The organism is Pseudomonas sp. GW823-FHT01D03, assembly GCF_058798255.1.
The window spans coordinates 2,109,384-2,167,054 of record NZ_JBXAKK010000001.1; the positions used below are offsets into that span (position 1 = coordinate 2,109,384).

At 63.0% G+C, this 57,671-nt stretch carries 25 protein-coding genes (2 of these 25 cut by a window edge); 9 read left to right on the forward strand and 16 right to left on the reverse strand.

The genetic code is table 11. The features are described 5' to 3' along the window. The 3 genes from AC1RBR_RS09425 to inhA all read right to left on the reverse strand — a co-directional run. Nucleotides 1-1,016: the 5' portion of a methyl-accepting chemotaxis protein gene (locus AC1RBR_RS09425; RefSeq protein ID WP_492563970.1), read on the reverse strand. The gene continues 550 nt to the left of window position 1, outside the view; 1,016 of the gene's 1,566 nt are visible here — the first part of the coding sequence; its start codon is at nt 1,014-1,016; its stop codon lies beyond the left edge, outside the window. A 102-nt stretch (nt 1,017-1,118) separates the two neighbouring features. Then, nucleotides 1,119-1,910 (reverse strand): CPBP family intramembrane glutamic endopeptidase, encoded by a 792-nt coding sequence (locus tag AC1RBR_RS09430; RefSeq protein WP_492563972.1) that lies wholly within the window; start codon nt 1,908-1,910, stop codon nt 1,119-1,121. 236 nt (nt 1,911-2,146) lie between these two features. Then, nucleotides 2,147-2,833: an isonitrile hydratase gene (gene inhA, locus AC1RBR_RS09435; protein ID WP_492563974.1), complete on the reverse strand. Its 687-nt coding sequence runs from the start codon at nt 2,831-2,833 to the stop codon at nt 2,147-2,149. A gap of 89 nt (nt 2,834-2,922) precedes the next feature. Here inhA and AC1RBR_RS09440 point away from each other — a divergent pair, with 89 nt between their 5' ends. Further along, nucleotides 2,923-3,906, forward strand: coding sequence for a GlxA family transcriptional regulator (locus AC1RBR_RS09440; protein WP_492563976.1), 984 nt, complete (start codon nt 2,923-2,925; stop codon nt 3,904-3,906). Here AC1RBR_RS09440 and AC1RBR_RS09445 read toward each other — a convergent pair. The 4 genes from AC1RBR_RS09445 to AC1RBR_RS09460 form a co-directional block, all read right to left on the reverse strand. Further along, entirely contained in the window at nt 3,901-4,404 is a 504-nt protein-coding gene (locus AC1RBR_RS09445; protein WP_443535959.1) for a hypothetical protein, read from the reverse strand. The two genes, AC1RBR_RS09440 and AC1RBR_RS09445, sit on opposite strands and share 6 nt — an antisense overlap. Nucleotides 4,405-4,497: 93 nt before the next feature. Next, nucleotides 4,498-4,887, reverse strand: a complete 390-nt coding sequence (locus AC1RBR_RS09450; RefSeq protein ID WP_492563978.1) for a hypothetical protein — start codon at nt 4,885-4,887, stop codon at nt 4,498-4,500. A 390-nt stretch (nt 4,888-5,277) separates the two neighbouring features. Beyond that, nucleotides 5,278-7,104, reverse strand: a complete 1,827-nt coding sequence (locus AC1RBR_RS09455; RefSeq protein WP_492563979.1) for a glycoside hydrolase family 15 protein — start codon at nt 7,102-7,104, stop codon at nt 5,278-5,280. Further along, nucleotides 7,097-7,897, reverse strand: coding sequence for a glucose 1-dehydrogenase (locus AC1RBR_RS09460; RefSeq protein ID WP_492563981.1), 801 nt, complete (start codon nt 7,895-7,897; stop codon nt 7,097-7,099). Before AC1RBR_RS09460 ends, AC1RBR_RS09455 begins: the two co-directional genes overlap by 8 nt. Before the next feature lie 250 nt (nt 7,898-8,147). Between AC1RBR_RS09460 and AC1RBR_RS09465 the strand changes: the two genes are divergently transcribed. Further along, on the forward strand, nt 8,148-9,320 hold the full coding sequence (locus AC1RBR_RS09465) for an MFS transporter (protein ID WP_492563983.1): 1,173 nt from the start codon (nt 8,148-8,150) through the stop codon (nt 9,318-9,320). A gap of 111 nt (nt 9,321-9,431) precedes the next feature. Here the strand turns inward: AC1RBR_RS09465 and AC1RBR_RS09470 are convergent, their stop codons facing one another. Next, on the reverse strand, nt 9,432-10,565 hold the full coding sequence (locus tag AC1RBR_RS09470; RefSeq protein WP_492563985.1) for a cupin-like domain-containing protein: 1,134 nt from the start codon (nt 10,563-10,565) through the stop codon (nt 9,432-9,434). Between the two features lie 132 nt (nt 10,566-10,697). Between AC1RBR_RS09470 and AC1RBR_RS09475 the strand changes: the two genes are divergently transcribed. The 4 genes from AC1RBR_RS09475 to AC1RBR_RS09490 all read left to right on the forward strand — a co-directional run bounded on the left by AC1RBR_RS09475 (nt 10,698) and on the right by AC1RBR_RS09490 (nt 40,018). Then, on the forward strand, nt 10,698-11,432 hold the full coding sequence (locus tag AC1RBR_RS09475; protein WP_492563986.1) for a thioesterase II family protein: 735 nt from the start codon (nt 10,698-10,700) through the stop codon (nt 11,430-11,432). A 244-nt stretch (nt 11,433-11,676) separates the two neighbouring features. Next, entirely contained in the window at nt 11,677-23,997 is a 12,321-nt protein-coding gene (locus tag AC1RBR_RS09480; protein ID WP_492563988.1) for a non-ribosomal peptide synthetase, read from the forward strand. After that, nucleotides 23,997-38,990, forward strand: a complete 14,994-nt coding sequence (locus tag AC1RBR_RS09485; protein ID WP_492563990.1) for a non-ribosomal peptide synthase/polyketide synthase — start codon at nt 23,997-23,999, stop codon at nt 38,988-38,990. The genes AC1RBR_RS09480 and AC1RBR_RS09485 overlap by 1 nt, the downstream gene beginning before the upstream one ends. 68 nt (nt 38,991-39,058) lie before the next feature. Continuing rightward, nucleotides 39,059-40,018, forward strand: a complete 960-nt coding sequence (locus tag AC1RBR_RS09490) for an alpha/beta hydrolase (RefSeq protein WP_492563991.1) — start codon at nt 39,059-39,061, stop codon at nt 40,016-40,018. 1,097 nt (nt 40,019-41,115) lie between these two features. Here AC1RBR_RS09490 and AC1RBR_RS09495 read toward each other — a convergent pair. From AC1RBR_RS09495 to pvdM, 5 genes are all read right to left on the reverse strand, one after another. Next, complete coding sequence (locus AC1RBR_RS09495) at nt 41,116-43,578, reverse strand: TonB-dependent siderophore receptor (protein ID WP_492563993.1); 2,463 nt, start codon at nt 43,576-43,578, stop codon at nt 41,116-41,118. Nucleotides 43,579-43,694: 116 nt separating this feature from the next. Then, a complete protein-coding gene (locus AC1RBR_RS09500; protein WP_086794841.1) occupies nt 43,695-45,344 on the reverse strand; it encodes a cyclic peptide export ABC transporter in 1,650 nt (549 codons plus the stop codon). A gap of 147 nt (nt 45,345-45,491) precedes the next feature. Further along, a complete protein-coding gene (gene pvdO, locus AC1RBR_RS09505) occupies nt 45,492-46,400 on the reverse strand; it encodes a dihydropyoverdine dehydrogenase (RefSeq protein WP_041070748.1) in 909 nt (302 codons plus the stop codon). 37 nt (nt 46,401-46,437) lie between these two features. Next, complete coding sequence (gene pvdN / locus AC1RBR_RS09510) at nt 46,438-47,718, reverse strand: pyoverdine-tailoring periplasmic protein PvdN (RefSeq protein WP_492563996.1); 1,281 nt, start codon at nt 47,716-47,718, stop codon at nt 46,438-46,440. After that, complete coding sequence (gene pvdM, locus AC1RBR_RS09515) at nt 47,715-49,085, reverse strand: pyoverdine-tailoring dipeptidase-like protein PvdM (RefSeq protein ID WP_492563998.1); 1,371 nt, start codon at nt 49,083-49,085, stop codon at nt 47,715-47,717. The genes pvdN and pvdM overlap by 4 nt, the downstream gene beginning before the upstream one ends. A 195-nt stretch (nt 49,086-49,280) precedes the next feature. Here pvdM and pvdP point away from each other — a divergent pair, with 195 nt between their 5' ends. Further along, nucleotides 49,281-50,900 carry a pyoverdine maturation tyrosinase PvdP gene (gene pvdP / locus AC1RBR_RS09520; RefSeq protein WP_492564000.1) on the forward strand — a complete coding sequence of 540 codons (1,620 nt, stop codon included), beginning with the start codon at nt 49,281-49,283 and terminating at the stop codon, nt 50,898-50,900. A gap of 163 nt (nt 50,901-51,063) precedes the next feature. Here pvdP and AC1RBR_RS09525 read toward each other — a convergent pair whose 3' ends face one another. Genes AC1RBR_RS09525 through AC1RBR_RS09535 form a run of 3 tightly spaced genes read right to left on the reverse strand, consistent with a single transcriptional unit; the run spans nt 51,064 to nt 55,609 of the window. Next, nucleotides 51,064-52,455 (reverse strand): efflux transporter outer membrane subunit, encoded by a 1,392-nt coding sequence (locus AC1RBR_RS09525; protein WP_492564001.1) that lies wholly within the window; start codon nt 52,453-52,455, stop codon nt 51,064-51,066. 7 nt (nt 52,456-52,462) lie between these two features. Next, complete coding sequence (locus AC1RBR_RS09530; RefSeq protein ID WP_027614029.1) at nt 52,463-54,436, reverse strand: MacB family efflux pump subunit; 1,974 nt, start codon at nt 54,434-54,436, stop codon at nt 52,463-52,465. After that, complete coding sequence (locus tag AC1RBR_RS09535) at nt 54,437-55,609, reverse strand: efflux RND transporter periplasmic adaptor subunit (protein ID WP_492564003.1); 1,173 nt, start codon at nt 55,607-55,609, stop codon at nt 54,437-54,439. Nucleotides 55,610-55,929: 320 nt separating this feature from the next. Here AC1RBR_RS09535 and AC1RBR_RS09540 point away from each other — a divergent pair, with 320 nt between their 5' ends. Next, on the forward strand, nt 55,930-56,412 hold the full coding sequence (locus tag AC1RBR_RS09540) for a sigma-70 family RNA polymerase sigma factor (RefSeq protein WP_095138702.1): 483 nt from the start codon (nt 55,930-55,932) through the stop codon (nt 56,410-56,412). A gap of 134 nt (nt 56,413-56,546) precedes the next feature. Continuing rightward, nucleotides 56,547-57,671: the 5' portion of a lysine N(6)-hydroxylase/L-ornithine N(5)-oxygenase family protein gene (locus tag AC1RBR_RS09545; RefSeq protein ID WP_115985748.1), read on the forward strand. The gene runs 213 nt beyond the window's last position; 1,125 of the gene's 1,338 nt are visible here — the first part of the coding sequence; its start codon is at nt 56,547-56,549; its stop codon lies beyond the right edge, outside the window.

Genomic DNA, 57,671 nt, shown 5'->3' on the forward strand with positions numbered 1-57,671 from the left:
AGGCCGGTTTCGCCGACCACCACCGACAAGCGCTGGATGGCTTCGCGGGTTTCGCCGGCGATGTCACGGCCGCGACCGGTCAGACGGTTGGCTTCCTGCGTAGCGTCAGCCGTACGCTGGACGTGGCTGGCCACTTCCTGAGTGGTGGCGGCCATCTGGTTGACGGCGGTGGCGACCTGTTCGGTTTCCACGCGCTGACGCTCCAGACCGCTGGAGCTGTTGTGCGCCAGGGCATCGGACTGTTTCGCTTGATCGGTCAGGTGCTCGGCGGTGTCCTGCAGACGGGTCAGGCAGGTTTTCAGGCGGGCTTCCTGGCTGAGGATCGACATTTCCAGACGCGCCTGCGCGCCACGGCTGTCGGTGTACATCTGCGCGATCAGCGGGTCGGAGGTGGTCTGTTCGGCCAGGCGCAGCAGGCGCTTGAGCCCGCGTTGCTGCCATTGCAGGCCCATCAGGCCCAACGGTACCGACAGACCCGCAGCGAGGGCGAAGCCCCATTGCGAGTTCAGGGTCGCGCCGATCACGAAGCTCAACTGGCTGACCAGTATGAATGGCAGCCAGTCCTGCAGCACCGGCAGCCATTTGTCGCTGGAAGGAATTGCCGACTTGCCCTGGTTGATGCGTTTGTAGAGCGCTTCGGCACGGCGGATCTGTTCGGCGGTGGGTTTGATCCGCACCGACTCGTAACCGATCACCTGATTGCCGTCGAACACCGGTGTCACGTAGGCGTTCACCCAGTAGTGGTCACCGGATTTGCAGCGATTCTTGACAATGCCCATCCATGGCAAGCCTTGTTTCAGTGTGCCCCACATGTGCGAAAACACCGCAGCCGGGACGTCGGGGTGACGAACCAGATTGTGCGGCGCACGGATCAGCTCTTCACGCGAAAACCCGCTGATTTCGACGAAAGCGTCGTTGCAGTAGGTGATCACGCCTTTGGCGTCGGTTGTGGAAATCAACCGCTGCTGAGCCGGGAAAGTCCGTTCGCGTTGTGTAATGGGCTGGTTATTACGCATGGTTTTTCAATCCGCAAGGCTTTGAAAGGTTGTCGGCGCTGTCAGGAAATTATTGAAGTTTTTTTTCAGATATAAGTACGGCGTCGCAAAACCGCTCTTGCTTCAACCGGCCAGCATCGGATAGGTGAACAGCGCAAAATGCAGCAGGTTCAGCCCGAAATGCGTGGCGATCGCCGCAGCAAGGCCACCAAAACGGTAGGCCAGACCATAGCCGACACCTGCCAGACCCGCCAGCAACACCCAGTGCCATCCCGCGCCCACGTGCGCCAGGGCAAAGATCAGCGACGCCAGCAGCAGAGCGAGGTTATCGCCGTGGGGCAGGTGCTTGAACAGTCGGCTCAAGCCGCCCTGTATATAGCCGCGAAACAGTGCTTCCTCGACCAGCGTCACCAGCAGCAGATTGTTCAGCAGCCACAGCCACGCCTGATCGGGCCACTTCGGCGCCCAGGCAATCATGCCGAACAACAGCGCACCGCCCAGCGCCAGGACGGCGCTCAACGTCAGGGCGAGGACGCTGGCGTACACCGTCGGACGCAGCGAGCGTGCCGCGACAATCCACGGGCAGGCGAGCAACAGCCAGAAGCCGAGCAAGGGTTTGTCCAGATTCAGGTACATCGCGAACGGCACGGCGTCGTCGGTGAAACGCAGCGGGGCGATGGCCCGGCCGTTGGCGAACCCCGGCAACCAGTGCAGCGCCAGTGACAGGGCGAGGAAGATAAACAGCGCGTGCCCCAGCAGACGCGCCACCGGCACTTGCTGTTGGCGTACGGCAAAACCGGTCACCAGCAAGAGTCCCACGGAGATCAGCGCGAGCCAGCCGAGTTGGCCAAAGCTCAACGCCAATCCATAACCGAGGCTGAGAAGTGCCAGATAGAGCCATGGCAACGCCTTCATCGAAAGTCCTTGTGCAGAATTTTGTGGAAGGGCTTTCTACACGGGTGAGGGCGTTGGGACAAGTAAAGCTGTGGCGGGATGCGGGGACAGGCTCCAAACCTGAGGCCATCCACAAAACCCATTGTGGGAGCGGGCTTGCTCGTGAATGCGGTGTGTCAGGCGACAACAATCTCGACGGATACACCGCATTCGCGAGCAAGCCCGCTCCCACAGTAGATCTGTGTGTGGCTGAGGAATCAACGCAGATCGAGTTTCGCTGCCGCGCGCTCGGTGATTTCCGTGCGCAGTTTCAACGAAGGCGACGCGCGGTGCCGAGCCTCATCGACGACAGCACTCGGCGCCGTCTGCGGGCTGCCCGATTCAAACGGCGGTGCCGGCGCATATTCCAGCTGCAGTTGAATCAACTGCGCCGCCTCGGCCCCCACCAGTTCAGCCGCGAGCACCAGCGCGAAGTCGATGCCTGCGGTAATGCCGCCACCGGTAAACAGATTGCCGTCGCGCACCACCCGGTCCTGCACCGCAATCGCGCCGAGTTTCGGCAGCAGTTCGTGATAGGCCCAGTGGGTGGTTGCGCGTTTGCCTTTCAGCAGTCCCGCCGCGCCCAGCACCAGCGAACCGGTGCACACCGACGTCACATACCTTGCCTGCTCCGCCTGACGCTTGATGAACCCCAGCGTCTGCTCATCTTCCATCAGCGGCCCGACCCCGGCCCCGCCGGGAATGCAGAGCACATCCAGATCCGGGCAGTCTTCGAAGGTGGTGGTCGGTTTCAACACCAGGCCGGTGCTGGCGGTGACCGGCACCAGATCTTTCCAGATCAGATGCACCTGCACGTCCGGCAGCGAGGCCAGTACGTCATAGGGACCGGTCAGGTCGAGTTGCTGCACCTGCGGAAACAACAGAAAACCGATCTGCAACGTCATGGGGTTTTTCTCCAGTTGAGGGGTGGACGGCTTCACTGTAGGCGCGTAGGTTCTGGCGTATACGCCAATAACCCCACGAATTACGCCAAATGCCCAAAGCCATTCACGTACTCGCGTTCGCCAACATGCAGATCCTCGACGTCACCGGCCCGCTGCAAGTGTTCGCCTCGGCCAACGACATCGCTCGCCAACGCGGCTTGCCGGTGCCTTATACGCCGTCGGTGATTGCCAGTGAGGGCGGCGCGGTGATGTCGTCGGCGGGGTTGGCGGTGCTCGCCGAACCATTGCCGCAGCAGGCCAGCGATACCTTGATCATCGCCGGTGGCTGGGGCATTTACCCGGCGGCGGAGGATTTGGCACTGGTGGACTGGGTGCGGGAGCATGCGGCGAAATGCCGACGCGTGGCCTCGGTTTGCACCGGCGCTTTCCTCTTGGCAGCCAGTGGCTGGCTCGACGGACGTCGCGTGGTCACCCACTGGACCCGCTGCGAACAACTGGCGCAGCAGCACCCGAAGTTGCAGGTCGAAGCCAACCCGATCTTCATCAACGACGGCCCGGTCTGGACCTCGGCCGGCGTTACCGCCGGCATCGATCTGGCGTTGGCGATGGTCGAGGAAGATCTGGGCCGCGACATCGCCCTCGACGTCGCCCGGCATCTGGTGGTGTTCCTCAAACGTCCGGGCGGGCAATCGCAATTCAGCGTGACCCTGGCCCTGCAGAATCAGGGCAATCGCTTTGATGAGCTGCACGCCTGGATCGCCGAAAACCTCACCTGCGACCTCGGCGTCCCAACGCTGGCCGAACAGGCCGGCATGAGCGAACGCAGCTTCGTCCGCCACTACCGCGCCGACACCGGCCAGACCCCGGCCCGCGCCATCGAACTGATCCGCGTCGAAACTGCGCGCCGCTTGCTGAGTGACACCGGGCTGCCGGTGAAACGGATTGCGGCCAACTGCGGGTTTGGCAGTGAAGAGACACTGCGCCGCAGTTTTCTGCGGGCGATCGGGGTGACGCCGCAGGCTTACCGGGAGCGGTTTTCGGTCAGTGCTGGAGCGAATACGGTGCGTTTATAGAGCCGCCTGAGAGTTTTTAGAGTATCGATACTTGAAGCGATCACCATAAATCGATTTGAAAACCAATTCATAGTCCACCCGCTCGTTGGCATATTTTTGCAGCAGCAGGTTACTTAATGCGCATGTTTTGGGGGCTTTCGGATTGGCTTCAATAAGGCGCTCCTCGCTGCCTACTTGGAAAGCGTCGTTCGGGCGCGGGCCACCGATTAAAAAACACAGTGGTTCCAGCCCAAGGGCGTTGACGGCAGAGAAGAATTTTCCGTACGGATGATCCGCGACTGCTTTTCCGTCCACGTACACTTCAAGGCTTTCAACAAAAGCATTACCCATACCGTTGTTGAAGGCGTAGATACCCCACTGGTCTTTGTTCCCGTTGTTGGAAAAGTACGAGGTGATTCGCGGCTCTACCGAGACGTGGTTATGTTTGATTTGAGCTTGTCCCTGCCAGATGGTCGCCCCCAGTGCCAGCGCAGCAACCGCAAGGGCGAGCTTGTCCATGTATGTTTTTGTCACACAGTAATCCGTAGTCGATAAGTTGAAAGGTACAAAAACACTCGTATGAATCAGACCTGTATACGAGATGTGCGCTTTCTATGCCTCGGCTTCCGCCACCTGATTGAAATACTTCGTCCGATCTGGAGTAAACGTCACCCGCATCTTCGTCCGCGAGCAGGTCAGCGAGCGCTCTTCACCCAGAGCAATATCCAGATCCTCGCCACGCAAGCCCTGCCACTGCGCCAGGTATTTCAGCGAGCCGTATTTCTCGTTTTTCTTCAGGCTGCGGCTCACGCCGCCTTTCCAGCCAAGCACCGGCAGTTCGCCGGCGAGGCATTGTTGGGCGAGGTCGGGGAAGCGGGTGGCACGCTGACGGCCGATTTCCCAGCACTTGATCAGGCCTTTGTCGGCGGCTTCCCAGAGTTGGGTGCGGGTCAGGCCGGTGCGCAGGGGCGTGGCGATGGAGCGGTGGACGTGCTGGGTCATTCTGGTTCCTTGAATTCGGGTTTTATTGGACAGCTCCGCTGTGCCCGTTGCGGTGGATGGTAGGGGGGGATGTAACAGCTGGCAACAGGGTATTTCAGGGTGTAAGTGCAGGTTGCGGGGGAGGGAGTGGTTCGGGTTTGTTTAGACGGAGTAGGGGCTGAATGACCTGGCATGTGGCGAGGGAGCTTGCTCCCGCTCGGCTGCGAAGCAGGCGCAAAGCCAGGCAATGCGGTTCTTCTGAAGAAATGATGGCGCAGGGATTGGGGTCGCTTCGCGACCCGGCGGGAGCAAGCTCCCTCGCCACAGAAACTCACCAACGTTTATTTTTGTGTAGGAATTCGTCCTGCAAACCCGAGTTGAAGGGATATTTCCGACAGAGCGCGGCGAATATTACGGCTGCCACTCACCCTTCTCCCCACTCAAACGCCGATCGAGAAAACTCGCCGCACTGATCAGCGCCAGATGCGTCAGCGCCTGCGGGGTGTTGCCCAGATGCCGGCCATGGCTATCAAACTCTTCGGCGTACAGCCCCAGCGGGTTCGCATAACGCAGCAATTGCTCGAATTCCAGATGCGCCTTTTCCACCTGACCGGCCCGGGCCAGGCATTCGACGTACCAGAACGAGCAAGCGGCGAAGGCGCCTTCGGTGCCGGCCAAACCGTCGATGTTGGCGTCATCGTTACGGTAGCGGTAGACCATGCCGTCGCGCACCAGAGACTTTTCGATCGCTTCCAGAGTCGACAACCAGCGTGGATCCTTGGCGCTGACGAAACGCACCAGCGGCATCAGCAGCATCGAACCGTCGAGCGCGGTGCCGCCCTTGTACTGGACGAAATGCCCGCGTTCTTCGTCCCAGAAGTTGTCCCAGATGTCGGCGTAGATCGCCTGCCGGGTCTGATCCCACTGGGCGAACGGTGCTGGCAGTGAGCGTTTCGACGCCAGGCGAATCGCCCGGTCCAGGGCCACCCAGCACATCAGTCGCGAGTGCAGGAAGTGATGCTGCTCACCGCGCATTTCCCAAATGCCTACGTCGGTTGTCTGCCAGGTCTCACACACCTGATCGACCACTTCGCGCACATGGTTCCAGCCCTGGTGGGAAATCGCATCGCCGTACTTATTGACCAGGTACACCGCGTCCATCAGTTCGCCAAAGATGTCGAGCTGAATCTGGTCGTACGCGCCATTGCCGATGCGTACCGGTTGCGCGCCGCCATGACCGCAGAGGTGAGAGAGTTCGGTTTCCGGCAGTTCCTGACGACCGTCGATGGCATACAGAATGTTCAGTTTCGTTGGCTGGCCGCAGCAATCGCTGACCCGCCCGCGCAGCCAGCCCATATAGGCGTTGGCCTCGTCGACAAAACCCAGGCGCATGAACGCGTAGACGGTGAACGAGGCGTCGCGGATCCAGGTGTAGCGATAGTCCCAGTTGCGCTCGCCGCCGGGGGTTTCCGGCAGGCCGAAGGTGGCGGCGGCGAGGATCGCGCCGTGCTTGCGCGAGGTCAGCAGCTTCAACGCGAGGGCCGAACGATTGACCATCTCCCGCCAGCGCCCGCGGTAGTTGGACTGGCCAATCCAGTCGCGCCAGAACTTCAGCGTACGCTCCAGGCACATTTTCGCGCCGTCATCCCTGAAGCGTGGATCGTCGGCACCACCGAGGACGAATTCGGCGTGCTGATCCTGTTTCAAGCTGAAGGAAGCAACGGCCGCTTCGCCATCGATGTGCAGCGCCTGATCCGCCACCAGCCGCAACGAAGGCTGACCCTCGGCGCTGAAAATCACCGATTGTTGATCCATCTGCGCCCGGGTGTTGGCGCGCGCGTAGTCATGGCGCACTGCGCAGCGCATGTGAAAGGTCGCTTCACCGCTGACCACCCGCACCCGGCGCATCAGCAGCGGCAGGTCATCGACACTGTCGCCGATCGGCAGCAGGTCGGTGATTTCCACCACCGCATACTCGCTGAGCCAGCGCGTCTGCAGCACGTTGGTGTCGGGCAGGTAGATCTGCTCGCGCCGGGCATCGGGCAAGTCCGGGGCGAGCTGGAAAATTCCTGCCTCGGGCGTGTCGAGCAGCGAACAGAAGATCGACGGGCTGTCGAATTCCGGCCAGCAGAAAAAATCCACGCTGCCCTTGTCGTTGACCAGTGCGGCACTGCGCAGATCGCCGATGATGCCGTGGGCGTCGATCGGGCTTTGTCGTTCAGGATGATGCTCAGCCATTGCCACGAAACTCCGGATAAAGACTCATGCCGCCGTCGATGAACAGGGTGGTGCCGACGATGTAGTCGGCGGCGTCGGAGGCGAGAAAGACCACCGCGTTGGCGATGTCCTCGACGTCGCCGATACGACCGTATGGGATCAGCTCCAGCAGCTTTTCACCGGCAGCGCCTTCGGTGGCTTGCTGATTGATTGCCGTGCGAATCGCCCCCGGCGCGATGCCGTTGATGCGGATACGCTGATGGCTGACTTCCTGGGCGAGGGTCTGCATCAACTGATCGACGCCGCCCTTGGACGCCGCATAGTTGACGTGCCCGGCCCACGGAATGCGTTGATGCACCGAACTCATGTGAATGATCTTGCCGGCCGCGCGGGACACGCCTTCGCGTACCCCTTGGCGGTTGAAAATCCGCAGCGCGGCGCGGGCGCAGAGGAACTGGCCGGTGAGGTTGACGCCGATCACCGTGTTCCAGTCTTCGAGGGTCATGTCCACCGCCGGCGCATCCTTTTGCAGGCCGGAATTGGCCACCAGAATGTCCAGCGCGCCAAAGGTCTCGAGGGTCTCGGCGAACAACCGTTCGACCTCGTCTTCCTTTGAAATATCGGCGCCGATAGCCAGCGCCTGACCGCCGTCGGCGATGATTTGTCGCGCCAGCGCTTCGGCAGGTTCGGCCTGATGGTTGTAATTGATCACGACAGCAGCGCCGGCAGCGGCCAGCGCTTTGGCGGCAGCGTGGCCGATACCGGAGCTGGCGCCGGTGACCAGTGCCACTTGGCGGGCGAGGGATATTTGCATGCAGGGTCGCGCCTTGAGTGAGGGCCTATTTAGCTGACTGGTCGCAAGCCATGAGAGTTCATTCGACGGTGCGGTGTTGTGGTGAACATGCCGGCCTCTTCGCGAGCAGGCTCGCTCCCACGGTTAGAATGCGCTGCCCCCGTGGGAGCGGGCTTGCTCGCGAAGGGGCCTTCACATTCCACCAACAATTCCTCGCTTCCACGTCACTCGGCCCTATGGCAACTTGGCGGCCCCTGATGAGGCTGTACCCATGGCAAACCCCTACCGCGAATTATTCACCGCCCCCGGCGCCCGGGCTTTTGTACTGGCCGGGATGATCGCGCGCATGCCGATTTCCATGACCGGCATTGGCGTGATCACCATGCTCTCGCAGCTCAAGGGCGGGTACGCGCTGGCCGGTGCGGTGGCGGCGACGTTTGCCCTGGCCACGGCGTTTTGTGCGCCGCAGGTGTCGCGGCTGGTGGATCGTTTCGGCCAGGGCAAAGTGCTGCCGTTGTCGGCATTGATCGGTGGCGGGGCGCTGTTGATGTTGCTGCTGTGTACGCGTTTGCAGGCGCCGACCTGGACGCTGTTCATTTTCGCCGCGCTGGCCGGGTGCATGCCGAGCATGTCGGCGATGGTGCGTGCGCGCTGGACCGAGATCTATCGCGGCCAGCCGCAATTGCAGACTGCCTATGCGCTGGAATCGGTGCTCGATGAAGTCTGTTTCATCGTCGGCCCGCCGTTGTCGGTGGGTTTGTGCGTGGTGGCGTTTCCCGAGGCCGGGCCGTTGGCCGCGCTGTTGGCGCTGGCGATCGGGGTGACGGCGTTTGTCGCCCAGCGCAGGACCGAGCCGGCGGTGCATCCGCAGGAATCACAGCATCAGGGTTCGATCATTCGCTCGACCGACGTGCAATGGCTGCTGGCATTGATGCTTGCCATGGGCGTCATCGTCGGTGTGGTCGATGTGGTCAGCGTCGCCTTCGCCCAGCAGCAGGGCCAGCCGGCGGCGGCGAGCATCGTGTTGTCGGTGTACGCCATCGGCTCGTGTCTGGCTGGTATCGCGTTCGGCGCGATGCGTTCGAAACTGCCGTTGCCGCGGCTGTTTCTCTACGGCGGCGTGGCGACAGCGGTGACCACGCTGCCGCTGTTGCTGGCGAGCAATATTTTCGGTTTGTCGCTGGCGGTGTTTGTCGCGGGATTGTTCTTCTCGCCGACGCTGATCGTGGCGATGGCGCTGATCGAGCGCATCGTGCCGCCGGCCAAATTGACTGAAGGCCTGACCTGGCTGGTGACGGGCTTGAGCATCGGCGTGGCGATTGGCGCCGCCGGCTCGGGCGCTCTGGTGGATGCTTTCGGTGCACGCAGCGGATTCTGGCTGGCGATTATGGCGGGGGCGGTGGTCCTCATGTCGGCAGTACAAAGCTTCCGCCATTTGAAATGAGCTCACCATGGTGGGAGCGGGCTTGCTCGCGAAGGCGTCAGATCAGTCGACATCGATGTTGAATGAACGACCGCTTTCGCGAGCAAGCCCGCTCCCACAGGATTTACGGGGTTACCAGCCTCTGCCCGAATTCACCCAGAAATTCACTGACAGCGACGTCGACACCGATTCCACCTGATGGAACCAGCCCTCCGGCAAAAACAGCAGATCCCCGGCCTCCAGCGTCACGCGCAGGAATGTCACATCGCGTGCCGCAGGAAAACGCTCGTAGTCCGGCGCGTCGGGGTTGAAGTCGCAGCCGTCCAGGCCACCCTTTGGCGCCGTCGACCAGGTGCCCAGTGCTTCGCGGTGATGCGGGGCGGCGAGGGTGAACTGCTTCTGGCCCCAGACCTGCGCGAACAGGTTGTCGGTGTCGTCACGGTGCAGCGGCGTCAGCGTGCCTTTGGGGCCGATCCAGATGCGTGGCGGGATGAACAGCGAAGCATCGAAGTAGGGCGGGTACTTGATCTGCTGCAGCAATTGCGCCGGCAAGATGTTGTTGCCCATGTAGGCCGGCGGTTCGCCGTCAGCCCGTTTGACTGCCGGTTGATCCAGCGAGGCAATGAACTCGGCCATCGACGTCGAGCGGAAATCACGTTCGGTGGAAAAGGTTTTCTTCACGTAATCGCCGTGGCGGGTGATGCCCTGCAGTTCGGCGAAATGCACCAGTGATTCTTCGCGACTGAGCTTGAACAGCGGCCAGTCCTGCAGGGCATTGCTGATCACCACCGGGATGCCGTTGGGCAAATAGTTGCTTTTGAACTCGTTGACCGACAAATCATTGCACGCACGGCGCTCGATGCGGGTCTGAGTCGGCAGGCCGGCGGTGAGTTTTTCGCTGAAGCGTGGCGGGGTCGGGTAGCGCTTGTTCATGTCGACTTTTTCCACCACTGCGCCACCGTGCATCGCATGCTCGATGATCTGCGGCAGCAGCGTCGCCAGGCCCATGTTGCCGCCGATTTTCAGACGGCCGCTGGCGAACAGTTCTTCGACATTGACCCGGCCGCCCATGATCCCGAGAAAATCGCTCTCGGCCACTTCAATGGTCACGTCGGGGCTGGGATGGCGTCCGGGCGCGGTGCGGCTGCTGGCCTTGACCTCCGACCAGTAGGCCTGCTGCGGGCCAAACACGAATTGGAAAACGCCTTCGATGCCGACGGCACCGGCGTTGGCGAACAACTTGCCCAGGATGCTCTGCAGGTCCACGGTGAATCCTCATTATTGGTTTTGGCCTGAACAGTTAACGAGCGCCTGTTGGTGCAATTTACCGGTGCACGACTAATTTGCCGGGCGGGTAATCCGTTTCTCTCTACAGACAAATTTTTCGAGGAAAGCCGGGTGAACAAGCTGACCCTGCTGTGCCTGCCGTACTCCGGCGCCAGTGCCATGGTCTACAGCCGCTGGCGGCCAAAACTGCCGCAATGGCTGCAATTGCAACCGGTGGAACTGCCGGGGCGCGGCGCGCGTTTTGACGAGCCGCTGCACACGGATATGCGTGTGCTGGCGATGCAACTGGCCAAGGAATTGCGGCCGAATCTCAAGGCGCCATATGCGTTGTTCGGCCATAGTCTGGGCGCGTTGCTGGCCTGCGAAATCGCCCATGCGTTGCGCCTGTTGGGCTGTCCGGAACCAGTGGCGCTGTTTGCCTCGGGCACGGCGGCGCCGACGATGCGCGCCGATTACGATCGCGGTTTTGCCGAGCCGAAAACCGACGCCGAGCTGATCGATCAATTGCGCACGCTCAACGGCACCAGCGAAGAAGTGCTGGCCAATGCCGAGCTGATGAGCCTGACCCTGCCGATCCTGCGCGCGGATTTTCTGCTCTGCGGCAAATTCGAGCCGTTGCAGCGGCCGTTGCTCACCTGCCCGGTGCACGTACTGGGCGGCAAGGCAGATCGCGCGACCACCGAGCAACTGATCGGCTGGAGCAAGGAGACCCGTGGCAGCTTTTCGGTGGACATGCTCGCCGGCGGGCACTTCTTCATTCATGAGCATGAGGCCAAAGTGCTCAAGGTGATCAAGGATCAGCTTGAAGGGCATCATCGCCGGCATGCCATGGCCGCTACCGCCTGAGCAGCGCATCACTCAATGTGGGAGCGGGCTTGCTCGCGAAAGCGGTATTTCAGTTATTGCATCGTTGACTGACACACCGCTTTCGCGAGCAAGCCCGCTCCCACATTTGATTTGTGATCATGAAAAAAGCCGCTCAACCGCCCGCCTGACAGTTGTTCTCATTCGCTAATTTTTCCGGTCTGCATTCGTTTTATAGGGACGACGTGCCTTTGTGCTTCCTGCCTACTGATCCGGATGCTGAGAAATGAATGCTGAAGACTCCTTGAAACTTGCTCGCCGGTTTATCGGGTTGCCCCTGGAAAAGCGCCAGATGTTCCTCGCGGCCCTGCACAAGGAGGGCGTGGATTTCGCGCGGTTCCCGATACCGGCCGGCATCGCAGCCGAGGATCGTCAGGCGCTGTCTTACGCACAGCGCCGCATGTGGTTCCTGTGGCAACTCGACCCGCAGAGCGGCGCTTACAACCTGCCCGGTGCGGTGCGGCTCAACGGGCGGCTGAACCTGGCGGCGCTGGAGCAAGCCTTCACCAGCCTCGTGGAGCGCCACGAAACCCTGCGTACGGTGTTCCAGCGCCAGGCCGATGACAGCCTGCTGCAAGTGCCGGCCACCGCGCCGCTGCTGATTAACCGGGAAGACTTCAGCGCACTGCCGGCCAGCGAGCGCGAGCAGGCGGTGATCCGCGCCGCTGAGCAGCAGTCGGTGCTGCCATTTGATCTGGCGGTCGGCCCGTTGCTGCGAGTGACCTTGCTCAAGCTCGCCGAGCAGGAACACGTGCTGCTGCTGACCCTGCACCACATCGTGTCCGATGGCTGGTCGATGAACGTGTTGATCGACGAATTCATCCGTTGCTACGACGCGTTCGACGCCGGTCAAGCGCCGCAATTGCCGCCACTGCCGATCCAGTACAGCGACTATGCGCTGTGGCAACGCCGCTGGCTGGAAGCCGGTGAGCAAGCACGTCAACTCGATTACTGGCAGGCACAACTGGGTGACGAACACCCGGTGCTGGAGCTGCCGCTGGATCATTCGCGCCCGGCGATGCCGAGCTATCGCGGTACCCGTTACGAATTCGCGGTCGACGGCCAATTGGCCGAGCAACTGCGCAGCACCGCGCAACAGCATCAGGTCACCGTGTTCATGTTCCTGCTCGGCGCTTTCAATGCGCTGCTGCACCGTTACACCGGGCAGACCGATCTGCGTGTCGGCGTGCCGATCGCCAACCGCAATCGCGGCGAGATCGAAGGCCTGATCGGCTTCTTCGTCAACACCCAAGTGCTGCGCACGCAGCTGCACGGCCAGACCCGGGTCGACGAACTGCTGCGTGCGATCAAGGAAACCGCGCTCGGTGCCCAGGCGCATCAGGATCTGCCGTTCGAGCAACTGGTCGAAGCGCTGAAGCTGGAACGCAGCCTCAGCCACACACCGCTGTTCCAGGTGATGTACAACCATCAGCCGCACGTGGCTGATATCGCCACCATCAGCACCGCATCTGGCCTGCAACTCGACAGCCTCGACTGGCAGAGCCGCACCACCCAGTTCGACCTGACACTGGACACCTGGGAGAAGGGCGGCAAGCTGCACGCCGCGCTGACCTACGCCAGCGACCTGTTCGATGCACCGACCATCGAACGCATGGCGCGGCACTGGCTGCGCCTGCTGACGGCGATGGTCGCCGATCCGTCGCAGCGCATTGGTGAGTTGCCGCTGCTGGAGGCAGACGAGCAGCGCACGCTGGTGCACGACTGGAACAACGTCCACGCGCAGTACCCAAGCGACACGCCGATTCACCAGTTGATCGAAGCGCAGGTCGCGCGTACGCCGCAGGCACCGGCACTGGTGTTCGGCGAACAGACGCTGAGTTACGCCGAAGTGGATGCCCGGGCCAATCGCCTGGCGCATCTGCTGCGCGAACAAGGTGTGCAAGCGGACAGTCTGGTTGGCGTGTGCGCTCTGCGTTCGGTGGAAATGGTCGTCGCGCTGCTGGCGATTCTCAAGGCCGGCGGCGCCTACGTGCCGCTGGATCCGGAGTACCCGCAGGAGCGTCTGGCCTACATGATCGAGGACAGCGGCATCACCTTGCTGCTGACGCAACAGGCGCTGCTGGCAGCGCTGCCGACTGACGGCGTGAAACTCATCACCCTGGATCAGCCGGGGCTGCTCGACCGTTACAGCGATAGCCGTCCGGAGGTCAGCGTTGATCCGCTGAACCTGGCTTACGTGATTTACACCTCCGGTTCCACCGGCAAACCGAAGGGCGCCGGCAACAGCCACGCGGCGCTGGTCAACCGTTTGTGCTGGATGCAGGAAGCGTATGAGCTGGACGCCAGTGATTCGGTGCTGCAGAAAACCCCGTTCAGTTTCGACGTGTCGGTGTGGGAGTTCTTCTGGCCGCTGCTGACCGGCGCGCGGCTGGTGGTGGCTGCGCCGGGCGCGCACCGTGATCCGCTGCAACTGATCGATAGCATCAACCGCTATGGCATCAGCACGCTGCACTTTGTGCCGTCGATGTTGCAGGCGTTTATTCACGAGACCGGCGTGGAAAGCTGCAGCGATCTCAAGCGGATTGTCTGCAGCGGTGAAGCGTTGCCGCTGGATGCGCAGCTGCAGGTTTTCGCCAAGCTGCCGAACGCCAGCCTCTACAACTTGTATGGCCCGACCGAAGCGGCCATCGACGTCACCCACTGGACCTGTGTCGATGAAGGCGCGGACAGCGTGCCGATCGGCCGGCCGATCGCCAACCTTCGCACCCATGTCCTCGATGCCGAACTGCTGCCGGTGCCGAGCGGTGTCGCCGGTGAACTGTATCTGGGCGGCGCCGGGCTGGCGCGCAGTTATCACCAGCGCCCGGCGCTGACGGCCGAACGTTTTGTGCCGTGCCCGTTCCATGACGGCGCGCGCCTGTACCGCACCGGCGACCGTGTGCGGCAGCGTGCCGACGGCGTGATCGAATACCTCGGGCGTCTCGACCATCAGGTTAAGTTGCGCGGTTTGCGCATCGAGTTGGGCGAAATCGAGACCCGCCTGATGCAGCACTCGCTGGTGCGTGAGGCGGTGGTGCTGGTGCAGGGCGGCAAGCATCTGGTGGCGTATCTGGTGCTGGAGCAGGCGCAGGCCGACGAACAGTGGCAGCAAGACGTCAAGGCGTGGCTGCTCGGCAGCCTGCCGGAATTCATGGTGCCGACCTACCTGATCACCCTCGATAAATTGCCGGTCACCGCCAACGGCAAACTCGACCGCAAGGCCTTGCCGCAACCGGATGCCGCGCCACAACAGGCGTTCGTGGCGCCACAGGACGCCATGCAGAAAGCCCTCGCGGCGATCTGGGAAGCTGTGCTCGGCCTCGAACGCGTCGGCCTCGAAGACAACTTCTTCGAGCTGGGCGGCGATTCGATCATCTCGATTCAAGTGGTCAGCCGCGCGCGGCAGGCCGGGATCCGTATCAGCCCGCGTGACCTGTTCCAGTACCAGACCGTGCGCAGTCTGGCGCTGGTCGCGAGCCACGATCATCTGTCCTCGGTGGATCAGGGCCCGGTGACCGGCGACGCCGTGCTCGGGCCGATCCAGCAGGATTTCTTCAGTCGGGCGATGCCGGTGCGCGAGCACTGGAACCAGTCGTTGCTGCTGACCCCGCGTGAGGCATTGAACGCGCAATGGCTCGATGCGGCGCTGACGCACCTGATCAATCACCACGACGTCTTGCGCCTGCGTTTTGTCGAAGGCAGCGAAGGCTGGCAGCAAAGCCACGGCCCGCTGCTGACCGGCGCTGAGCTGTGGCAACGCGATGTCGAATCTGCCGAACAGTTGCAGGCGCTGTGCAACGAAGCGCAGCGCAGCCTCGACCTGCAAAACGGCCCGTTGCTGCGCGCGTTGCTGGTGACGATGGCCGACGGCTCGCAACGACTGGCACTGATCATTCATCACCTGGCGGTCGATGGCGTTTCCTGGCGGGTGCTGCTGGAAGATCTGCAGCAGGCTTACGAGCAACTGGCGGCGGGTGGCGGCATTCAGTTGCCGGCGAAGACCAGCGCGTTCCAGAGCTGGACTGCGCGTCTGGCGCAGGAAGTGTCGCGCTTCGATGAGCAATTGAGCTATTGGCAAGCCCAGCATCAGGGTGCCAGGGATCTGCCGTGCGACCGCCCGGATGGCAGCCTGCAAAATTTGCATGGCGAGAAAATCGAATGGCGCCTCGACGCCGAGCGCACCCGCCAGTTGCTGCAACAGGCGCCCGCCGCGTATCGCACTCAAGTCAACGATCTGTTGCTCACCGCCCTGGCGCGCACCATCAGCCGCTGGAGCCAGCAACCGGGCACGCTGATCGAACTGGAAGGCCACGGCCGCGAAGACCTGTTTGATGACGTCGACCTGACCCGCACCGTGGGTTGGTTCACCAGTCTGTTCGCGGTCAACCTGACCGCCAGCGCTGATCTCGACGGCTCGATCAAGGCGATCAAGGAGCAACTGCGCGCGGTGCCGGATAAAGGTCTGGGTTACGGCGTGCTACGGCATCTGGCCGCGCCGGCGGTACGCGCCGAACTGGCCGCGCTGCCGCAGCCGCGTATCACCTTCAACTACCTCGGCCAGTTCGACCGCCAGTTCGACGAGACGGCGCTGTTCGCGCCATCGGTTGAAACCAGCGGCGTGGCGCAGGATCCGTCGGCGCCTCTGGGCAACTGGCTGACCGTGGAAGGTCAGGTGTATGGCGGCGAACTGTCGATGAGCTGGGGCTTCAGCCGCGAGATGTTCGACAGCGTCACGGTGCAGCAACTGGTCGATCAATACGCCAGCGAATTGCAGGCGCTGATCGAACACTGCTGCAGCTTGCCCACCGCGCAAGCGACGCCGTCGGACTTCCCGCTGGCTCGGGTGACTCAGGCGCAACTGGATGCGCTGCCGGTGCCGGCCGGTCAGCTCGATGATGTCTACCCACTGTCGCCGATGCAGCAGGGTTTGCTGTTCCACACCCTCTACGAGCAAGCGGCGGGGGAATACATCAACCAGTTGCGCGTGGATGTGCAAGGTCTTGACCCTGAGCGTTTCCGCGCCGCGTGGCAGGCCACCGTCGCTGCGCAGGACATTTTGCGCAGCGGTTTCGTCTGGCAGGGCGAACTGGTGCAACCGCTGCAGATCGTCCACAAACAGGTGCAGTTGCCATTCAGCATTCTCGACTGGCGTCAGCGCGACGATCAGCCGGCAGCCCTCGCGGCGCTGGCCGATGCCGAGCGTCAGCAAGGATTTTATCTGAGCCATGCACCGTTGCTGCGTCTGGTGCTGGTGCAGACCGCTGCCGAGCAATCGCACCTGATCTACACCCATCACCACATCCTGATGGACGGCTGGAGCAACTCGCAGTTGCTCGGTGAAGTCTTGCAGCGCTACAGCGGTCGCACCCCGGCCCATGGCGGCGGGCGCTATCGCGATTACATCGCCTGGCTGCAACGTCAGGACGGCCAGCTCAGTCAGGACTTCTGGCGCGCTCAGTTGGCCGCGCTGCAAGAGCCGACCCGACTGGCCCGCGCCGCTACCGGCGGCGAGCGCGACAGTGGTCACGGCGACCATTACCTGACGCTGGACGTGCCGCGCACCCAGGCGCTGGAAGCGTTTGCCCGCCAGCAGAAAGTCACCGTCAACACCCTGGTGCAAGCTGCGTGGCTGCTGTTGCTGCAACGCTACACCGGTCACGAAGCGGTGGCGTTCGGTGCGACCGTGGCCGGGCGTCCGGCGGATTTGCCGGGCATCGAGCAACAGGTCGGCCTGTTCATCAACACCCTGCCGGTGATCGGCACGCCGCGTCCGGACCAGAGCGTTGGCCAATGGCTGCAAGCGGTGCAGGCACAAAACCTCAGCCTGCGCGACTTCGAACACACGCCGCTCGCGGATATCCAGCGCTGGGCCGGGCAGGGCGGTGAGGCGCTGTTCGACAACATTCTGGTGTTCGAAAACTACCCGGTCGCCCAGGCGCTGAGTCAGGCCGGGCAGGGCCTGCAGTTCGGTGATGTCGGCAACCTTGAGCAGACCCACTACGCCCTGAGCGTGGCGGTCACCCTCGGTCAGCAACTGGCGCTGCACTACAGCTTCGACCGCAGCCAGTTTGCCGGTGAGGTGATCGAAGGCATCAGTGCCCACCTGCTGCAATTGCTTGAGCAATTTGCCGTGTCGGCCGAGCGCAACCTTGGCGAAATCGCTCTGGCCAGCGCGCAAGAGCATGCCCGTCAACAAGCCGAAAACCAGCCGCAGCCGTACCCGGTGGACATCGCTGTGCATCAGCGCATTGCTGCGCTGGCGGCCGAGCGTCCGCAGCGCACCGCGGTGATCTTCAACCGTCAGCATTTCAGTTATGGCGAGATCGAGCAGCGTGCCAATCAACTGGCTCACGCGCTGATCGCCCGTGGTGTCGGCGCCGAGACCCGGGTCGGCGTGGCCCTGCCGCGCAGCGAGGCGGTGATCGTCGCGCTGCTGGCGGTGCTCAAGGCCGGCGGTGCCTATGTGCCGCTGGACACCAGTTATCCGCGTGAACGCCTGGCCTATCTGATCGAAGATTCGGGGCTGGCGCTGCTGATCAGCGATTCGTCGGTGTCGGCGCAATTGCCGGTGGCCGAATCGGTGCCATTGCTGGAGCTGGATCGTCTCGACCTGCGCCAGTTGCCGATCACGGCGCCACAGGTGCCAGTCGATCCGCACAACCTCGCGTACGTGATCTACACCTCCGGTTCCACCGGCAATCCGAAAGGCGTCAGCGTTGCCCATGGCCCACTGGCGATGCATTGCCAGGCCATCGGTCAGCGCTACGAAATGCGCGACAGCGACTGCGAATTCCACTTCATGTCGTTCGCCTTCGACGGCGCCCACGAACGCTGGCTGACCAGCCTGACCCACGGTGCTTCGCTGCTGATTCGCGACGACACATTGTGGACGCCGGAGCAGACCTACAACGCGATGATCGAACACGGCGTGAGCGTGGTCGCGTTCCCGCCGGTGTACCTGCAACAACTGGCCGAACACGCCGAGCGTGTCGGCCACCCGCCGAAAGTGCGGATCTATTGCTTCGGCGGCGATGCGGTGCCGAGCGCCAGTTTCGAACGGGTCAAACGCGCGCTCGATCCGGACTACATCATCAACGGCTACGGCCCGACCGAAACCGTGGTCACGCCGTTGATCTGGAAGGCTGGCCGTGAAGAGCCATGCGGTGCCGCTTACGCGCCGATCGGCAGCCGGATCGGCGACCGCAGCGCCTATGTGCTCGACGCCGATCTGAACCTGTTGCCACAAGGCATGGCCGGTGAGTTGTACCTCGGTGGTACCGGGTTGGCGCGGGGTTATCTGAACCGTCCGGGGCTGACTGCTGAGCGTTTTGTCGCCGACCCGTTCAGCGCAAATGGCGGCTTGCTCTATCGCACCGGCGACCTGGTGCGCCAGCGTGTCGACGGCACGTTCGACTATCTGGATCGCATCGACAATCAGGTGAAGATTCGCGGTTTCCGTATTGAACTGGGCGAAGTCGAAGCGGCGCTGCAAGCCCTCGACGGCGTGCGTGAAGCGGTGGTCGTGGCGCAGGAAGGCAGCGCCGGCAGTGGCAAGCGGCTGGTGGCCTACGTGGTCGGTGATTCGGCTCGTGCCGAGTTCACCGAAGACCTGCGCGCGCAGCTCAAGGCCAGCCTGCCGGCGCACATGGTGCCGGCGTATGTTCTGCGTCTTGAACGCATGCCGCTGACGCCGAACGGCAAGCTCGATCGCAAGAACCTGCCAAAACCGGACGTCAGCCAACTGCAACAGACCTACCTCGCGCCACAGACGGCGCTGGAGCAGCAACTGGCGGCCATCTGGCAAGACGTGCTCAAGCTTGAGCAGGTCGGCGTCAGCGACAACTTCTTCGAACTGGGCGGCGACTCGATCATCTCGATTCAGGTGGTCAGCCGGGCGCGGCAGGCCGGGATTCGCTTCAGCCCCAAAGACCTGTTCCAGCACCAGACCATTCAGGCCCTCGCTACAGTCGCGCAGACCGGCGAGGCGGTGCAGCCCATCGATCAGCATGCGCAAACCGGCGAAACCGCGCTGCTGCCGATTCATCAGGCATTCTTCGCCGAAGCGATTCCCGACCGTCACCACTGGAACCAGTCGGTGATGCTCAAGCCGACGCAGGCGTTGGACGCTCAGGTACTGGAGCAAGCGCTGGATGCGTTGGTCGTGCAGCACGACAGTTTGCGTCTGGACTTTGTCGAGCAGGCTGCTGGCTGGTCGGCGCACTACCGCGACGTCGCCACGCAAGCGGGGGAAACCATTCTCTGGCAAGTCGAGGTCGCTGATCTCGCCGCCCTTGAGGCGCTGGGCAACAAGGCTCAGCGCAGTCTGCAACTGAGCGGCGGTTCGCTGATCCGCGCGGTGCTGGCGAACCTGGCTGATGGCAGTCAGCGCCTGCTGCTGATCGTCCATCACCTGGTGGTCGATGGCGTGTCGTGGCGGATTCTGTTCGAAGATCTGCAACGTGCCTACCGGCAGATTCTCGCCGGCCACGCCGTGCAGTTGCCGGCCAAGACCAGTGCGCTCAAGGCCTGGGCGGCGGCGTTGCAGGACTACGCCCAAACCCCTGCGTTGCAGGCCGAACTGGGCTTCTGGCAGCAGCAGTTGCAGGGCGCTTCGGCGGCTTTGCCTTACGACCGGCCGCGGGGTGGTCAGCAACACGATCAGGCGCTGACCCTGCGCAGCAAACTGGATCAGACCCTGACCCGTCAGCTGTTGCAGGAAGCTCCGGCGGCCTATCGCACCCAGGTCAACGACCTGTTGCTGACCGCGCTGGCGCGGGTGCTGGTGCGCTGGACCGGTGACGACAATGCCTTGGTATTGCTTGAGGGCCATGGTCGCGAAGACCTGTTCGAACACATCGATCTGACCCGCACCGTGGGCTGGTTCACCAGCGTATTCCCGGCACGCCTGGCACCGGCCGCCGAACTCGGCGCGTCGCTCAAGCAGATCAAGGAACAGCTGCGGGCGATTCCCCACAAAGGCATCGGTTTCGGCGCACTCGCGCACCTCGGTGATGAGCCGGCGCGTGCCACCCTGCAAGCCTTGCCGGCGCCGCGCCTGACTTTCAACTACCTCGGCCAGTTCGACGGCAGCTTCGACGCTGCGAGCGATGCCCTGTTCGTGCCGACCAGCGAGTCCGGCGGCGCAGAGGTCAATCTGCAAGGGCCGCTGGGCAATCCGCTGGCGCTCAACAGCAAGGTGTTCGGCGGTGAGCTGGACCTGAGCTGGACCTACAGCGGCGCGATGTTCGACACCGCCACCATCCAGCGTCTGGCCGACGACTATGTGCAGGAGCTGACTGCGCTGATCGGCCACTGCTGTGACAGTGCCAACCGTGGCGTGACGCCGTCGGACTTCCCGCTGGCGCAACTGTCGCAAGCGCAACTGGATGCGCTGGTGCTGGAGCCGCAAGGCATCGACGACATCTATCCGCTGTCGCCGATGCAGCAGGGCATGCTGTTCCACACCTTGCTCGAACACGGCAATGGCGACTACATCAACCAGATGCGCCTGGACGTCGACGGTGTCGATCCGCAACGCTTCCGCGCAGCGTGGCAGGCGGCGGTGGATGCGCATGACATCCTGCGCAGCGGCTTCTTCTGGCAAGGCGATCTGCCGCAACCGGTACAAGTGGTGCAGCGTCAGGTCGAGGTGCCGTTCAGCGTGCTCGACTGGCACGGCAGGACTGATCTGGAGGCGGCGCTGCAAACCCTCGCCGATGAGGAGCGCGCACTGGGTCTGGACCTGAGCTGTGCGCCGCTGATGCGCCTGGTGCTGGTGCGCACTGCAGCCGAGCGTTATCACCTGATCTACACCAACCATCACATCCTGATGGACGGCTGGAGCAGCGCGCAGTTGCTCGGCGAAGTGTTGCAGCACTACAGCGGCGAAGCGGTCGCCCGTGGCGCCGGTCGCTACCGCGATTACATCGCCTGGCTGCAACGTCAGGATGGCGCGGCGGCTGAAGCTTACTGGCGGGCGACGCTGGGCAATCTGCAGGAACCGACGCGCCTGGCCAATGCCATCGCGCGGCCGCAGGCCGGTTTGCCGAGCGTGGGTTACGGCGATCATTACCAGGTGCTGGACGCTGAGCTGAGCCAGCGCCTGGGCGAATTTGCCCGGGCCGCGAAAGTCACCGTCAACACCGTGGTGCAAGCAGCGTGGCTGCTGCTGTTGCAGCGCTACACCGGCAAGGAATGCGTAGCGTTCGGCGCCACCGTCGCCGGGCGCCCGGCGGATCTGCCGGGTGCCGAAGCGCAGATCGGCCTGTTCATCAACACGCTGCCGGTGATCGCCGCACCGCCCGCGCAGCAGAGCGTGATCGCCTGGCTGCAAGCGGTGCAGGCGCAGAATCTCGCCTCGCGCGAGTTCGAACACACGCCGCTGGCGGATATTCAGCGCTGGGCCGGGCAGGGCGGTGACGCGCTGTTCGACAGCCTGATGGTGTTCGAGAACTACCCGATCGGCGAAGCACTGGAACGCGGTGCGCCGCAAGGTCTGCGCTTCGGCGCGGTGGCCAATCAGGAGCAGACCAACTATCCGCTGACCCTGCTGGTGAACATGGGCGCGCAACTGTCGGTGCATTTCAGTTATCAGCGCGACAGCTTCGCTGCGGCCAGCGTGGCGCAGTTGGGCGCGCATCTGCAGCGTCTGCTGAGCCAGATGGCGGATGCCGGTGAGCGCACGCTCAGCGCGCTGAACCTGATCGAACACCGCCCGCTAGTGAGCACCGACTTCTCCACCGAGCAGTGCATCCATCAAGCCATCGCCAATCAGGTGGCGGCGACCCCGGATGCCTTGGCGGTGACCTTCGCCCATACGCAACTGACCTACGCCGAACTGGACGCGCAGGCCAATCGTCTGGCGCACAAACTGCTTGAGTTGGGTGTCGGCCCGGAAGTGCGCGTGGGCGTGGCCATGCCGCGTTCCGAGCAGTTGCTGATTGCCTTGCTGGCGGTGCTCAAGGCGGGTGGCGCTTACGTGCCGCTCGACCCGGATTACCCGGCGGATCGCGTTGCCTACATGCTCGAAGACAGCCGGGCGCGGGTGTTGCTCACCGAACATGCAGTCGCGGCGACCCTGAGCGTGCCGGGCGATACGCAAGTGCTGCTGTTGGATCAGCTGTCGCTGAGCGACTATTCGGCTGTTGCACCACAGACTGCGGTGCAACCGGACAACCTTGCCTACGTGATCTACACCTCAGGCTCCACCGGCAAACCGAAAGGCGTGGCGATTGCCCATCGCAACGTCATGGCGCTGATCGACTGGTCGGCCAAGGTCTACAGCCGCGACGACATCCAAGGCGTGCTGGCCTCGACGTCGGTGTGCTTCGACCTGTCGGTCTGGGAGCTGTTTGTCACTTTGGCCAACGGCGGCTCGCTGATCATCGCCCGTAATGCCTTGGAGCTGCCGCAACTGCCGGCCCGCGATCAGGTACGCCTGATCAACACTGTGCCGTCGGCGATTGCTGCGCTACAGCGTGCCGGGCAGATTCCGCCGAGCGTGCGCATCATCAACCTCGCTGGCGAGCCGCTGAAACAAGCGCTGGTGGAGGCGTTGTATCAGCAGTCGACGGTCGAGCACGTTTACGACCTGTACGGCCCGTCGGAAGACACCACTTATTCGACCTGGACCCGCCGCAGCGCCGGTGGTCAGGCGCGGATTGGGCGTGCGCTCGAGCACAGTGCCAGCCATCTGCTGGATGCCGATCTGCACGCGGTGCCGCAAGGCGTTTCGGCCGAGCTGTACCTGTCTGGCGCCGGCATCACTCGCGGTTATCTGGGGCGTGCGGCGATGACCGCCGAGCGCTTCGTGCCGAATCCTTTCGTCGGTAACGGCGAGCGCATGTACCGCACCGGCGACCTGATTCGAGAGCGCGAGGAGGGCGAGCTGGAGTACATGGGCCGGATCGACCATCAGGTGAAAATTCGTGGATTCCGCATCGAACTGGGGGAGATCGAGGCGCGATTGCTCGCGCAACCGGCAGTCACCGAGGCGGCGGTGCTGGCCGTCGAAAGCGACACCGGCGCGCAACTAGTGGCGTATGTGGTCGCTCCGCAACTGGAGATGCACGACGGGGACGCGCAGCGGCAACTGCGCGAGGGACTAAAGACTGGCCTCAAGTCTTCGTTACCTGACTACATGATTCCCGCGCACCTGCTGTTCCTTGAGCAGTTGCCACTGACCCCCAACGGCAAACTCGACCGCAAGGCCCTGCCGGCGGTCGATGCCAGCCAGATGCAGGCCGCGTATGTCGCGCCGCACAGTGAGCTTGAGCAGCAGGTCGCGGCGATCTGGCAGCAAGTGCTCGAAGTGCAGCGCATCGGTCTGAACGATCACTTCTTCGAACTCGGCGGGCACTCGCTGCTGGCGGTCAACGTGGTGTCGCGCATGGCCCTTGAACTGGGCCTGACGCTGACCCCGCAACTGTTATTCCAGCACCCCGTCCTGAGCGATTTTGTCGCTCGACTCGATACAGGAGGCGGGGCAATCAACGAACAGAAACTGAGCAAGCTGGAAGCCCTGCTTGACGATATGGAGGAAGTCTGATGGACAAGAGTGTTGCTTTGAGGGTAGCCAAGCGCTTTATCACTCTGCCGCTGGACAAACGTAAGCTGTACCTGGAAAAGATGCTCGAAGAGGGCGTCTCTCCGGCCAACCTGCCGATCCCGGAAACACGTTCCGGGTTTGCGGCGATTCCTCTGTCGTACGCTCAGGAACGTCAACTGTTCCTCTGGCAAATGGACCCGCACAGCACCGCGTATCACATCCCCAGCGCCCTGCGCCTCAAGGGGCGGCTGGATGTGGCGGCGCTGGAGCGCAGCTTCAACGCGGTGGCGGCGCGTCACGAAAGCCTGCGCACCACTTTCGCCGAGCAGGGTGAAAGCTTTTGCCAGGTGATTCACCCGCAGCTGCCGCTGAGCATCAGCCTGACGCCATTGCCGGAGGGCCTCGATGCCGCCGGGGAAGACGCCGCGATCAAGGCCTTTGTCGAGAGCGAAACCGCACGCCCGTTCAATTTGCAGCAGGGCCCGCTGCTGCGGGTGGCGCTGCTGAAAGTGGCGGAAGACGACCATGTGCTGGTGCTGATCCAGCACCACATCATCGCCGATGGCTGGTCGATCAAAGTCCTGGTCAACGAGCTGATCCAGCATTACGCCGCCGACACCGCCGGGCAGCCGCTGAGCCTGCCGGAACTGGAAATACAGTACGCCGACTACGCGATCTGGCAGCGGCACTGGCTGGAAGCGGGCGAGCGTGAGCGCCAGTTGGCCTACTGGGTCAAGACCCTGGGCGGCGAGCAGCCGGTGCTGGAGCTGCCGATCGATTTCCCGCGTCCGGCCGTGCAAAGCCTGCGCGGTGCGCGGCTGGAACTGAACCTGCCGGCTGACCTCGGTGACGCCCTCAAGCAGCTGGCGCAGCGCGAAGGTGCGAGCCTGTTCATGCTGCTGCTGGCGTCGTTCCAGGCGTTGTTGCATCGCTATAGCGGACAGGCGCAGATTCGCGTCGGGGTGCCGACCGCCAACCGTAACCGGGTCGAGACCGAAGGCCTGATCGGCTTCTTCGTCAACACGCAGGTGCTGAGTGCCGAGGTCAGCGGGCAGTTGCCGTTCAACCAGTTGCTGGCTCAGGTCAAGCAGGCGGCGATGGCCGCGCAGGCGCATCAGGATCTGCCGTTCGAGCAACTGATCGAAGCTTTGCAACCGGAGCGCAGCCTGAGCCACAGTCCGGTGTTCCAGGTGATGTTCAACCACCAGACCAGCCGTGATCAGGGGCGCAACGCGGCGCAGTTGCCGCAGCTGAGTGTCGAGGATGTGCAGTGGGAAGGGCGCACCGCGCAGTTCGACCTGACGCTGAATACTTACGAGTCCAGCGACGGCTTTGCCGCCGAGCTGACCTACGCCACCGATCTGTTCAAAGCTGAAACCGTCGAGCGTCTGGCGCGTCACTGGCAGAACCTGCTGCGCGGTATCGTCGCCGCACCGAGCCAGCGCGTCGGCGAATTGCCGTTGCTGGAAAGCGCCGAGCACGGCGTGCTGTTGCAGGACTGGTTGCGCAGCGCCGACCGCACTGCGCAAGCCGAATGCGTGCAGCATGATTTCTCCCGGCGTGCGCAGCAAACACCGCAGGCCACTGCCCTGATCATCGGCGAAGACGTGCTGAGCTACGGCGAGCTGGATGCCCGCTCCAGTCAACTGGCGCACAAGCTGATCGAGGCCGGTGTCGGCCCGGATCAACTGGTTGGCATCGCCGTCGAGCGCAGCGCGGAAATGATCGTCGGCCTGCTGGCGATCCTCAAGGCCGGCGGTGCTTATGTGCCGCTGGACCCGGCGTATCCACAGGATCGCCTGGCCTACATGATCGAGGACAGCGGCCTGCAATTGCTGCTGACCCAAAGCCATTTGCAGACGCTGCCGATCCCGCCGGGCGTACAAAGCCTGTTGCTCGATCAGCCTCACGACTGGCTGGCGGCTTATCCACAGACCGCGCCGGACGTTGCAGTCAATGGCGAGCATCTGGCCTACACGATCTACACCTCCGGTTCCACCGGCAAACCCAAAGGCGTGATGGTGCGCCACGCGGCGCTGAGCAATTTTGTCGCGAGCATGATCAAGCAGCCGGGTATCGTGGCCACGGATCGCATGCTGTCGCTGACCACCTTTTCGTTCGATATTTTCGGCCTCGAAATCTACGGCCCATTGCTGGCTGGCGCCTGTGTGGTGCTGACCGGCAAGGACGTGCATCAAGACCCGCAAGCGGTGCTCGAACTGATCGAGCGTCACGCCGTGACGGCGCTGCAAGCCACGCCCTCGACCTGGCGCATGCTGCTGGACAATGAACAGGCGCCAATCCTGGCGGGCCGCACGTTCCTCTGTGGCGGTGAAGCGCTGCCGCTGGAACTGGCGCAACGCATGCTCGCACTGACGCCGAGCGTGTGGAACCTCTACGGCCCGACCGAAACCACTATCTGGTCGGCGCAGCACGCCTTGAGTGCGGACAACAGCCGTCCATTCCTCGGCACGCCGATCGACAACACCGCGTTGTACATCCTCGGCAGCGACCTTGAGCTCAATCCGCTCGGCGCCCCGGGTGAGCTGCTGATCGGCGGCGACGGCCTCGCTCGTGGTTATTTTCAGCGCCCGAGCCTGACCGCCGAACGTTTTGTCCCCGATCCTTTTTCGAAAACCGGCGCGCGCCTGTACCGCACCGGCGACCTGACCCGCTACCGCGCCGAAGGCGTGATCGAGTACATCGGGCGGATCGACCATCAGGTGAAAATCCGTGGTTTCCGGATTGAACTCGGTGAGATCGAAGCGCGTTTGCTCGCCCTCGATAGCGTGCGCGAAACCGTGGTAGTCGCTCAGGATGGCCCGACCGGCCCGCAACTGGTCGGCTATGTGGTGCCTACCGCCGACGATATTGATGAAGGCGAACTGCGCGCCGCATTGAAAGCCAGCCTCAAGGCCGAGCTGCCGGAATACATGGTGCCGGCGCACCTGTTGTTCCTCGCGCAACTGCCGCTGACGCCGAACGGCAAAGTCGACCGCAAAGCCTTGCCGACACCTGACGCCAGCCAGTTGCAATCAACTTACATCGCCCCGCAAACCGCCACTCAACACAGCGTCGCCGAGATCTGGCAAGCGGTGCTCAAGCTTGATCGCGTGGGCCTGAGCGATAACTTCTTCGAACTGGGCGGCCACTCGTTGCTGGTCACGCAAGTGGTCTCGCGGGTGCGTCAGGCGCTGAACGTGCAGGTGCCGCTGCGCACGTTGTTCGAACACAGCACGCTGGAAGACTTCGTCGCCGCGCTGGGTGTCGATCAGGCGCATCGGGAGCCGCCGATTGTTGCCTTGCCACGCCAGCAACCGCTGGCGCTGTCCTATGCCCAGGAGCGTCAATGGTTCCTCTGGCAACTGGAACCGACCAGCACCGCTTATCACGTGCCGGCGGCGCTGCGTCTGCGCGGTGAACTGGATCTGCCGGCGTTGCAGCGCAGCTTCGACGCGCTGATCGAGCGCCATGAATCCCTGCGCACCTGCTTCGTCGAACAGCAGGGCCAGACCCTGCAAGTGATCCAGGCTCACGGCACGCTCGATCTGCAGGTGCAGGACGTGGCAGCGGAGCTCGACGAGGCGGCGCTGCAAGCGCTGGTCGCCGCCGAAACCCTGCACCTGTTCAATCTGCAGCAAGGCCCGTTGCTGCGGGTCAAACTGCTGCGTCTGGCCGCCGATGACCACGCACTGGTCATCACCCTGCATCACATCGTCTCCGATGGCTGGTCGATGAATGTCATGGTCGATGAGCTGGTGGCGTTGTATGCCGCCTACAGCCAGGGCCAGAACGTGCAATTGCCGGCGCTGCCGGTGCAATACGCCGACTACGCCGTGTGGCAGAAACAGTGGATGGACGCCGGTGAACGCGAGCGTCAATTGAGCTACTGGACCGCACAACTCGGCGATGGTGATCAACCGCTGCTGGAGTTGCCGACCGACCGTCCGCGTCCAGCCGAGCAGAGCTATCGTGGCGCCCGTCGTGATATCCCGCTGAGCCGCGAACTGTCCACCGCGCTCAAGCACCTGGCGCAACGCGAAAACGTCACGCTGTTTGCGCTGTTGCTGGCGTCGTTCCAGACCCTGCTGCATCGCTACAGCGGTCAGGCCGATATCCGCGTCGGGGTGCCGGTGGCCAACCGCAACCGGGTCGAGACCGAAGGCCTGATCGGTTTCTTCGTCAACACCCAGGTACTCAAGGCCGAGTTCGACAGTCAGCAGACGTTCCGCAGCCTGCTGCAGCAAGTGAAAAATACGGTGCTGGGTGCGCAGGCGCATCAGGATCTGCCGTTCGAGCAACTGGTCGACGCGCTGCAACCGGAGCGCAGCCTCAGCCACAGCCCATTGTTCCAAGTGATGCACAACCACCAGAGCCAGGTGCGTCAGGCGCAGGGTGCCACGCGTCTGCCAAAACTGGCGATTGAAGGCTTGCCTTGGGCGTCCAGTACCGCGCAGTTCGACCTGACCCTGAACACCTTTGAATCGAGCGACAACGTCTGGGCCGAGCTGACCTATGCCACCGACCTGTTCGACCTCGAGACCATCGAACGCCTGGCGCAACACTGGACCCATCTGCTGCAAGGCATCGTTGCCGACAGCGTTCAACGCATCGCCGAACTGCCGCTGCATGACGCCGCCGAACGCGCGGCGACCTTGCAGCAGTGGAACCCGGCCATCCGCGATTTCCCGAGCGAGCAGTGCTTGCATCAATTGATCGAACAACAAGCCGCCCGCGCCCCGCAAGCGATTGCCGTGAGCTGTGCCGGGCAGTCCCTGAGCTACGGCGAACTCAACAGCCGCGCCAACCAGTTGGCCCACAAGCTGATTGCCAGCGGTGTCGGCCCGGACGTGCGCGTCGGTCTGGCGGTGGAGCGCAGCCTCGACATGCTGGTCGGCCTACTGGCGATTCTCAAGGCCGGCGGCGCCTATGTGCCGCTGGACCCGACGTACCCGGAAGAACGCCTGAGCTACATGATCGGCGACAGCGGCATCGCCTTGCTGCTGACCCAGAGTCATCTGATTGGGCGTTTGCCGGTGCCGGATTCGTTGCGCAGCCTGATGCTTGATCAGGAACGTGACGGTCTGGAAGGCTACAGCGACAGCAATCCGCACGTACGCATGAGTCCGGACAACCTGGCTTACGTGATCTACACCTCCGGCTCCACCGGTCAGCCGAAGGGCACGTTGCTGGCCCATCGCAACGTGCTGCGCCTTTTTGAGGCCACTGATGCGTGGTTCGATTTCGGCGCCACGGATGTCTGGAGCCTGTTCCATTCCTACGCGTTCGATTTCTCGGTGTGGGAGATTTTCGGGGCGCTGCTGTACGGCGGCAAACTGCTGGTGGTGCCTTACGAGGTCAGCCGTTCGCCGGAAGATTTCTTCGCCTTGCTCTGCCGTGAAGGCGTCACCGTTCTGAACCAGACGCCGTCGGCGTTCAAGCAATTGATGCAAGTGGCCTGTGCCCCCGAACACGCGACGCAAGCACTGGCGCTGCGTTACGTGGTGTTCGGCGGCGAGGCGCTGGAGGTCAAGAGCCTGCGTCCGTGGTTCGAGCGTTTCGGCGATCAGGCACCGCAGCTGATCAACATGTACGGCATCACCGAAACCACCGTGCACGTGACCTACCGGCCGATTTCGCTGGCCGACTTGCAGCGTGACGCCAGCAGCCCAATCGGCGAACCGATTCCCGATCTGTCCTGGTACTTGCTCGACGGAGATCTGAACCCGGTCGCCAAAGGCTGCATCGGTGAGCTGTACGTCGGTCGCGCCGGCCTGGCTCGCGGTTACCTGAACCGCGCGGATCTGACCAGCCTGCGCTTCATTCCCGACCCGTTCGCCGCCGATGGCGGGCGTCTTTACCGTACCGGTGACCTGGCGCGCTATCGCGCCGACGGCGTGATCGAATACATCGGCCGGATCGACCATCAGGTGAAGATTCGCGGTTTCCGTATCGAACTCGGCGAGATCGAAGCGCAACTGCTGGAACAGGCTGCCGTGCGCCAGGCCGTGGTGCTGGCGCAGCCGGGCCTCAGCGGTCAGCAACTGGTGGCGTATCTGGTGCCAGGCGACGCCGCGCTGCTCGACGCAAGCCCGGCCGAACAGGCGCTGTGGCGCGACAGCGTGCGCGCCGAACTCAAGGCCCATCTGCCGGATCACATGGTCCCGGCGCACCTGTTGCTGCTGGCGCAATTGCCGTTGACCGCCAACGGCAAACTCAATCGCAACGCCTTGCCGTCACCGGACGCCAGCCAGGCGCAGCAGACCTATCAGGCGCCGCAAAGCGCGATGGAGCAGGGGCTGGCGGCGATCTGGCAGGACGTGCTGAAGCTGCCGCAAGTCGGCATCCACGACAACTTCTTTGAATTGGGCGGTGACTCGATCATCTCGATTCAGGTGGTCAGCCGCGCCCGTCAGGCCGGCATTCGCCTCAATCCCAAAGACCTGTTCCAGCACCAGACCGTACAGCGTCTGGCGCTGGTCGCGCAGTGGGGTGGCGACGAATCGACGATTGATCAGCAAGCCGCGAGTGGTGCAGCGTTGCTGCTGCCGATCCAGCAGCAGTTCTTCGCCGACGAGATTCCGCAGCGTCATCACTGGAACCAGTCGGTGCTGCTGCAACCGCGGCAGGCGCTGGATGCTGAAAAGGTCGAGCAAGTGTTGCGCGCACTGGTCGCTCATCACGATGCCTTGCGCCTGAGCTTCACTCAGCGCGATGGCGTGTGGCAGGCCGAGCATCGCGCGGTCGAAGCGCTGCCGCAGAACCTGCTCTGGCAGGAACAGGTCGCGGATGCCGCCGCCCTTGAAGCCTTGGGTAATCGCGCCCAGCGCAGCCTCGATCTGCAACACGGGCCGTTGCTGCGTGCGGTGCTGGCAAATCTGGCCGATGGCACTCAGCGTTTGCAGTTGGTGATTCATCACCTGGCGGTGGACGGCGTGTCGTGGCGGATTCTGCTGGAGGATCTGCAAAACGCTTATCAGCAATTGCTTAATGATCAGCCGTTGAGCCTGCCGTCCCGGACCAGTGCCTTCAAGGACTGGGGCGAGCACTTGCAGCGCTACGCCAACAGCCCGGCGTTGCAGGCAGAGCTGGCTTGGTGGCAGGCCTGCCTGAGCGATGTGAGTACCGATCTGCCGTGCAAACGCACGGACGCCAGCCAGGACAATCGTCTGGCCCAGACCGTGCAGACCCGGCTCGGCACCGAGCTGACGCGGCAACTGCTGCAAGAGGCCCCGGCGGCGTACCGCACCCAGGTCAATGACCTGTTGCTGACGGCACTGGCGCGAGTCATCGGCCGTTGGAGCGGGCAGGCGTCGACGCTGATCCAGCTCGAAGGCCATGGCCGCGAAGAACTGTTCGACGGTGTCGATCTGACCCGCACGGTGGGCTGGTTCACCAGCCTGTTCCCGGTGCGCCTGACGCCGGCAGACACGCTTGGCGAGTCGATCAAGCAGATCAAGGAACAACTGCGCTCGATCCCCAACAAGGGCATCGGTTTCGGCGCCTTGCGTTACCTCGGTGATGCCCGCGCGCAGCAGAGCTTGCAGGCCTTGCCGAGCCCGCGCATCACCTTCAACTACCTTGGGCAGTTCGACGGCAGTTTCGCTGGCGACGAGGCTGCGCTGTTCGTGCCGTCGCCGGACAACGCCGGCCTCGATCAGAGCCCGGAGGCGCCGCTGGGCAACTGGTTGACCCTCAACGGTCAAGTGTATGGCGGCGAGCTGCGGGTGGGCTGGACGTTCAGCCGCGAGCGTTTCGACAGCGCGGTGATCGAAGCCCTGGCCGAAGATTACGCCACAGAACTCGCAGCGTTGATCGGCCATTGCCTGACCCCGGGCATCGAAGGCCTGACCCCGTCGGACTTCCCGTTGGCCGGCCTGACGCAGGCGCAGCTCGATCAGTTTCCGCTGGCGCCACGGCAGGTCGCCGATGTGTATCCGCTGTCGGCGATGCAGCAGGGCATGTTGTTCCACAGCCTCTACGAGCAGGCCACCGGCGATTACATCAACCAGGTCCGGCTCGATGTCGAAGGCCTCGATCCGCAACGCTTCCAGCAAGCCTGGCAAGCGGCGGTGGACAACCACGACATCCTGCGCAGCAGCTTTGTCTGGCAGGGTGAGCTGGCGCGTCCGGTGCAGGTGGTGCACAAGCAACTGGACATGCCGTTCCGCGTGCTCGACTGGCGTGATAGTGACGATTGCCAGAGTGATCTGAATGCATTGGCCGCAGCCGAACAGGCGCAAGGTTTCGACTTGAGCCAGGGGCCGCTGTTGCGCATGGTCGTGGTGCGGCTGGACGAGCAGCGCTGCCACTTGATCTACACCAACCACCACATCCTGATGGACGGCTGGAGCAACTCGCAGTTGCTCGGCGAAGTCCTGCAGCGTTACAGCGGGGTTGCCCAGCCGCCACTGGCCGGACGTTATCGCGATTACATCGAATGGCTGCAGCGTCAGGACGTGCAGGCCAGCGAACGTTACTGGACCGCACAACTGGCTGACCTGCAAGCGCCGACCTTGCTGGCGCAAGCGTTGCAGGCGCAGCGCGGCGATGCGCCACGCGATGGCCACGGCGAACATTTCTGCGTGCTCGACGCTGAGCAGACGCGGCGTCTGGGCGAGTTTGCGCGCCAGCAGAAAGTCACCCTCAACACGCTGATTCAGGCGGCATGGCTGCTGCTGTTGCAGCGCCTGACCGGCCAGCCGTGTGTGGCGTTCGGTGCCACGGTGGCGGGGCGTCCGGCTGAGCTCAGAGGGGTCGAGCAGCAGATCGGTCTGTTCATCAACACCTTGCCGGTCATCGCCAGTCCGCAGTCGCCATCGAGCGTTGGCGAATGGTTGCAGAGCGTGCAGGCGCAGAACCTGGCCTTGCGTGAGCATGAGCACACCCCGCTGTTCGATATTCAGCGCTGGGCGGCTCGCAATGGTGAGGCGCTGTTCGACAACATTCTGGTGTTCGAGAACTACCCGGTGTCCGAGGCGCTGGCGCAGGGCGCACCACAAGAACTGCGCTTCGGCGAAATCCACAATCATGAGCAGACCAACTACCCGCTGACGCTGCTGGTGCACTTGAGCGACGAGTTGTCGATGCACTTCAGCTACCAGTGCGAAAGCTTTGCCGCGCACAGCGTGGTGCAATTGGCTGGGTATCTGCAGCGCTTGCTCGGGCAAATGAGCGAGTCGGGGGAGCGTTCGCTCAGCGAGCTGAACCTGATCGAGCACAGCCCGCTGGTGAACAGCGATTTCGTCACCGATCTGTGCATCCATCAAGCCATCGCCCGCCAAGTGGCAGCTAACCCGGATGCCTTGGCGGTGACCTTCGCCCATACGCAACTGACCTACGCCGAACTGGAGGCCCAGGCCAACCGTCTGGCGCACAAACTGCTTGAGTTGGGCGTCGGCCCGGAAGTGCGCGTGGGCGTGGCGATGCCGCGTTCCGAGCAGTTGCTGATTGCCTTGCTCGCGGTGCTCAAGGCCGGTGGCGCCTATGTGCCGCTGGACCCGGACTATCCGGCGGATCGCGTTGCCTACATGCTCGAAGACAGCCGCGCGCGGGTGTTGCTCACCGAACATGCGGTCGCGGCGACCCTGAGCGTGCCGGGCGATACGCAAGTGCTGCTGTTGGATCAGGTTTCGTTGAGCGATTATTCGGCTGTTGCGCCACAGACTGCGGTGCAACCGGACAACCTCGCCTACGTGATCTACACCTCCGGCTCCACCGGCAAACCGAAAGGCGTAGCAATTGCCCATCGCAACGTCATGGCGCTGATCGACTGGTCGGCCAAGGTCTACAGCCGCGACGACATTCAAGGCGTACTGGCCTCGACGTCGGTGTGCTTTGACCTGTCGGTGTGGGAGCTGTTTGTCACGTTGGCCAACGGTGGCTCGCTGATCATCGCCCGTAATGCCTTGGAGCTGGCGCAACTGCCGGCCCGCGACCAGGTGCGCCTGATCAACACTGTTCCGTCGGCGATTGCCGCGCTGCAGCGTGCGGGGCAGATTCCGCCGAGCGTGCGCATCATCAACCTGGCGGGTGAACCGCTGAAACAAGCGCTGGTGGAGGCGCTGTATCAGCAGTCGACGGTCGAGCACGTTTACGACCTGTATGGCCCGTCGGAAGACACCACTTATTCGACCTGGACCCGCCGCAGTGCTGGCGGTCAGGCACGGATTGGTCGTGCGCTCGAGCACAGTGCCAGTCATCTGCTGGATGCCGATCTGCACGCTGTTCCGCAAGGCGTTTCGGCCGAGCTGTACCTGTCCGGCGCCGGCATCACTCGCGGTTATCTGGGACGTGCGGCGATGACCGCCGAGCGCTTCGTGCCGAATCCTTTCGTCGGCAGCGGCGAGCGTATGTACCGCACCGGCGACCTGATTCGTGAGCGCGAAGAAGGTGATCTGGAGTACATGGGCCGGATTGACCATCAGGTGAAGATTCGCGGCTTGCGTATCGAGCTGGGCGAAATCGAAGCACGCCTGCTGGCGCATGCCGCCGTGCGTGAAGCGGTGGTCGTGGCCAGCGAAGTCTCGGGCAGTCAGCAACTGATTGCTTATCTGGTGCCGAGCGATCCGGCGATCATCGACGCCAGCGCCGAGCAACAGGCCGAACTGCAGCAAGCCCTCGGCAATTGGCTGGGTGCGACCCTGCCGGATTACATGGTGCCGAGCCATCGCCTGTGGCTGGCGCAACTGCCGCTGACCCCCAACGGCAAGATCGACCGCAAGCGCCTGCCAGCACTGGAACTGAGTGCCGCGCAGTTGCATGTCGAACCGGTGAACGCCACCGAGCAGGCGTTGGTGGAGATCTGGAAAGAGGTGCTGGGCCTTGAGCAGGTCAGCACCCACGACAGTTTCTTTGCCTTGGGCGGCGACTCGATCATCTCGATTCAGGTGGTCAGTCGCGCCCGTCAGCAAGGGCTGGAGCTGAGCCCGAAAGACCTGTTCCAGCAACCGACCATTCAGCAACTGGCCCTGTGCGTGCAGGCTGCCGAAGGGCGTTTGGCGCCGGAGCCGGCGCTGATCGATCTGCCGCTGCACGGCTTGAGCGAGGCGCAAGTCGCGCAACTGCCACTGCCGGCGGGGCATCTGGACGGGCTCTATCGCTTGTCGCCGATGCAGCAGGGCATGCTGTTCCTCGGCCTGAATTCGCCGGAATCGGACCTGTACGTCAACCAGTTGAGCGTTCCGGTGCAGGGCCTTGAGCCGCTGCGTCTGCAAGCCGCGTGGGAAGCCGTCAGCCGTCGCCACGACATTCTGCGCACCGGTTTCCTCTGGCAGGACATGGCCGAGCCGCTGCAATTTGTGCTCGCCGATCCGCAGTTGCCGTTCAGTCTCCTCGACTGGCGTGAGCAGGATCATTGCGCCGAGGCCTTGCAAGGCCTGGCGGATGCCGAGCGGGCCAAGGGCTTCGACCTTGACCAGCCACCGCTGCAGCGGCTGACGCTGGTGCAAGTCGGCGAGCACAGCTATCAACTGATCTGGACTTACCATCACATTTTGATCGACGGCTGGAGCAGTTCGCAGTTGATCGGTGAAGTGCTGAGCCAGTATTCCGGACGACCACTGGCCGACGCGGTGCCGTACCGCGGTTACATCAACTGGCTGCAACAGCAGGACGCGAATGCCAGCGAAGGTTTCTGGCGTCAGCACCTGAGCCTGCTCGACGAGCCGACCTATCTGGCGGACGCGGTGACGCGCACCGGCAGCGGTCGCGGTCACCAGGCGCTGTACAGCCGTTTGGGCGCAACCCGCACCGAGCAGTTGAAAGCCTTTGCCCAGTCGCAGCAGATCACCCTCAACACCTTGGTGCAGGGCGCGTGGCTGGTGCTGCTGAGCCGGTACAGTGGGCAGCGTTGCGTGGCGTTCGGCGCCACGGTGGCGGGGCGTCCGGCGAGTCTGCCGGCCTCGGAATCGATACTGGGCCTGTTCATCAACACCTTGCCGGTGATCAAGGACGTGCCGGCCGAGCAGGCCGTGGGCGCCTGGTTGCGCGAGTTGCAGGACTTCAACCTGGAACTGCGCGAGCGCGAGTACACCCCGTTGACCGACGTCCAGCGTTGGGGCGGGCGTGCCGGGCAGTCGCTGTTCGACAGCATCATCGTGTTCGAAAACCACCCGATCGATCAGGCGCTGCGTGAGTGGCGCGATGATTCGCTGAAGTTTGGCGAGATCAATAACTCAGGCCTGACCAACTTCCCGATGGACCTGATGGTCACCCTCGAAGACGGGTTGGTGATCGAGTACATGTTCCTGCGCGAACACTTCGATCTGGCGACCGTGGAGGGCATCCGCAGCAACATGGAAGGCTTGCTCACCGCACTGGTTCAGGACGCCGGGCAGGCGCTGGGACGCATCGGTCTGCCGACCGGGCAAGTCGCGCCCGCGCCAGACGTTGTCGCGCACCCGCAGACTAAGCTGGTGCACCAGCGTATTGCCGGGTGGGCCGAGCAACATGCCGAACAAACCGCAGTGATCTTCAATGAGCAGGCCTTCAGTTATGGCCAGATCGAAGCGCGGGCCAATCGTCTGGCGCATGCGCTGATCGCCGAAGGTGTAGGCCCGGAAGTGCGGGTCGGTGTGGCCCTGCCACGCAGCGAAAACATGATCGTCGCGCTGTTGGCGGTGCTCAAGGCCGGGGGTGCCTACGTGCCGCTGGACGCGACTTATCCGCGCGAGCGCTTGAGTTATCTGATGCACGATTCGGGCATCGCCTTGCTGCTCAGCGATTCGAGTCTGCGTCAGGTGCTGCCGACCCAGGCCAACCTGCATGTGCTGGAGCTCGATCAACTGGACCTGCGCACTCAGCCAGATTCGGCGCCGCAGGTCGCGGTGCAGCCGGGCAACCTGGCTTACGTGATCTACACCTCCGGCTCCACCGGTCAGCCGAAAGGTGTCGGCGTGGCGCACGGGCCGCTGGCGATGCACTGCCAGGCGATCGGTCAGCGTTACGAAATGAGCGCGGCCGATTGCGAGTTGCACTTCATGTCATTCGCCTTCGACGGCGCGCATGAGCGCTGGCTGACCACCCTGACGCACGGCGCGCGTTTGCTGATTCGTGACGACAGCCTGTGGACTGCGGAACAGACCTACGACGCCCTGCATCAGCACGGCGTGACCGTGGCCGCGTTCCCGCCGGTGTACCTGCAGCAACTGGCCGAACACGCTGAGCAGCACGGCAATCCGCCGCCGGTACGGATCTACTGCTTCGGCGGGGACGCGGTGCCGGTGGCGAGTTTCGAACTGGCCAAACGCGCACTGCAACCGCAGTACATCATCAACGGCTATGGCCCGACTGAAACCGTGGTCACGCCGCTGATCTGGAAGGCCGCGGTCGACGATCAATGCGGCGCGGCCTATGCGCCAATCGGCAGCGTGGTCGGCGAGCGCAGCGGTTATGTGCTCGACAGCGACCTCAACCCGCTGCCGGCCGGCATCGCTGGTGAGCTGTACTTGGGTGGCGCGTTGGCGCGCGGTTATCTGGGGCGTGCCGGTGGCACCGCCGAACGTTTCGTCGCCAACCCGTTCAGTGCCGATGGCAGTCGCCTGTACCGCACCGGCGACCTGGTGCGCCAGCGTGCCGACGGCACCGTCGACTACCTCGGGCGGATCGACCATCAGGTGAAGATCCGTGGTTTCCGCATCGAGCTGGGTGAAATCGAAGCGCGCCTCAAGCAGCAGCCGGGCGTGCGTGACGCTGCCGTAGTGGCCCGCGAGGGTGTCAGCGGCAAGCAACTGCTCGGCTATGTGCTGGCCGCTGCCGAGACGCCGGCCGACGGCTTGGGCGAGCGTCTGCGCGAGCAACTCAAGGCCAGCCTGCCGGATTACATGGTGCCGGCACACCTGATGGTGCTTGAGCGCATGCCGCTGACGCCGAACGGCAAACTCGACCGCAAAGCCCTGCCGAATCCGGACGCCGAACAGCGCCTGGCCTACGTCGAGCCGCGCACCGAGCTGGAAAAAGCCCTGGCGAAGATCTGGCAGGAGGTGCTGAAAATCGAACGTGTCGGGCTCACCGACAACTTCTTCGAACTGGGTGGCGACTCGATCCTCAGCCTGCAAGTGGTGGCTCGCAGTCGTGTGCTCAAGGCTCAGGGCCTGAGCCTGAAACTGCGCGACCTGATGCAGAAACCGAGCATCGGTGAGCTGGTTGCCAGTGTTCAGGGCACGGCGGAAAAAGCCTCCGGGTTGCTGGCGATGAACGCCGAGGTCAAGGGCGTGACGCCGCTGTTCTGCCTCCACGCCGGCTTTGGCACGGTGTTCGACTACGAGCCCCTGGCGCGGCGCCTGAGCGGTCAACGCCAGGTGTTGGCGATTCAGTCGCGGATGCTGCTGGATCCGACGTTCAACGACACCTCGCTGCAGGAGATGGCCAGTGATTACCTGGCGCAGATTCGTCAGAAACAGCCGCAGGGGCCTTACCACCTGTTGGGCTGGTCGCTGGGCGGTACGCTGGCGATGTTGATCGCCGCGCAACTGGAGCAGGCCGGGCAACAGGTCAAGTTTGTCGGGCTGGTCGACAGCTTCGTGCCGTCGGCGGCGGTCGACGCCGGGGCTGTCGATGACTGGCAAGCCGACCTGCGCGACTTCCTGCAGGTGACGCTGCCGGACGCCGCACCGGGCCTGTCCATCGACGGTGAAGAAACGCCGCACAACCTGCGTGCGCTGTTCAAGCGTGCCATCAGCGCCGAGCGCGGAGCGTCGACCTATGTGGCGCTGGGCGCCGAAGAACTGGCGCATGTGTTCAGCGTGGCGCGCCGGCTCAAGCAGCTGTCGCTCAAGCTTGAGCGCTGTGCGCCGCTGACCGTCAACCCGGTGTGCTGGTGGACCTTGGGACGCGAAGCCGAGGCACTGGAGCTGGCGGCGCAACTCGGCCAGCCGGGCATGGGCGGCGAGTGGCTGGATTGCGGGCACTTCCAGATCCCGCGCGATAAAACTTTCCTGTCCGAGGCTGAAGAAATGCTCGGCCAGATCGTTGAATCAGTAGTCATGTCCTGAAACCTGCTGTGAAACCCAAGTAAAACCGATCGGGCGCTGATGGCGCCCGAATCGGTTTGGAGATTTGAATGTCATTGAATCCTGATATCGCCGCATTTCTGCAACTGGTCGGCAACGGCCGGGCCAGTGGCAAACGCGTCGGCATGCACGAGTTGAGCCCGACCGAGGCCCGTGAACAATTCGATCAGTCATCGTTGCTGATGGACGCCGGCGGTGAAGAACTGGCCGTAGTCGATGAGCTGCAATTGCCGGTGCGTGACGGTGCACTGTTGAACGCACGGATCTACAGCAATCATCCGTTGCAGGCGGGCGCCGGACGTCCGGCACTGTTGTATTTTCATGGCGGCGGCTATGTGGTCGGCAGCCTCGACTCGCATGATTCGCTGTGCCGCGCGTTGGCCGCGCTAGCCGATTGTGTGGTGTTGTCAGTGGCGTACCGACTGGCACCGGAACATCGTTTCCCGACAGCGGCCGACGACGCCCGCGATGCCTGGGACTGGCTGGTGGCGAGTGCTGCTGATCTGGGCATCGATGCGGCGCGGCTGGCGATTGCCGGCGACAGCGTCGGTGGCAGCCTGGCCACGGTGCTGGCTGCGCAACTGACGGATGCTGCTGTGCAGCCGCTTTTGCAGGTGCTGATTTATCCGGTCACCGATGCCAGTCGCAGCACGCCTTCGATCGAGCGTTTTGCCGAAGGTTATCTGCTGGAGAAGGCTTCGTTGCAGTGGTTCTACGCGCACTATCAGCGTGATGCCAGCGATCGTCTCGATCCGCGTTTCTCGCCGTTGCTCGGCGAAGTCCCGGCCGATGTCGCGCCGGTGGTGATGGTGTTGGCCGAGTGTGATCCGTTGCACGATGAGGGGGTGGCTTATGCCCGGCATTTGCAGGCGGCGGGGGTTGTTGTGGATTTGCAGGTGTACTCGGGCATGACCCATGACTTTATGCGGATGGGGGCGATTGTTGATGAGGCTGAAGAGGCGCTGGAGTTGATTGCTGGGCGCTTGGTAGAGGTGTTTGCTTTGGCTTGATGGGGTGGGGGGGGGTGAATATCCGTTGCTGCGGTAACGGCGGCCTAGGGTTCCGCCCTTACGGCGGGTCACTTTTGGCAAACGCCCCAAAAGTAACCAAAAGGTCTATGCCCTGACGTTCGGCCCTCGCTTAGGCTCGGGTTCCTTCGCTGCGGGATTCATCCGGGGGGCAGCGCCTACGGTTTGCTTCGCTGCACCTCCTCTCGCTGTGTTTGGCTGCGCCAAACGGTCGCTGCGCTCCCACCCCCCGATAAATCCCTCCACTCAGCCTGCCGACGGGCCCTGAGATCAAAAGCTTTACTCGAGCTAACGCTCATCGTGTTGAGTGGTGGAAAAGCGAGCGCTCGGCTTTTGCTTTTCTGTAGGAGCCAGCCTGCTGGCGATGGCGGCCTGCGAGCCGACCAGTCTCTAACTGACCACACCCCATCCCCCTGTGGGAGCGAGCTTGCTCGCGAAGGCGGCCTGACAGCCGACCAAACTCCAACTGAATGCACTCAATCCAACTGTGGGAGCGGGCTTGCTCGCGAAGGCGGCCAGCCAGTCGACCAAACTCCAACTGAATGCACTCAATCCAACTGTGGGAGCGGGCTTGCTCGCGAAGGCGGCCTGACAGCCGACCAAACTCCAACTGTAAACACCCAATCCCATGCAGGAGCTGCCGAAGGCTGCGATCTTTTGATCTGCTTTGGCTTTGGCTTTGGCTCTTGATGTGGCTTTTGATCTTTTGCCCCTTCGGCAGGCCGAGCGTAGGTGTCCATCAGGGGGTTAGGCGCGCAGCGCCATGCGGCGGAGCCGCATACATCGAGAGGAGGTGCAGCGAAGCAAACCGGAGGCGATGCCCCCGGATGGACACCGTAGCGAGGGAACACTGAGCCTCAGCGAAGTGCCGTACGCCGGGGCAAAGCCTTTTGGGTTACCTTTTCGGCGTCTGGAAAAGGTAACTCGCTGTAAGAGCGAAACCGCCAGCAGCAACACCCGCAGAAACGGATATACACCCAAAACCCCAAGAGCCTGGTCGGCCCAAAGGCCGCCAAGCCCCAATCAGCCCCCAAAAAAAACGCCAGCAAATGCCGGCGTTTCAGTGAGCGCTAAACGTATTACCAGTTGTAGGTCACGTCAGCAGTCATGGTCCGGCCTTCGCCGTAGTAGCAGTCGAGGGTGCCATTGCACGCGGCCACGTATTTCTCGTCGGTGAGGTTCTGCAGGTTGGCTTGCAGTTTCACGCCTTTGACATGCAACGGCGATTTTTCCAGGTCGTAGGAGACCATGGCGTCATACACGGTGTAGGACGGAATCTGGAACGAGTCCGACTCGTAATCCGAACCGTAGCTGCTGCGCACGTAGCGGGCGCCCAGGCCCATGCCGAAACCGGCGAGGGCGGTGGAAATGTCGAAGTCATAGTTGACCCACGCGGAGGCGGTCAGCGGTGGACGCATGGCCAGAGTGCGACCTTCGCGACCGTCGTTGTCCTTCTCCCACTTGGTCTGGTTACGCGACACCGCCGCCAGCACGCGCAGGTTGCGGGTGACGTTGACCTTGCCTTCCAGCTCGATACCGCGCGAACGCACGGAGCCGCTCTGGGTGCTGAAGCCCGGGTTGTTGAGGTCGGTGGTCAGCATGTTGTCCTGGTTGATCTGGTACGCCGACAGCTGAATGAAGCCGTCGATCGACTTCGGCTCGTACTTGACGCCGACTTCGTACTGCTTGCCGGTGGTCGGTTCGAAGGCGCCGCCGCTCATGTCGGTACCGGTTTGCGGCAGGAACGATTCGGCGTAGCTGACGTACGGCGTGATGCCGTTGTCGAACTCGTAGCCGAGGCCGGCACGACCGGTGAACTTCTCGTCTTTCTGGTTGCTGTGGCCGCCGCTCAGCGGTTGCTTGTTGTCGGTTTCGGCGAAGTCATAACGACCGCCGAGGGTCAGGAACCACTGGTTCCAGCGCAGTTGATCCTGAGCGTACAGGCCGGTCTGAGTAATGGTGTTGTCCCATTTGTACGGCTGACGGAAATTGATCTGGCTGCCATACACCGGGTTGTACAGATCCAGACCTGGAGCGGTGCGGTCGTACAGGCCGAGGAATTTCGAATTGTAGTGGTAGTAGTCCACGCCCAGCAGCACGGTGTGCTCGACGTCGGCGGTGTGGAACTTGGCCTGGGCGATGTTATCGATGCCGTAGACCTTGTTGTGCTGCGACCAGTCCACGCCGTAACGGGTCTGGTAGCTGCCGTCGTTGAGACCGGTGACCGGGTTGGTCGGGAACGCATAACCGTGCAGCGGCGCCACGTACTGGTCGTTGATGTCGGCGTAACGCGCGTTCTGCTTCAGGGTCCAGACGTCGTTGAGTTCGTGGGCGATCTCGTAACCGACCACGAACTGCTCGCGATGGTACTTGTTCACGTCCGGCTCGCCGAGGAACAGGCTGCGGCTGATGCGCCCGGCCTGGCTGCGATGCACCGTGCCGTTGGCCGGCAGGCCCTGGGCTTCCGGTACGTCGTGGTCTTTCTGGTACTGACCGAACACGGTGATGGTGGTCTGGTCGTTGGGCAGCCAGGTCAGGCTTGGCGCCAGCAGCATGCGGTTCTGGCTGGCGTAGTCGATGGCCGAGCCGCTGTCGTTGACCACACCGGTCAGGCGATAGAGGAATTCGCCTTGATCGTCGATCGGGCCGCCGAGGTCGAAGGCACCGTACTTGCGGTCATAGCTGCCGCCACCGAGCTTCACTTCGTGCAGCGGGGTCGCGGTCGGACGCTTGCTGACCATGTTGACGATACCGCCCGGCTGGTTCTGGCCGTACAGCACCGAGGCCGGGCCCTTGAGCACTTCGACGCGCTCCAGGGTGTACGGGTCGATCTGCAGCGAACCGCCGGTGCTGCCGCCGCCGTAAGGCATGTGCAGGCCGTCGAGGTACAGCGGAGTAGGGGAGAAGCCACGGGAGGTCGGTTCGTCGAAGATCTTCACCCGATCCGAGAAACCGCCGCCGGTCATGCCGGGGGTGTATTGCAGGGCCTCGGTGACGGTCTTCGAGCCGCGCATCTTGATTTCGTCTTGAGTGACGACGTTGATGGTCTGCGGGATTTCCTTGAGCGACGAATCGGTCTTCGAACCGGTGGCGCTGCGCTTGGCGACGATCCCGTCTACCGGGCCCCAGGCCGATTCGGCGGTGGCGGAAATGCTGGTCGGGGCCAGATCGAGGCTGGCACCGCCGGTGCTGCGCGAACGCAAGGCGACGTTGTTGCCTTCGACGCTGTAGGCGATGTTGGTGCCTTGCAGCAGTTGCGCGATGGCGGCGGTCGGTTCCAGGTTGCCACTGACGGCGCTGCTGCGCAGGCCGCTGACTTCATCCGGGCTGTAAAGCACTTGGAGGTTGGTCTGGCGACCGAATTCCTGCAACGCGCTCCCCAGCGACTGTGCAGGAATATTGATCGCCACGGCGGCGGCCTGGGCCTGGCCGATCATCGGCACAGTCAGGGCCATGGCGCAGAACGCTGGCAAGGTGCAACGGAAGGAGCGGCGGATCAGCAGGGCCTTGGCGAGCGGGTGGAGTCCGTGCGGTGCGGGCATTGTTCTTCTACTCTTCAAAGTGTTGACTGAGAACTATTTCTATTAACTGTTAGTAAGACGTTGAGCCTTCCGAAAACCGGAAAGCTCAACGCAATTTTTTTACAAATTTTTCACAGTCAGGCGGGTTGCAGCTCAGTGACCACTTTGCCGGCGCTCATGCGCACCAGTTGGTCGGCGACATCGAAGTAACGATCGTCGTGGGAAATGACGATGATGGTCTTGCCCAGGCGCTTCAGGTCCGGCAGCAGTTCGGTGTAGAAAATCCGCCGGAAAGTCGGGTCCTGATCGGCGGCCCACTCGTCGAACACCAGCACCGGACGCTCTTCCAGCCAGGCATTGATCAGGGCCAGACGCTTGCGCTGGCCGGTGGACAGGTCGGTGGTGGTGAACGAGCCGTCACGCACACTGACCTTGTGCGCAATTTCCAGACGCTCCAGGTATTGGTTGGCGTCTTCCGGGATATGCGTATCGCCCTGGACCACGTCGTCGAACAGGTAGTAGTCGGCGAAGATCGTGGTGAACAACTGGCGATAATCGTCGCGGTTGCTGGCGTCGACGAGCTGCTGGTTGAGGCGGATTTCGCCTTGCTGTGGCGCGTACAGGCCCAGCAGCAACTTGATCAGGGTGGTCTTGCCGCAGCCGTTTTCGCCGACGATGAAAATGATGTCGCCCTGTTCGATTTTCAGGTTCACCGGCCCCAGCCGGAACGGCTTGGCGCCTTCTACCGTCGGGAAGCTGTACGAGACATCGGTCAGTTCCAGGCTGTGCACTGGGGTCTTTTGGTGGCCCTGATCGCTGAGCAGCAGGTGCGGCTCTGGCGAGGAAAACTGTTCGGACAGATCGGCGATCCGGCGGAACGCGATTTGCGCGCGACTGACGATCGGCAGGGTGCCGATGATGTGTTCCAGCGGCCCTTTCATGTACAGCAGCACCAGCACGAAGCCGCTCATGACTGCTTTGTCAGCACTCGGCCACAGCGATTGCAGGCCCAGCGCCAGGCCGATCACCACGAAGAACAGCATCGAACCCAAAGTCTTGGCGACCACGAAAATGTTTACCGAACGCACCTGCGTTGCGCAGATCTTGTCGGCCGTGCCTTCGATGCCCGAGACGAACATGCGATGCCGGCGCGGGCGGTGTATGCGCAGTTCCTTGGCGCCCTCGGCGACTGCGTGATAGTGCTTTTGCAACTCGTCTTCGTAGTCACGGGCCTTAAGGAAACCCTGCATGCCGCGCCCGCGTGCGATGTATTGAATGACCGTGCCGATCAGGATCGCCACCGCCATCATCAGGAACATCGGCCACGACAGCATCGCCAGGTAGCCCATGCAACCGAGGGTAACAGTCAGGGAAATCGCCAGCGGCGCAAAGGCGAAAGCGAAGTCGCTGATGGTGTCGACGTCGTGGGTCAGCACCGGAATCAGCCGATGGCTGCGATAGCGCTCGATCTGCTCGATCGGCGCCGAGAGGACTTTCTCGCCCAGCTCTTTGCGCAACTTGGCGATGATGTGCTGGCCGACGAAATTGGTGCCGATGTCGGAAAAGATCGAACTGGTCAGGGCCAGCAGGCACAGGCCGGCAAACACCGCGACCATCGTGCTGGTCAGTGCGCCCTCGGCGTGCAGCACGTTATTGATGGTCGCCAGCAGTGCGGTGACGCTCAGGCCACCGACCATGCCGAGCAGGATCGACACGCTGACGATCAGTCGAAAGGGTTTGAGCAGGGCGAACAATTCATTGATCACCCCGCGTGTTGGTTTGCTCATGGAGGTTCCCTGCTTGAAGGAGCGGCGAACACCGGCACTGCTCGTGGGGTTCGCCTGGATGACGTAGAGGGCGGTGGGCGTGCCATGGAGGATCGCGCCCACCTGTAGAACGACTGGCAGGACGGCTAATTTAGCCGGGCGATGGCGTTACAGATCGCGGGCGACCCGGAAGCCGATCCAGTCGCCACGGGTGTCGGTGTAAGTGGCGTTGCGGTTGCCCGAACGCGAGAACACCGGGGCCTCGCCCCAGTCGTTGCCACGGATGCGCCGCACTTCGCACTTGCCGCTCAGCCAGGCACTGCCATCGCTTGGCGCGCCGACGTAATTCTCGTTGTAGCAATCGGCGGTCCACTCATAAATATTGCCGTGCATGTCGTAGACGCCGAAGGCGTTGGCCGGGAAGCTGCCGGCCGGCGCGGTGAAGTTGTAGCCATCGGCGGCACCATAGGTGTTGGCGTGTTTGGCGATGCTGTATTCCTTGCCCTCGTCGAACGGGAAGGGGAACGGCCCGGTGCTGCCGGCGCGGGCGGCGTATTCACGCAGCGACTCGCTGACCAGCCGGTATTGCTGGCCGGTCTTCTTCGACAGCCAGGCCACGTAAGCTTCGACCTCCGGGAAATCCATGCACACCGCCGGGTGCTTGTCGGTGTACTGCTTGCGCGGGTCGCTGCCCTGATAATCCGGGATCCCGGCCTTGCAGGCGCGACCGGGGCGCGTGTCGCCGTCGGGCATTTTGTAGCCGCTGTCCTTGAGGTAGGCGTCCCACTCGCCGCGCAGAATCTGGAAGCGGCTGATCGCCAGCGGTTTGGCAAACGTCACCGGGTGCAGCGGTCCTTCGTCCGGCTCGCGGCCGACCTCATCTTCCGGGGTGCCCATGGTGAACGTGCCGGTGGGCAGCACGACCATTTCCGGGCAGTCCTTGCAGTCCTTGAACACCTTGCCCGGCGCAGGCGGGGTGGCGGCCTGCGCGGCGCCCGGCAGCAGGCCGACGGCGAGGGCGGTGAGCATCAGCGCCGGCAGCGCCTTCAAGGAAAATCGACGCAGTTCACTGTTCATTGCGAGTCTCGCTAAAAGGAAAAAGGGATCGTTCGGATCAGAGGGCCTGATCGAGCACGGCCAGCAAACGATCGATTTGCTTTTCGTCGTTGAGCAGCCCCGGCGCGGTGCGAATCACCGGGCCGACATCGCGGTGCACGGCATCGGCCACCACGCGGTTGGCCATCAGGTGCGCCGCGATCTTGTCGCTGTCCTTGCCCTTGACCCGGAAGAAGGTGAAACCGGCGGACAGTTCGGGGCTCAGTGGCGTGACCAGTTCGATCTGCGGACGCTGCTGCAGACGTTGTTTCAGGTAGCTGTTGAGCGCGTGAATACGCGCCTCGACCTCGGCCTTGCCCAGCTCAAGATGCAATTTGAACGCTTCGTCCAGTGCCCAGCGGTGCTCGAACGAGTGGTAGCCGCCGGGCGTCATGGTGGTGGAAAACGTCGTGGCTTCGGAGAACGTCGGAATGATCGGGGTGACGTATCTGACTTCGGCGAAGCGACTGCAGACGATGCCGGTGCCGCGCGGGCCGAATATCCACTTGTGGGTGCCGGCGATGAAGAAGTCGCAGTTCATTTGCGCGAAGTTCAGGTTGTCCACGCCGAAGCCATGCACCCCGTCGACCACGTAAACGATGCGGTCAGCGTCGCTGCGGCCGCGGTTGTGCTTGTCGACGATGGCGCCGATCTCACCGATGGGCAGTTTCATGCCGCTGCCCGAATGCACCCAGCACATGCCCAGCACCCGGGTTTCGGGGCGGATGGCTCCGTCGATGGCAGCAAGGATTTCCGCTTTGCTCGCGCTGTACGAATCCTTGAACAGACGAATCTTGCGCACCCGGGTGCTGTCGCGTTCGCTACGCAGGGCGAGGATGGTGTGGGTCGCGTAGTGCTCGTGCTCGGTGGTGAGGATTTCCTGATCGGGGCGCACGCGCACGCCGCCGTAAATCATCGCCAGACCTTCGGTGGTGCTGCCGGTCAGGGCGATCTGTTTGGCATCGGCTTGCAGGTAGCGTCCGGCCCAGACCCGCACGTTCTCCTCGCGCTGTTCGATCACGCCGAGGTCCCAATCCATGGCCAGTCCGGGATTTTTGTCGAGGGCGGCGCGGTGCCGCTCAATCGCCTCGCGCACCGGTTTCGGGTGCGAGGTGATCAGGAAATTGGAGAAGTGCAGATACGCCGGATCCTGATCGAACAGCTGCTGCAACCGCGTCCACTTGTTGCCGGTTGCGGGCGCGGCGTTCGTGGCACCGGCGACATTCGGCAGGCTCGCGCCCAGTGGCAGCGCTGCCGCGAGAATCCCCGCCTGCTTCAAGAACTCACGACGATTGCTCATGGCTTGGCAGTTCCCGGCGCAGCGGCCAGTGCCGGTTTCGCGGCTTTCTCGACCTGATCCCAGACCCGCAGGAAGTTGCCGCCCCAGAGCTTGGCGATGTCCGCTTCGGAGTAACCGCGCGAGATCAACTCGGCGGTGACGTTGCGGATTTCGCCGACGTTCTCGAAGCCTTTGACGCCGCCACCTTCGTTGAAGTCGGAGCTGATGCCGACATGGTCGATGCCGATCTTGCGCACCGCGTAATCGATGGCATCGCCCAGATCCTTGAGGCTGGCTTTCGGTTCTTCTTCGAGGATGCCGTAGAGGCGACTGGCGTACTGGCCGAACTTCTGCTCGGACCACGCCGCAATGATCGGGTCGCCGGGCATCAGCGCCATCGCCAGGTTCGGCAGCGGCGGCAGGTCGAAGTCCTTGCGCATCTCGTTGAGCTTGTCCTGGGTCTGCTGGGTGAGCGGACGCAGGTACTGCGAGAACGCGACGATCTGCACCACGCCGCCGCTGTTTTTGATCAGCTGCATTTCCTTGTCGCTGAGGTTGCGCGGGATATCGACCATCGCACGTGGCGCCGAATGCGAGGCCACCAAAGGTGTGCGGCTCAGTTGCGCAACTTGTTCGAGGGCCTTGGTCGACATTTGCGAGACGTCGATGATCACGCCCAGATCGTTGAGGCGCTTGACCGCTTGCTTGCCCAGATCCGAGAGGCCGTCGAGGGCGTCCGGCGAATCATTGAGAAAGGGCAGCGGCCGCGACGAATCCGCCCAGTCGTTGTTGCCGATGTAGCTGAAACCGAACATGCGCATGCCGCGCGCCGTCCACAGGTCCAGCAGGTTGAGGTCGTGGCCCAGTGGATAGGCGTTGAGCATGCTGATGAAAATCGCGAATTTGCCTTCGCCGTGCAAGCGCCGGAAGTCGTCGGGGGTGTAGGCGATAGCGACCTGATTGGGGTAGTCACGGACCATACCGGAGATGATCTTGAAACGGATTTCCTGCTGGTTGCGCGCCTCGTCGACGAAACCGGGGGTCGGCTTGTGCGGGGCGTTCGGGCCGTTCCACATTTCCGGCCAGCCGAAGATGGTCAGCGCGGCGCCGGACAGGCGCCCACGGTTGGCCTTGGCGAGGTCGAACTGGCCGTCGCCGTCCTTGTCGGCTTCGTGGCCGGCGGTGCCGAAATTTTGCGTCAGGCTGACATGGCTGTCGAAAGAGAGCATGCGTTCGTGCAGCTCATCGGCCTGCTTCATGACTTTGGCCGGGTAGCCGAGGTCGTCCTTGAACCAGTGATGCCATACGGCAAAGCCTGCGCCGGCGCTGATCGCCAGGGCCAACGGCAGGCCGATGAATAGAGCCTTTTTCGAACGTGGTTTTGTCATTGCCATCTCAGTCAGGTTCGCCATCGAGGTGCAGGCGCGGGGGCCTTCGCTATCTGGGAAGAACGAGTGGTTGGCGGCAAAATTTAAGCCTGGTGCTGTGGAGAGGGGCATCATCGCCGGGCGCGTTAAATTTGCCGGGGCAACAAACGTTCTAGCTTGGATAAAGCCTGCTTCATGGCTGACACAGGTAGGGCAATGAAGATTTCTCGACGATGGTTCATGGCGGGTCTGGCGCTGACCGGCGCTGCCGTGCCTGCGGCGTATTTCGGGCATCGTGAATGGACGAAGCCGGACCCGACGATCACCCCGGGCGAAGCGTCTTTCGACGTCGCCGACATGGCCGGACAGCGCCTGGCGAATGCGTTGCGCGGGGTGTGGGATATCCGTTTCGAAGGTGCCGATGCCGGCCTTGAGGGCTTGCCGCTCAAGGGCCTGCAAGTGTTTCTCGACATCGGCCAGAAGGGGCGCGGCGTGTGCGGTTTTCTCGACACGCCCGAGCGCCTGCGTTCCGCTGAAACACCGAGTTACCGAATTCTGGGCGACCTCGCGAAAGCCGATGCGGCGAAGCTGAGCTGGCGCCTGATCGGCGCCGATGGCCAGATCAGTTACGAGCTGGAGATGATCCTCGATGAGGTCTGGGCCGACTTCGGCAATGCCGGCAGTGGCACCCTCAGCGGCAAGGCTTTGCGTCTGGACCGGTCGCTGGCCTTGCCGGCGCAGGACAATCGCTTCGTCGCCGTCAAGCGGCTGTTTCCCGAAGCGCGCGAGCGCACGCCGCTCAACCCGACGTTGCTGGCGTGGCTTATCTCTCCCGAGCATCGCCTGTTTCATCAGTTGTGGCATGCGACCCGGGACAAGTGGCACAAACTGCCCGAGGATAAACGCGAGGCCTTGCGCGGCATCGGCTGGCAGCCTGGCCCGCGCGACAAGGAGCGTGATGCCCGTGGCCCGCGCAAGGATCGCAATGGCTCGGGCGTGGACTTTTTCTTCATGCACCGGCACATGCTCGGGACGGCGCGCTCGATGCAGGATCTGCCGTCGTGGGAGTTTTTCCCGCTGCCGCAACCGGAGCTGATCCGCGACCGCGTCGGCTTCGCCCGCTATTTCGATAACCACGACGGCACGGCCTTGCCGCCGACCTGGACGGCGGCGGGCGATGACGAATTCAGCCAGTGGGTCAGCGACATCAAGACTGCCGAAACCTACGAAAGCAACTTCCAGGTCTGGGAGTCGCAGTACCGCGATCCGGCGTATCTGGCCCGGCTCACCCTCGGCCAGTTCGGCTCCGAAGTCGAGTTGGGCCTGCATGACTGGCTGCACATGCGTTGGGCCTCCGTGCCGCGCGATCCGTCCAACGGTGAGCCGGTGCCGTTTGCCCGCGATCCGGCGGACTTCGCTGCCCGCTGGTACAACGCCGAAAACGACTTTCTTGGTGATCCGTTTTCTTCCCACGTCAACCCGACGTTCTGGCATTTCCATGGCTGGATCGACGATCGCATTGAGGACTGGTTCCGCGCCCACGAGCGTTTCCATCCGGGCGAAGTCACGCGGCTGCAGGTCAATGGCGTTCCATGGTTTGCCCCGGGGCGCTGGGTAGAGGTCGATGACCCGTGGCTCGGGCCGATCACCCATGGCTGCAGCACCACGCCGGGATTGCAGATGGGCAAGTCAGTGGAGATGGATCCGGAAACCATGAAGCTGGCGCTGCGCATCACCTTCATCACCGACGAGGAAAAACTCGCCGGCCTGTTCCGCCGCGTGCCGCAACGGCCATGGTATGCGCGCAATCTGAAGGCTAAAACCAGCCCGGCTTGAGCACCGCGTTATCGTTATTCGCGAGCAAGCCCGCTCCCACAGGGTTATGTGTCAGACAATAATGTTCGGGCTGACTCCTGCATGAGAACGCATTCTTACTGATGGAGCGCGTTCAAATGTGGGAGCGGGCTTGCTCGCGAAAGCGCTCTGTCAGTCGCTGCAATTACCGAGCCTGCCAACCCCCACCCAACGCCTTGTACAGCGCAATGCTCGCCTGCATCCGTGCCAGGCGCAGTTGCACGCTCTGGTCCTGCGCGGCATACAAGGTGCGCTGGGTTTCGAGGACAGTCAGCAAGTCTTCGGCGCCGGCCTGGTAACGGCTCTGGGCAATGTCGAATGCGGTCTGCGCCTGATTCAGTTCTTCGCTTTGCCACTGCCGCTGGCGATCCAGCCCGCGAATGCTGTTCAGGGCCTTTTCCACGTCGGCGAAACCATTGATGATCGCGCCACGATAGGTTTCCAGCAGTTCCTCCTGACGTGCCCTGGCCTTGTCGCGTTCGGCGCTCAAGCGACCGTTGTTGAAGACCGGTGCGACCAGTCCAGCCGTGAGGTTGTAGAACGGATTGCGCAGCAGATCATCGAACTGATTGGCGCCCGAGCCGAGCTGAGCGGTCAGGGTCAGCTTCGGCAGCATGGCGGCGCGAGCGACCTTGACGTCCGCTTTGGCGGCGGCCAGTTGCGCCTCGGCGCGGGCGATGTCCGGCCGACGGTTGAGCAATTCACTGGGCACCCCGGCATCAGTCTGTGGCCATTGCAGTTGCGCGAAGGACGCCTGCGGTGCCACCTGCTGCACCGGTCGGCCGAGCAGGGCGGCGAGGCTGATCAGCGCGTCCTCGGCCTGTTGCTGCACCCGTGGCAATTGCCATTGCTGGGCGGCGACCAGGCTTTTCTGCTGGGCCAGTTCCAGCGCGGTGGCCGAGCCTGCATCGAAGCGGGTCTGCACCAGTTTCAGCACGCTCTGTGCGTTGGCCAGGTTCAATTCGGCGATGCGGCTTTGTTCGCGCAGGGACAAGGTTTGCGCATAGCCGTTGGCGACGCCGCTGAGCAGCGTCAGCTCAACCGTCGCCCGATCGAACTCGCTGGCTTGCAGGCTGAACTGCGCACTGTCGCGAGCGGCGCGATTGCCGCCCCAGAAATCCACCTCGTAAGTGGCGCTCAGGTTGCTGTCGAAATAGTCCACGGCGTTGTTGCTGCTGTTGGTATCGAGTTGGCTATAGCCGCTGCCGCGCAGCAGTTTCTGCCGGTTGGCATTGAGGCCGGCCTTGACCTCGGGCAGCAGCGAACCACCGGCAATCACCGTCTCGGCCTGGGCCTGACGCACGCGAGCGACAGCCGCCGCGAGGTCGAAGCTGCCGACTTGCGCCTGTCCGATCAAGCGGTCGAGTTCGGGGCTGCCGAACTGTGTCCACCACTGCGGATCGATACGTGCGACGCTGGCGGCATGAGGCGATTGCCAGGCAGCAGGCGCCTGCACACCGCTGTCTGGGCGTTGAACGGGACTGCCGCAGGCACTGAGGATCAGGCACACGGTCAACAGGCTGAGGCGCGGTTTCATAGATCGATCATTCACTGGTAAGGGCCGTGACCGGGTCGAGCCGGGCAGCTTTGCGGGCAGGCATGAAGCCGAAGACAACACCGGTGACCAGGGCGCAGCCGAACGCGCCGAGTACCGCCATCAAGGAAAAGGCTACGGCCACTTCGCTGAGGATCAGCACGCCACCGACGATCAGCGCCAGGGCGATCCCGGCAATGCCGCCGACCACCGAGAGCATCACCGCTTCGGTGAGGAACTGGCGGAGGATGTCGCGCTGGCGGGCGCCGGTGGCCATGCGAATGCCGATCTCGCGAGTCCGCTCGCGCACGGTCATGAGCATGATGTTCATCACGCCGATGCCGCCGACCAGCAGCGAAATCGCGGCAATCGAGCCGAGCATCAGCGACAGGGTGTTCTGGGTGCGCGCCTCGGCCTGAATCATGGCGGCATTGTTGGTCAGTTCGAAATCCTTCTTGCCGTTGTGCAGGCGCAGCATCAGTTGCTCGATGGCCTGCTCGGTGTCCTTGACCTTGCGCGCGTCGGCGGCGGCGATGGCCACGTATTCCGGATTGCGCGTGCCGAACAGCCGAACGCTGGCCGCCGAATAGGGGATGGCGATGCGATTGTCGCTGTCGGAGTCGCCGGAGCTGGCGCCCTTTTCGGCGAGCACGCCGACCACCTGGAACGGTACATTCTCGATCAGGATGAACTGGCCGATCGGGTTCGGCACGTCCTTGAGCAGTTTGCTGCGCACCTTGTGGCCGATCACCGCGACGGCTGCAGCATTCTGCTCATCGGCCTCGGTGAAGTAACTGCCTTGCACCACCGGCCAGTTGAAGATCGCCGGAAAGTTGGTGTCGTTGCCGCCGACGTAACTCAGGTGGTCGGCATTGCCGTAACGCACGCCGGCCTCGGCGCCGTTGACCGGCATGATCCGCTGCACTTGCGGCAGGCTTGCCAGCGCGTGCACATCATCGAGGGTGATGATCCCCGGCGGCGTGCGCGGATTCGGCGCCGATCCGCTCAGGTAAATGATGTTCGAACCGAAGGCGCCCATCTGCGCCATCACCTGGCGTTTGCTGCCTTCGCCGACCGCCAGCATGACCACCACCGACGCCACGCCGATGATGATCCCGAGCAGGGTCAGTGCGGTGCGAAAGCGGTTGATCCACATCACTCGCCACGCGGCATGCAGAGCGTCGACCAGTTCGCCTTTCCAGGCGCCGGTGGCTTCGGCGCCGTCGGCCAGACGCTGGCGCAGATCCACCGCTTGCAGGGCGCCGGGGTTGGCGCTGGTCTGGGCGTGGGGATTGTCGCGGGCGCTGTCGCTGATGATCAGGCCGTCGCGGATTTCGATGATGCGTTTGGCCCGGGCTGCGACTTCGCGGTCGTGGGTGATGAGGATCACCACGTGGCCCTGGCTCGCCAGTTCATCGAGCAGCGCCATCACTTCTTTGCCGCTGTGGCTGTCGAGGGCGCCGGTGGGTTCGTCGGCGAGGATGATGTGGCCGCCGTTCATCAACGCCCGGGCAATCGACACCCGTTGCTGTTGGCCACCGGACAGCTGATGCGGGCGGTTGCCGGTGCGCGAGGCCAGGCCGAGTCGGTCGAGCAGGGCGGCGGCGCGGGCGTGACGCTCGGCGGCCGGGGTGCCGGCATAGATCGCCGGCATCTCGACGTTTTCCTGGGCCGAGCCGGACGGAATCAGGTGATAGCCCTGGAACACAAATCCAAAGGCTTCGCGGCGCAGCCAGGCCAGCTCGTCGCTGTCGAGGCCGGCGACGTTTTCCCCGGCAAAGCGATACTCGCCGGAGGTCGGCCGGTCGAGGCAGCCGAGGATGTTCATCAGGGTCGATTTGCCGGAGCCGGAAGCGCCGACAATCGCCACGAATTCACCGGCGTGGATCGACAGGTCGATGCCGCGCAGCACGTGCACTTCAGGTGCATCGCCACCACCGTAGGATTTACGAATGTCCTGCAGGTCGATCAGAGGCGTTTGCATTTAGCCTCCGCTGCCGTCGACCGGGCCGATCAACAGGTGATCGCCTTCATTGAGGCCGTCGACGATCTGCACCTTGAGCCGGTCGCTGATGCCGGTGCGCACCTCGCGCTGCTGAATCTCGCCGTTGGCCGCCACCACCTGAGCGGTTTGCAGGTTGGCCGTGGTGCTGCCCTGCAACGCGGCGACCGGCGCGGTGAGCACGCCTTTGGCCTGATTGGCGACAAAAAACACCTGAGTGGTCATCTCGGCCATCAAGGCGTTGTCGGCGTTATCGACGTCAAGCAAAACCGTGTACAGCACAACGCGGGCGCTGCCGCTTTTGCTGGTGCTGGCCGGGCTGCCGCCGCCTTGGCTGGTCTGATCCAGCGGCTTGGGCGGCACCGGCAGGATCTGCCGCACGGTGCTGCTCCAGCGCCGCTGGCCGCCGCTGAGGGTGGTGAAGTAGGCGGTCATGCCCGGTTTGACGTGACCGATGTCGGCCTCGGAAACCTCGGCCCACACGGTCATCGGTGACAGCTTGGCGATACGCAGGATCAGCGGCGTCTGCTGTTGCGCGTTGAGGGTCTGGCCTTCGCGGGCGTCGAGGGCAACCACGGTGCCGGCCATCGGCGCGTAGATCCGCGTGTAGCCGAGTTCAGCCTGATCGCTGCGCAGACTGGCCTCGGCCTGGCGGATCTGCGCCTGGAACATGTCGATGCGCGCCTGAGTGGCTTTCAATTCTGCACGGGCGGTCTGCACGTCTTCTTCACGGGTGGCGCCGCCGGCGACGAGATTTTGCTGCCGCTGATACTTTTGCCGCGCCAGTTCATGCTGGGCGCGCTGCTCCTGCAATTGCGCCTTGAGGTTTTCGATCGAGAAGCGCCCGGCATCGAGTTTGGCCTTCTGCGTGGACGGATCAATCTCCACCAGCAGTTGACCTTCCTTGACCACGTCGCCGACTTCCACGTGGATCTTCTGGATCTGCCCGGAGGCCTGCGCACCGACATCGACATATCGGCGCGGTTGCAGGGTGCCCAGTGCGGTGACGCTGCTTTCGATGTCGCCACGGCTGACTTGCACGGTGGCGAAGCGGTCGCGGCCCGGCGGCATGATTTGCCACGCGGCGTAGGCAACAACGGGAATCAGACAAAGGACTGCGAGCAGGGCGCGTCGAGCGGGGCGGGGACGTTTCATGCAGGGTTCCGGCCAGTGGAATTCGGCCCGTCGTCCGGCTGCACGCCACAGCGCGCAGCCGCTGAACGCTGTCGCAGGGCGCGACAGACACGGGGAGCTGTCCTGTAAACGATGAATGCACAGGGGAATTTAAGCGAAGACACAGGATGTTACAGGTATAGAACGGCACTATTTAGCGGGCAACGACAAACGCCACTTTAAATCTATATGAGAATTACTATAAATTACGCACCTCAGTTGCCACTATCTTGCTACCCGTGTTCGCGGGCCGTCGATCAGTGTGCTCAAGGATCGAATCCGCATCGATGCGGCCGGGAGTCATGTTGGAAAACTACTATCGCGAGCTGGTGTGTTTCCTGAACGCCAAGCTCGGCAACCGTCAGGTCGCCGAAGATGTGGTGCATGACGCTTATGTGCGCGTACTGGAACGCTCCAGCGACACGCCCATCGAGCAGCCGCGGGCGTTTCTTTATCGCACGGCGCTGAATCTGGTGATCGACGATCATCGGCGCAACGCCTTGCGTCAGGTCGAACCGCTGGAAGTGCTCGACAACGAAGAGCGCTATTTCACCCCGTCGCCCCACGGTACCCTCGATCACGGCCAGCGTCTGGAGATGCTCCAGCGCGCACTGGCGGAATTGTCGCCGCTGTGTCGCGACAGTTTTCTGCTGCGCAAGATCGAAGGCCTGTCGCACCCGCAGATCGCCGAACATCTGGGGATTTCCAAGGCACTGGTGGAAAAACACATCGTCAACGCGATGAAGCATTGCCGCCTGCGCATCAAGCAATGGGATGCCCATTGAGCCGCCATCGCTAAATTTTATTTCACTGTCCTCGTTCCTACTCAACAGACGACCTGCTGTCCTGCTCAAGGCCAGTCGGGTCACTTAGGCTCTCCTTTCCCCTTGTTGAGGGGTTCATCCAGAGGACACTGGAAATGACTCAGGCAATTGCATCGCCCATCGTTCACGACCTGATCGGCGTCGGTTTCGGCCCTTCGAACCTGGCGCTGGCCATCGCTCTGCAAGAGCGCGGCCCGACCCACGGCGAGCTGGATGTGCTGTTCCTCGACAAGCAGGCCGACTACAGCTGGCACGGCAACACTCTTTCGACCCAAAGCGAATTGCAGATTTCCTTCCTCAAGGATCTGGTGACCCTGCGCAACCCGACCAGCCCGTACTCGTTCGTCAATTACCTGAAGGCCCACGGCCGTCTGGTCGACTTCATCAACCTCGGTACCTTTTACCCGTGCCGCATGGAGTACAACGACTACCTGCGCTGGGTTGCCGGGCAGTTCACCGAGCAGAGCCGCTATGGCGAAGAAGTGCTGACCATCGAACCGGTGCTGCACAACCATCAGGTTGAAGCGCTGCGCGTGATCTCCCGCGACAGCGAAGGCCAGCAGTTCGTGCGCACTGCGCGTTCGGTGGTGGTCAGTGCCGGCGGCACGCCGCGGATTCCTGAAGCTTTCAAGGCGCTGAAGGGCGACAGCCGCGTGTTCCACCACTCGCAGTATCTGTCGCAGATGGCCAAGCAGCCGTGCGTGAACAATCAACCGATGAGCATCGCAATCATCGGCGGCGGGCAGAGCGCGGCGGAAGCCTTCATCGATCTGAACGATTCGTTCCCGTCGGTGCAGGTCGACATGATCCTGCGCGGCTCGGCGCTCAAGCCTGCGGACGACAGCCCGTTCGTCAACGAAGTGTTCTCGCCGGAGTTCACCGATCTGGTGTTCCAGCAAAACAGCGCCGAGCGTGAGCGGCTGGTCAACGAGTACCACAACACCAACTACTCGGTGGTCGACATCGACCTGATCGAACGCATCTATGGCATCTTCTATCGCCAGAAAGTCTCGGGTATCGCCCGTCATGCGTTCCGTACCCTGACCACTGTGGAAAGTGCCACCGCCACCGAGCGCGGCATCGAACTGGCGGTGCGCAACAACGCCACCGGCGAAGTCACCGTGCGTATCTACGACGCCGTGGTCCTGGCCACCGGTTATGAGCGGCAGATGCACCGCAAACTGTTGGCACCGCTGGAAGAATACCTCGGTGATTTCGAG

Coding starts and splice junctions, on each gene's coding strand:
- AC1RBR_RS09535 (WP_492564003.1), bottom strand. CDS start 55,609: ATGAAACGTCCCCGCCCCGCTCGACGCGCCCTGCTCGCAGTCCTTTGT.
- AC1RBR_RS09495 (WP_492563993.1), bottom strand. CDS start 43,578: ATGCCCGCACCGCACGGACTCCACCCGCTCGCCAAGGCCCTGCTGATC.
- AC1RBR_RS09530 (WP_027614029.1), bottom strand. CDS start 54,436: ATGCAAACGCCTCTGATCGACCTGCAGGACATTCGTAAATCCTACGGT.
- AC1RBR_RS09540 (WP_095138702.1), top strand. CDS start 55,930: ATGTTGGAAAACTACTATCGCGAGCTGGTGTGTTTCCTGAACGCCAAG.
- pvdM (WP_492563998.1), bottom strand. CDS start 49,085: ATGACAAAACCACGTTCGAAAAAGGCTCTATTCATCGGCCTGCCGTTG.
- AC1RBR_RS09460 (WP_492563981.1), bottom strand. CDS start 7,897: ATGCAAATATCCCTCGCCCGCCAAGTGGCACTGGTCACCGGCGCCAGC.
- AC1RBR_RS09455 (WP_492563979.1), bottom strand. CDS start 7,104: ATGGCTGAGCATCATCCTGAACGACAAAGCCCGATCGACGCCCACGGC.
- AC1RBR_RS09465 (WP_492563983.1), top strand. CDS start 8,148: ATGGCAAACCCCTACCGCGAATTATTCACCGCCCCCGGCGCCCGGGCT.
- AC1RBR_RS09480 (WP_492563988.1), top strand. CDS start 11,677: ATGAATGCTGAAGACTCCTTGAAACTTGCTCGCCGGTTTATCGGGTTG.
- inhA (WP_492563974.1), bottom strand. CDS start 2,833: ATGACGTTGCAGATCGGTTTTCTGTTGTTTCCGCAGGTGCAGCAACTC.
- pvdN (WP_492563996.1), bottom strand. CDS start 47,718: ATGAGCAATCGTCGTGAGTTCTTGAAGCAGGCGGGGATTCTCGCGGCA.
- AC1RBR_RS09485 (WP_492563990.1), top strand. CDS start 23,997: ATGGACAAGAGTGTTGCTTTGAGGGTAGCCAAGCGCTTTATCACTCTG.
- AC1RBR_RS09440 (WP_492563976.1), top strand. CDS start 2,923: ATGCCCAAAGCCATTCACGTACTCGCGTTCGCCAACATGCAGATCCTC.
- AC1RBR_RS09430 (WP_492563972.1), bottom strand. CDS start 1,910: ATGAAGGCGTTGCCATGGCTCTATCTGGCACTTCTCAGCCTCGGTTAT.
- pvdP (WP_492564000.1), top strand. CDS start 49,281: ATGAAGATTTCTCGACGATGGTTCATGGCGGGTCTGGCGCTGACCGGC.
- AC1RBR_RS09490 (WP_492563991.1), top strand. CDS start 39,059: ATGTCATTGAATCCTGATATCGCCGCATTTCTGCAACTGGTCGGCAAC.
- pvdO (WP_041070748.1), bottom strand. CDS start 46,400: ATGAACAGTGAACTGCGTCGATTTTCCTTGAAGGCGCTGCCGGCGCTG.
- AC1RBR_RS09445 (WP_443535959.1), bottom strand. CDS start 4,404: ATGGACAAGCTCGCCCTTGCGGTTGCTGCGCTGGCACTGGGGGCGACC.
- AC1RBR_RS09450 (WP_492563978.1), bottom strand. CDS start 4,887: ATGACCCAGCACGTCCACCGCTCCATCGCCACGCCCCTGCGCACCGGC.
- AC1RBR_RS09500 (WP_086794841.1), bottom strand. CDS start 45,344: ATGAGCAAACCAACACGCGGGGTGATCAATGAATTGTTCGCCCTGCTC.
- AC1RBR_RS09525 (WP_492564001.1), bottom strand. CDS start 52,455: ATGAAACCGCGCCTCAGCCTGTTGACCGTGTGCCTGATCCTCAGTGCC.